The organism is Candidatus Woesearchaeota archaeon, assembly GCA_018675335.1.
Taxonomy (GTDB): domain Archaea; phylum Nanobdellota; class Nanobdellia; order Woesearchaeales; family UBA11576; genus JABJCP01.
On the sequence record JABGYH010000008.1, the window covers coordinates 1 to 57,671 of the forward strand.

At 31.1% G+C, this 57,671-nt stretch carries 47 protein-coding genes and 2 tRNA genes (1 of these 49 running past the window's edge); 29 read left to right on the forward strand and 20 right to left on the reverse strand.

Annotation, left to right across the window (positions count from 1 at the left end; translation table 11 throughout):
* Both HN587_06935 and HN587_06940 read right to left on the reverse strand, forming a co-directional pair.
* On the reverse strand, positions 1-907 hold a 907-nt coding region (locus HN587_06935), incomplete at its 3' end, for a hypothetical protein (GenBank protein MBT7903571.1).
* Positions 907-10,614 (reverse strand): hypothetical protein, encoded by a 9,708-nt coding sequence (locus tag HN587_06940; protein ID MBT7903572.1) that lies wholly within the window; start codon positions 10,612-10,614, stop codon positions 907-909. The genes HN587_06935 and HN587_06940, both read right to left, overlap by 1 nt.
* Before the next feature lie 354 nt (positions 10,615-10,968).
* On the opposite strand from HN587_06940, the gene HN587_06945 reads away from it, so the two are divergent.
* The 13 genes from HN587_06945 to HN587_07005 all read left to right on the forward strand — a co-directional run bounded on the left by HN587_06945 (position 10,969) and on the right by HN587_07005 (position 24,365).
* Entirely contained in the window at positions 10,969-11,829 is an 861-nt protein-coding gene (locus HN587_06945) for a metallophosphoesterase (protein ID MBT7903573.1), read from the forward strand.
* A gap of 86 nt (positions 11,830-11,915) precedes the next feature.
* Positions 11,916-12,422: a hypothetical protein gene (locus HN587_06950; protein ID MBT7903574.1), complete on the forward strand. Its 507-nt coding sequence runs from the start codon at positions 11,916-11,918 to the stop codon at positions 12,420-12,422.
* Between the two features lie 169 nt (positions 12,423-12,591).
* On the forward strand, positions 12,592-14,235 hold the full coding sequence (locus tag HN587_06955) for a hypothetical protein (protein ID MBT7903575.1): 1,644 nt from the start codon (positions 12,592-12,594) through the stop codon (positions 14,233-14,235).
* Between the two features lie 319 nt (positions 14,236-14,554).
* Positions 14,555-17,002, forward strand: coding sequence for a hypothetical protein (locus HN587_06960; protein MBT7903576.1), 2,448 nt, complete (start codon positions 14,555-14,557; stop codon positions 17,000-17,002).
* Between the two features lie 5 nt (positions 17,003-17,007).
* Entirely contained in the window at positions 17,008-19,056 is a 2,049-nt protein-coding gene (locus HN587_06965) for a hypothetical protein (GenBank protein ID MBT7903577.1), read from the forward strand.
* Positions 19,057-19,071: 15 nt separating this feature from the next.
* Complete coding sequence (locus HN587_06970) at positions 19,072-19,281, forward strand: hypothetical protein (GenBank protein ID MBT7903578.1); 210 nt, start codon at positions 19,072-19,074, stop codon at positions 19,279-19,281.
* Between the two features lie 71 nt (positions 19,282-19,352).
* On the forward strand, positions 19,353-19,619 hold the full coding sequence (locus HN587_06975) for a hypothetical protein (GenBank protein ID MBT7903579.1): 267 nt from the start codon (positions 19,353-19,355) through the stop codon (positions 19,617-19,619).
* Positions 19,616-20,113, forward strand: coding sequence for a hypothetical protein (locus HN587_06980; protein MBT7903580.1), 498 nt, complete (start codon positions 19,616-19,618; stop codon positions 20,111-20,113). The genes HN587_06975 and HN587_06980 overlap by 4 nt, the downstream gene beginning before the upstream one ends.
* 16 nt (positions 20,114-20,129) lie before the next feature.
* Complete coding sequence (locus HN587_06985; protein MBT7903581.1) at positions 20,130-20,834, forward strand: hypothetical protein; 705 nt, start codon at positions 20,130-20,132, stop codon at positions 20,832-20,834.
* 141 nt (positions 20,835-20,975) lie between these two features.
* A tRNA-Asn gene (locus tag HN587_06990) sits at positions 20,976-21,074 on the forward strand.
* A gap of 45 nt (positions 21,075-21,119) precedes the next feature.
* The gene (locus tag HN587_06995; protein MBT7903582.1) at positions 21,120-21,629 is read left to right on the forward strand and encodes a hypothetical protein; all 510 of its coding nucleotides are present in this window, start codon (positions 21,120-21,122) and stop codon (positions 21,627-21,629) included.
* A gap of 1 nt (position 21,630) precedes the next feature.
* On the forward strand, positions 21,631-23,067 hold the full coding sequence (locus tag HN587_07000) for a DUF2779 domain-containing protein (GenBank protein MBT7903583.1): 1,437 nt from the start codon (positions 21,631-21,633) through the stop codon (positions 23,065-23,067).
* 278 nt (positions 23,068-23,345) lie between these two features.
* The gene (locus tag HN587_07005; protein ID MBT7903584.1) at positions 23,346-24,365 is read left to right on the forward strand and encodes an HNH endonuclease; all 1,020 of its coding nucleotides are present in this window, start codon (positions 23,346-23,348) and stop codon (positions 24,363-24,365) included.
* A gap of 251 nt (positions 24,366-24,616) precedes the next feature.
* On the opposite strand, the gene HN587_07010 is transcribed toward HN587_07005, so the two are convergent.
* From HN587_07010 to HN587_07020, 3 genes are all read right to left on the reverse strand, one after another.
* On the reverse strand, positions 24,617-24,847 hold the full coding sequence (locus tag HN587_07010) for a hypothetical protein (GenBank protein MBT7903585.1): 231 nt from the start codon (positions 24,845-24,847) through the stop codon (positions 24,617-24,619).
* A 128-nt stretch (positions 24,848-24,975) separates the two neighbouring features.
* Positions 24,976-26,466 carry a hypothetical protein gene (locus HN587_07015; GenBank protein MBT7903586.1) on the reverse strand — a complete coding sequence of 497 codons (1,491 nt, stop codon included), beginning with the start codon at positions 26,464-26,466 and terminating at the stop codon, positions 24,976-24,978.
* Between the two features lie 410 nt (positions 26,467-26,876).
* Positions 26,877-27,182 (reverse strand): hypothetical protein, encoded by a 306-nt coding sequence (locus HN587_07020; protein MBT7903587.1) that lies wholly within the window; start codon positions 27,180-27,182, stop codon positions 26,877-26,879.
* Between the two features lie 219 nt (positions 27,183-27,401).
* On the opposite strand from HN587_07020, the gene HN587_07025 reads away from it, so the two are divergent.
* A complete protein-coding gene (locus HN587_07025) occupies positions 27,402-28,514 on the forward strand; it encodes a hypothetical protein (GenBank protein ID MBT7903588.1) in 1,113 nt (370 codons plus the stop codon).
* 119 nt (positions 28,515-28,633) lie between these two features.
* Here HN587_07025 and HN587_07030 read toward each other — a convergent pair whose 3' ends face one another.
* Both HN587_07030 and HN587_07035 read right to left on the reverse strand, forming a co-directional pair.
* Positions 28,634-30,991: a UvrD-helicase domain-containing protein gene (locus tag HN587_07030; GenBank protein ID MBT7903589.1), complete on the reverse strand. Its 2,358-nt coding sequence runs from the start codon at positions 30,989-30,991 to the stop codon at positions 28,634-28,636.
* 27 nt (positions 30,992-31,018) lie between these two features.
* Positions 31,019-32,275, reverse strand: coding sequence for a hypothetical protein (locus tag HN587_07035; protein MBT7903590.1), 1,257 nt, complete (start codon positions 32,273-32,275; stop codon positions 31,019-31,021).
* Between the two features lie 210 nt (positions 32,276-32,485).
* Between HN587_07035 and HN587_07040 the strand changes: the two genes are divergently transcribed.
* On the forward strand, positions 32,486-32,845 hold the full coding sequence (locus HN587_07040; protein MBT7903591.1) for a hypothetical protein: 360 nt from the start codon (positions 32,486-32,488) through the stop codon (positions 32,843-32,845).
* A gap of 48 nt (positions 32,846-32,893) precedes the next feature.
* Here the strand turns inward: HN587_07040 and HN587_07045 are convergent, their stop codons facing one another.
* Positions 32,894-33,280, reverse strand: coding sequence for a hypothetical protein (locus tag HN587_07045; GenBank protein ID MBT7903592.1), 387 nt, complete (start codon positions 33,278-33,280; stop codon positions 32,894-32,896).
* Between the two features lie 103 nt (positions 33,281-33,383).
* Positions 33,384-34,031 carry a hypothetical protein gene (locus tag HN587_07050; protein ID MBT7903593.1) on the reverse strand — a complete coding sequence of 216 codons (648 nt, stop codon included), beginning with the start codon at positions 34,029-34,031 and terminating at the stop codon, positions 33,384-33,386.
* An 84-nt stretch (positions 34,032-34,115) separates the two neighbouring features.
* Between HN587_07050 and HN587_07055 the strand changes: the two genes are divergently transcribed.
* The 3 genes from HN587_07055 (at position 34,116) to HN587_07065 (ending at position 38,180) form a co-directional block, all read left to right on the forward strand.
* Positions 34,116-36,464 carry a radical SAM protein gene (locus HN587_07055; GenBank protein ID MBT7903594.1) on the forward strand — a complete coding sequence of 783 codons (2,349 nt, stop codon included), beginning with the start codon at positions 34,116-34,118 and terminating at the stop codon, positions 36,462-36,464.
* A gap of 304 nt (positions 36,465-36,768) precedes the next feature.
* Complete coding sequence (locus HN587_07060) at positions 36,769-37,512, forward strand: hypothetical protein (GenBank protein MBT7903595.1); 744 nt, start codon at positions 36,769-36,771, stop codon at positions 37,510-37,512.
* Positions 37,513-37,514: 2 nt separating this feature from the next.
* Positions 37,515-38,180: a peptidoglycan DD-metalloendopeptidase family protein gene (locus HN587_07065; protein ID MBT7903596.1), complete on the forward strand. Its 666-nt coding sequence runs from the start codon at positions 37,515-37,517 to the stop codon at positions 38,178-38,180.
* Positions 38,181-38,188: 8 nt separating this feature from the next.
* On the opposite strand, the gene HN587_07070 is transcribed toward HN587_07065, so the two are convergent.
* Together HN587_07070 and HN587_07075 are read right to left on the reverse strand one after the other, a co-directional pair.
* The gene (locus HN587_07070; protein ID MBT7903597.1) at positions 38,189-38,443 is read right to left on the reverse strand and encodes a hypothetical protein; all 255 of its coding nucleotides are present in this window, start codon (positions 38,441-38,443) and stop codon (positions 38,189-38,191) included.
* A gap of 96 nt (positions 38,444-38,539) precedes the next feature.
* The gene (locus HN587_07075; GenBank protein MBT7903598.1) at positions 38,540-39,256 is read right to left on the reverse strand and encodes a hypothetical protein; all 717 of its coding nucleotides are present in this window, start codon (positions 39,254-39,256) and stop codon (positions 38,540-38,542) included.
* A 183-nt stretch (positions 39,257-39,439) separates the two neighbouring features.
* Here HN587_07075 and HN587_07080 point away from each other — a divergent pair, with 183 nt between their 5' ends.
* Entirely contained in the window at positions 39,440-39,700 is a 261-nt protein-coding gene (locus HN587_07080) for a hypothetical protein (GenBank protein MBT7903599.1), read from the forward strand.
* A complete protein-coding gene (locus tag HN587_07085) occupies positions 39,700-40,026 on the forward strand; it encodes a hypothetical protein (GenBank protein ID MBT7903600.1) in 327 nt (108 codons plus the stop codon). The genes HN587_07080 and HN587_07085 overlap by 1 nt, the downstream gene beginning before the upstream one ends.
* On the opposite strand, the gene HN587_07090 is transcribed toward HN587_07085, so the two are convergent.
* From HN587_07090 to HN587_07100, 3 genes are all read right to left on the reverse strand, one after another.
* A complete protein-coding gene (locus tag HN587_07090) occupies positions 40,018-40,392 on the reverse strand; it encodes a hypothetical protein (GenBank protein MBT7903601.1) in 375 nt (124 codons plus the stop codon). The two genes, HN587_07085 and HN587_07090, sit on opposite strands and share 9 nt — an antisense overlap.
* A gap of 27 nt (positions 40,393-40,419) precedes the next feature.
* Positions 40,420-40,935: a rubrerythrin family protein gene (locus HN587_07095; protein MBT7903602.1), complete on the reverse strand. Its 516-nt coding sequence runs from the start codon at positions 40,933-40,935 to the stop codon at positions 40,420-40,422.
* Between the two features lie 109 nt (positions 40,936-41,044).
* The gene (locus tag HN587_07100; GenBank protein ID MBT7903603.1) at positions 41,045-41,716 is read right to left on the reverse strand and encodes a hypothetical protein; all 672 of its coding nucleotides are present in this window, start codon (positions 41,714-41,716) and stop codon (positions 41,045-41,047) included.
* Positions 41,717-41,830: 114 nt separating this feature from the next.
* Between HN587_07100 and HN587_07105 the strand changes: the two genes are divergently transcribed.
* Positions 41,831-43,000 (forward strand): radical SAM protein, encoded by a 1,170-nt coding sequence (locus HN587_07105; GenBank protein ID MBT7903604.1) that lies wholly within the window; start codon positions 41,831-41,833, stop codon positions 42,998-43,000.
* A gap of 2 nt (positions 43,001-43,002) precedes the next feature.
* On the opposite strand, the gene HN587_07110 is transcribed toward HN587_07105, so the two are convergent.
* Together HN587_07110 and HN587_07115 are read right to left on the reverse strand one after the other, a co-directional pair.
* On the reverse strand, positions 43,003-43,278 hold the full coding sequence (locus HN587_07110; GenBank protein ID MBT7903605.1) for a hypothetical protein: 276 nt from the start codon (positions 43,276-43,278) through the stop codon (positions 43,003-43,005).
* On the reverse strand, positions 43,275-43,934 hold the full coding sequence (locus HN587_07115) for a hypothetical protein (protein ID MBT7903606.1): 660 nt from the start codon (positions 43,932-43,934) through the stop codon (positions 43,275-43,277). Before HN587_07115 ends, HN587_07110 begins: the two co-directional genes overlap by 4 nt.
* 262 nt (positions 43,935-44,196) lie before the next feature.
* Between HN587_07115 and HN587_07120 the strand changes: the two genes are divergently transcribed.
* From HN587_07120 to HN587_07135, 4 genes are all read left to right on the forward strand, one after another.
* Positions 44,197-44,784 (forward strand): hypothetical protein, encoded by a 588-nt coding sequence (locus HN587_07120; GenBank protein MBT7903607.1) that lies wholly within the window; start codon positions 44,197-44,199, stop codon positions 44,782-44,784.
* A 117-nt stretch (positions 44,785-44,901) separates the two neighbouring features.
* Positions 44,902-45,627 carry an ABC transporter ATP-binding protein gene (locus HN587_07125; GenBank protein MBT7903608.1) on the forward strand — a complete coding sequence of 242 codons (726 nt, stop codon included), beginning with the start codon at positions 44,902-44,904 and terminating at the stop codon, positions 45,625-45,627.
* Positions 45,624-46,943: a hypothetical protein gene (locus tag HN587_07130; protein ID MBT7903609.1), complete on the forward strand. Its 1,320-nt coding sequence runs from the start codon at positions 45,624-45,626 to the stop codon at positions 46,941-46,943. The genes HN587_07125 and HN587_07130 overlap by 4 nt, the downstream gene beginning before the upstream one ends.
* 91 nt (positions 46,944-47,034) lie before the next feature.
* Positions 47,035-48,231, forward strand: a complete 1,197-nt coding sequence (locus tag HN587_07135; GenBank protein ID MBT7903610.1) for an ABC transporter permease — start codon at positions 47,035-47,037, stop codon at positions 48,229-48,231.
* A 31-nt stretch (positions 48,232-48,262) separates the two neighbouring features.
* Here HN587_07135 and HN587_07140 read toward each other — a convergent pair whose 3' ends face one another.
* The 3 genes from HN587_07140 to HN587_07150 form a co-directional block, all read right to left on the reverse strand.
* Positions 48,263-49,099 (reverse strand): hypothetical protein, encoded by an 837-nt coding sequence (locus tag HN587_07140; protein MBT7903611.1) that lies wholly within the window; start codon positions 49,097-49,099, stop codon positions 48,263-48,265.
* A gap of 244 nt (positions 49,100-49,343) precedes the next feature.
* Positions 49,344-50,456: a hypothetical protein gene (locus HN587_07145; protein ID MBT7903612.1), complete on the reverse strand. Its 1,113-nt coding sequence runs from the start codon at positions 50,454-50,456 to the stop codon at positions 49,344-49,346.
* 165 nt (positions 50,457-50,621) lie between these two features.
* A tRNA-Ile gene (locus HN587_07150) sits at positions 50,622-50,696 on the reverse strand.
* A gap of 298 nt (positions 50,697-50,994) precedes the next feature.
* Here HN587_07150 and HN587_07155 point away from each other — a divergent pair.
* Complete coding sequence (locus HN587_07155; protein ID MBT7903613.1) at positions 50,995-51,750, forward strand: hypothetical protein; 756 nt, start codon at positions 50,995-50,997, stop codon at positions 51,748-51,750.
* A 4-nt stretch (positions 51,751-51,754) separates the two neighbouring features.
* On the opposite strand, the gene HN587_07160 is transcribed toward HN587_07155, so the two are convergent.
* Positions 51,755-52,255, reverse strand: coding sequence for a hypothetical protein (locus HN587_07160; GenBank protein MBT7903614.1), 501 nt, complete (start codon positions 52,253-52,255; stop codon positions 51,755-51,757).
* 132 nt (positions 52,256-52,387) lie between these two features.
* Between HN587_07160 and HN587_07165 the strand changes: the two genes are divergently transcribed.
* From HN587_07165 to HN587_07175, 3 genes are all read left to right on the forward strand, one after another.
* The gene (locus tag HN587_07165) at positions 52,388-53,980 is read left to right on the forward strand and encodes a hypothetical protein (GenBank protein MBT7903615.1); all 1,593 of its coding nucleotides are present in this window, start codon (positions 52,388-52,390) and stop codon (positions 53,978-53,980) included.
* Positions 53,981-54,411: 431 nt separating this feature from the next.
* The gene (gene purB, locus HN587_07170; GenBank protein ID MBT7903616.1) at positions 54,412-56,190 is read left to right on the forward strand and encodes an adenylosuccinate lyase; all 1,779 of its coding nucleotides are present in this window, start codon (positions 54,412-54,414) and stop codon (positions 56,188-56,190) included.
* Between the two features lie 100 nt (positions 56,191-56,290).
* Positions 56,291-57,671 carry the 5' portion of an adenylosuccinate synthase gene (locus HN587_07175; GenBank protein MBT7903617.1) on the forward strand. It continues 905 nt past the right edge of the window, so only the first 1,381 of its 2,286 coding nucleotides appear in the window; its start codon is at positions 56,291-56,293; the stop codon falls past the right edge of the window.

Sequence of the window (57,671 nt, forward strand, 5' to 3'; positions counted from 1 at the left end):
TCAAAACCCAACCATCATTCCAACCCCAAACCTGATAACTACCCGACAAATCACCAAACAAATCAGTAACAGCCAAACTATCCACCTCAACAGGAACACTAATCAAATACCAACTACCCACACTAGGCAAATCATATTCAACCATTGTAATTCCACTTGCCTCAGTTACATTAATTTCAGTACTTGTTCCAGTGGAATCAGCATTTTCTGACGAAATTGAAACATTAAAATCATAAACTTCTCCAGGAGGTAGAGGTGGAAGTTCAACTGTCCACGTAACAAACTTAGAAGTTGATTCTGAAACATCAATTGTTAAATCAGAAAAATTCACTATCCCTCCAACTTCACTACCGTTTAGACTAGTTGAAACTAATAAATCAATCCCCCTAACATCAATTTCAGGATTTGATGTAGATAAACCTAAAGTAATTGATAAATTAGTTGAAACATTTGAAACAGAGTAAGATGAATTCATAAAAGTTGGAGTAATCTGAGGCTTGGATACAATATTATAATTTGTATATTTAACACCTGGCGCACCAGTACCAGTAAAACTCCAAGTAATTTTTTTACCTTCACCCATACACATACCAAAATTTGTTCCTTCTACAGAAAACGTAGTTGTTGGAGATCCAGAACTTACTGAACTACTTGATGGACTAATATCTAAACAACTTAAACCTCCAAATTCAGTTCCAACTGAAGGATTAACTGTTATTGCATCGGTAACTCCTGAACAACTCACAGTAATATCTTCAGAAACACCTAAAATTGCAGTTGCAGCCGACGCAACAGTACAAGTTGCTGCACTTACTAATGTTAAAGATAAAATAAAAAAGATTGAAGCAATCAATAAAGTCAGCAATCTTTTATTTAAAATTTGTTTTGTTGATTTTTTTGCTTTCATTATTGCTCACCTCCTAACTCATCCCAACCCCTGTCGAACATATCATGCCACCCAGAATTTGGAACAAGATCTACAAACTGATTTTCAAAAACACTAAAATCAGTTGCAGTGTATTCTGTATCAAAACAATCATCCATTTGAGCAGATTCATTCCAGAAACAATCATGCACTGTCCAAGTTTCTTGATATGTTTCGAAATCAGTCATCCTCGTTGCTAAAATGATTTCATTTACATTAGACTCATTATCAAACGCTAAATCATCTAACAGCACTTTAAAGTCAATACTCTGCATTGGATTTTTACAAGTAATACTATAATTAGTATCTATAACTTCATCTAATACCCATTGACCTGCACTCCAAAAATAAAAATTATCTGAAACGTAGGATGGATCTTCACCAAATGCTAATTCAAACTTAAAATCTGCACCTTCAATACCTGCAAGTGTTGAACCTTGACTATCAATCGTATTGTAATAAGCAACATATGATTGATTGTATATTCTACCTCTTGATGGGTCTGATGGGAAACTACCTTCACAATAAGGCAAACCACCATTCCATTCAAAACCACCCAGTTTCATCTGAGTATACATATAAGTTGAATCATTAGCTATTTGTGCAAACACAATATCTCCTCCCGGACTTCCTTCAAAAGGTTTTGCTTCGTCAGCACCTTCAGTGCCATTCCAACCCCATAAAATTCCAGAGGACATATTACCTAATGCATCTGTTGATTTATCCCAATCATATAACATAATTAAATCATCTTCATGGAAATAATCACACATACATTCACAAACAGCGACGGTTTCTACACCATATGGTTCTTCAGCACAATCTACAACTGAATCACACTCACAATTTTTAATTTCGTGACATTGTTTGTCCCACATATCACAGAACCAATTATCTCCATATTGATCAATACATTCTGAATCCGCATTACAACCAATATTTGCTTCAGGAACATAATGACACTCACCATATTCACAAAGAGAAACATGTTCTGGAGGAATATCAGTACATTGAGAATCAGTAGTACATTCTACATCAGTAGTTGATTCATATTCACACATATAATTGTCACAATAATCAAATGTTGATGTGTTAGTATCATCACAATCATTTGCACCTTCACACTCACCAGAAATGTTATTACATTGACCAGTAAAATCACAAACCCCATATAATCCTTGCGCAGGATAATTTGGACATTCACCATCAAAACTACATTCTGATTCTTCGGAAATTACATAGTGAGTACACTTAGTTTGTAAACAAACATCCCTAGTAGTTGAATTATTATCATCACACTCAACAAATAATGAACATTCACCAGATGTACTATTAACTTCATAATTTGCAAACAGCATTCCAGCCATATCTGCAGGACCAAAGAAACTACTTCCTTTTTTCCTTAATTCGAGTAAACTTGTGTAAGTTCCAGGTCGAGCTCTAGATAAAACAACAAAGTGAGTTGGAGCATTAGGATTAATGTAAATTGGAGATCCCAACCAATCAGTTTTACCTGATTCTTGGCCGCCACCCATCATTTCCTGCATTGAAATCGCACCATTTTCACTTTGTAAATGTTTAACCATTTGATCAATCATAACTTTACCTGCAGTTTCCTCAGACGTTGTTAAATTAATTTCAATAAATTCATCTGCACCCACAACTGGATTTAAAATTTGAAGTTCAAAATCAGCAGTATCTGAATCATAGATTAAAATCATAGAATCAATAAACTCAACCACTTTGTCTCCTTTAATTATATCAACCCAAATAAATGCAGAACCTGCAGTAACATTTTCTGACGGAATATCTAAACTTATCTGTGCAAGGCCATTTGAAAATGAAACATTTTCAACTAAATCGTAATCTACTTCTTTTGCTCCGCACCAGCCCATATTACCAGGCACATACTCGCCCTCATCTTCAGACCACATGCAAATAGCACTAGTACTCTCACAATCATTCATTTCAACTATCCCATTACAATGTCCAACAATACTACCTTCACAAGCATCAACATTCCAAGTACAACTCATATCAGTGCAAACATCGGAATCAGTAATATGCATACACGCTAAACCTTCACCATTACAAGTTAACATTTGCGCGTCAAGTTCTTCTGACTTGGCACCAAAGTCACCACCCATAAAATCATCAGTCATCCATTCACATTCAGACTTAGAACTACAAGTTTCATTAGTCATTTTATTCATACAGTCCATTTCTTGTTCAGACATTGCAAACTTAGGTTCTTCTAATCCTGCATCAACTTTAAAATTACTTCCAAGAGGAGTTCCATTAGAATAAGTTGCAGACACATTAACATTCACCGTATCACCAGGAGAATATTTTAATGAATCAGTACTTAATGAAAGATTGAATTTTCTAATTACTTTCGTTTTATGAGACCAGAACCAACCTTGACCTGGTGCATCAACATTAACATTAAATTCATACTCCCCCTTGTTTGGAGCACTATCTCCTGCAAACTTAAATTTAGCTTCACCATTCATGTTAGTATATTTCTCATACCATCCTTCAATACTATTTTTACTCTCTCCGATGTTACTCCATTCAACACCGCAGTAAAATCCATCATCAGCCCACCAACCATTACAAGTTGGATTAATATTACAATTATTGGAATCTAACGCCTGACAATGTTCTTCAATACCAATACATGATGAAACATTCCAAATACATTCATCAGAACATTCATCTTGCGCCAAATTTGAACATACAACTAATTCTTCAGTTCCTTCTCCACCACCTGCAAACCAGTGCCTCATAACATCTAGATTAACTCTTGCATTTGGAGATGGAAGACCATTAGAATCAACAACTAAAACTGTTAAAGTTAAATCTTCTCCAGAATATAATTGATCTGCACCACCATTAATTAAAATTTCTACGTTCATACCGCGAACTTCAAACTGTTTTCTAACTTCTTGAACAGTCTCACCATCAGTTACTTCCATAATTAATTCGTAACCGCCAGTTGATTGAGGAACTACAATTTCACCAATAAATTCACCATTTGCATCTAATACAAAATCTTCATCTATTGAAATTGGTGCTTCACCCCAGTTCCACATATTTCTAAGTTCTTTAACTGTAACAATCCCCCCGTTTAGAGGAGTTCCATTAGCATAAGTTGATTTAATCCAATAAGATACGTTTTCACCTTTTTGAACAAATTCAGGTATTAATGAAGATACTTGGAAACTAACAATATTAAATCCAACATCTCTAGTTATTCCTAAATTTTCACAATTAACTCGAGCATTATATTCTCCTGCAGCCCAAGAATTATCAATTAAAAATTCTAACTGTGCACCAGGAGGACCTTGCATCGGGTTCATTTGAACTGCATCTTGAATTATTTCTTGATCAGTTGCAACTAAATTCCAAGTCTTTTGATCTCTAACTTCAGTTATAGAAACGTTTCCACAAGCACTAAGTTCATCAACATCTTGCCAACCATTTCTATTCCAAAGCTCTACTACAACAGTCGCATTACTACCACTCCATACATTCCAATCATTAATCCAAGTATGCATTTCATAGTCTGCTTCTGCACCACCTTTAACATCAAACCAAACACTCTGATCTTTTAACCAATCATCATTATCTTTAGTTTTTAATACAATCCAAGCATTATACTCTCCAGATTGAGATGGAGCAGTAAAATTAAACGAAGTTAAATCACCACTCACAATATCATAACATTCAGAATGATAATTAGTATTCCAAGTCCAAGTATTCTCAATTCTGTCCAAACAAACTTTATAATTTGAAACATCATCACCAGACACATTAACATCAACAAAAACAAGATCACCAGGACCTTTACTACTTACTTGATAATAAGTTGTATCATCTAAACTAGGATCTGCCGCTAATTCAACTTCCCACGTAAATGCTGAAAGTCTAAACCATTTAAAGAAATCCATAACTTTGTTTGATACATTAACTTCAACTCTTAAATCATAATCTGAGTCTCCAGCAAGTTCTGCCACAGTAAATCTAATTTCTGCATTACCCTCACTATCAGTAACTGAAGAGGTACTAGTAAAATTAATTGAATTAGTTACATCAACACTAGGTCCCTCAGATTTAGACATTTTAAAAACATCCTTAATTGAAACTTCTGCATCTTGAATAGGACTTCCTGAACTATCTTTTAATGTAATACTCGTAACTACTTCTGCAGCACTAGGAATTTCCCAATCCCAATAAGTTTTATCATCACCAGTTATTTCTCCACGTAAATCAATCATAACATCAAATGGACTGATCATAAATCCTCTCCATTCTTTACGCGCGCCATCACCAATGTCAAACTCTATATCATAAAATCCCATAAAATCATCAGGGATTAAATAACTAAAATCAACTTTGCCATCATTATTAGTATTACCAAGAGATATTGAATCATTAATAATAGTCCAATCATTAAATTCACTTTTAACAGTGTAAGTTATCGGAATATTATTTGCAGGAGTTCCATCATCATTCATAACTTTAATTTTTGCAATGTACATATCACCCACAGCGTAAGGAGGATGTGACTCTTCAAAAATTTCTACCTGATAACCAGAACTAGAAATATCAAATGACCTAAATTCTTCAGGACTTGTTCGTTTAAATTCAATATTAAAATTAGTATTAAGTCCAGGAGGTAAATTAAATTGCGTTTCTGCTCTACCATCTTCATCAGTAGTATTTGTTAAACTAACAAATAATTCAGAAGCAATTCCTTGTTTAGTTCCTGCTGCATCATAATATGAAACATTAACTAACTCAACATCAACTCCTGAAACTGGAGCACCATTAGAACTTTCTACTTTAGCAATAACAGTTACTAGTTCACCAGATGCATAAGATTGTTTATTTGTGAAAACATGAAATTCGCCATCAGTTGCTTTAAACCAAGTTCCCCTATGAATAATATTAGCACCAATCTCAAACTCGATTTCAACACCATATTCTCCAGCAGTATCTGTTGGGTCAAATTCAAAAACACCAATTCCACCATCAAGCAAAGTTACTTCTCCAGTAATACCTACACTATCATTAATCATATCCCAATTCATAGGGTTATGATACTCTATAATAGATACATTAACTTTAGTTCCTGCAATCATAGGATTCCCATCATTATCAGTAACAGTAAAATTAAGAGTTAAATTTTCTTCACCAACACCAATATGATCATTCATATTTTCATGGTTCCAAAAAATATCAAAACCAGATTTAATACCAAAACCATAATGCGCTTCGATTCTTTGAGGATCGTCTTTACTAGGAATAAAAGCTACCGCATCATAATCTCCAAAGTTAGGTATTGCTAAATTAACTTGAGCAAATCCACTTGATAAAGTAAAAGGATTATTCCCTAACTCAGACATGAATTCACCCATTTGATTATCTCTAATATATAATTCTCCAGATTCAGAAACATCACCCATCGAAACATTAAATGTTATTTGTTCATTAGCTCCGTAAATAGGATAAGTATCCACTTCGTCATCTGCAGCAATTAAATTAAGATTATATACTTGAGACTTAATTTTAAATCCTACAAAAACATCATAAGATCCACCAGCATAATCAATTCTAAATGTTGCATCATACCAACCTTTAACTTCTCCAGTATGGTTTAATGAAACTAATTCCCAACCAACATTCGATGAATCCGCAATTGAATCTATAGCAAAATTTGAAACAATTGTTCCATCTTTTTTAACATTAACAAGAGTTATATCTTCTGATGATAATGATTGAAACGCATCAGATTTATTTTCAAGCGCAATTTCAAGATCAACTAAATCAGATGATAAATACATACCATCAGGATTAAATGGTCTTGCTAAAGAAAAATATTCGCTCTCCACATAAAAATTAAACAATTTAATATCACTATCATTAGTACACGTACTTGATGCAGGATAAACACACAATTCAACTTCATAATTTCCAGGTAAATTATTAGGAACTGAAAATGAATAAATATTTGTGCCTTCTGAAAAAGAAGCTTCACTACCCATAAATCCTGCAATTACTTGAGATGCATCATCCATATCCAATAATCTTGTTGCATTAATTTTTATAGGACCAGAATTTGAAAAATTAATTTTTGCAGAATCTGATGTACTAAACATATTTTGTTCTTGCCAGAAATTATAGGTTATACCTAATGCTTTTACTGGATCTACAACTTTAAACTGTTTAGATATTGTTTCAATTGAATTATCAGAATCTTTTGTTTGAATATTTAATGAATAAGCTCCTTGTTTAGTAGGCGCTGTAAAAGTTAAATTTTTATTTTGAGTTACTGAAGTTAATTTTGCACCAAGCAAAGTAGTTACTTCTACAGTTCCTGCAAGCATTTCTGCCACAGTCGGAATCAAACAATCTCCTCCAGCACACATATGGCTTAACAACTTAAGTTCGTTCATACTTACTGCCCCACCACTAGGATTAGAGAGTAAAAAACCAACAGTAATATTTTCACCAGCCATAAAATCTTTAGAACTAGAACCTGAATCATCATACAGTTCTACATCAACATCAGTTTTTGCAACTGCAAATTCACAAGGGATCATGCCCCACGCATATTCTTGACTAGTAAGTTCAACATCGTCTGCAGATAATAACGGCCTATAATAACCAATATTATTTGGCGCTTTAAACGTTAACGTTGCAACACCATTTGAATTAGTAGTTCCAGCAGTAGTTGTAAGAGCCGTTGATTCAACATTAGATTCAGTGTTAGTAAATTTAGAAACTTCAACACCAACATTTTCAACACCTGAACCAAATTTATCTGTAACAGTAATTTTATACTCAACAGATGTGCCCGGCGCAACTGCTACTTGTTCAGAATTAACTAACTCACACTCTACACTTGCATAATTTTTAATAAATAAAAATCCATCATAGGTGTCATGAGTTCCACTCACACTATCAAAAGCAGAAACACCAAAAATATATTCTCCCTCTTTAACAGGAGATGAATTAACTGCTAAAGTAAACATTCCTGCAGAATTTGACGTTGCATCAGGAAAATTAATATCGTCAATTAATTTAGCTTGTTTTGAATCATAAAAACCATCAAAAGTAATACCAACACCTGATTTTGGTTGCATTGAAGACGGATCCACAACAAAACCAATTATATTTAATGAAGTTGCAGGAGCATGATAAAATGGATTGCTCACAATTAAATGAAATGCTTTAACCATTAACCAAGCTTCTCTTGTTTCTGAAACCGAACCAGTATTAACATTTACAAACGCAAGATACATTCCAGATGGAAGAGTCTTACCAGGTTTTGGGGTAACTGTAACTTGTGCAGCACCACTTGCAGTAATATTACTAGTTGCATCATACAAATCAGTAGAAACCGCTGTTGCACCACCTGAAATTAATAATAATTTGTCAACATTAACTGTTGAACCATCAACTACTGGCACACCTTCAAAATCAGTTGCTAAAACATTTAGAACAAAACCAGAACTTGGTTTGAAAAAAGGCCAATAACTAGAAGGATTACTAACTTTAGCAGGAGTTACAGAAACATCCAAGTTAGAAATTTGAAAAAAAGCATCGCCAGTTTCAACTGTACCTTCATCATCAGTTACATCAAATTCTGCACGATAAATTCCCGAAGGAAGATTAAGTGAGGCTAAAGGAATTTTTACAACAGGAACTCCACTACCCTTAGATGTTGCTTGAGCTAATGGAACATCTGAAGAAGTATTTGGCATAACCGAAAAAATTGGATCTAGATAAGTTTTACCAGTTGTTAAACTAGTTAATTTAGAAACTTCAATTGTTAAATCTGCAGCAGGCACAGTATATCCAACATCATTCATAACATTAACATGAAAATAAACATTACCAGTTGATTGGAATCTCCATTGCCAAGTACCATCGTCACCTCTAGAATCTGCCCAAATATCATATTTTTCAACACAAATTTGCTCAGAAGTTGATGACATACCACTATCAGTTGTGACTTCTAAAATACAAGTATAACATCCACCATCCGCAGGAGCGTTAACATCAATGTCTGATCCTTCACTTGTTCCTTCAGATTTAATCATTTCTTCAGTAACATCAACACCATCATCATCAACACAAGAAATAATCTCAACTTGATTAATTAAAGCTTCAGCATTACTTGCAAGCCAGGCTTCAGTATCAAATGTCATTGTCTCTCCAGCCATAACATTTGCTTTTAAATTTGCAAAACGATCTGCAACAGATACTGTTGCAACCAAATCATCTACTTCTACATAGATCACACCATCAACATAAGTGTTTGTACCTTCACTAGAAATATTTACTCTAATTTTTAAACGATATACTCCAGACTCAAGAGGAGTTGTGAAATTTAGTGCAGCTATAAAATCAGGATCAGTAGATGTAATTAAATTACCTTCACCTGACAAAAGATTCATACAATCAATTTCTGCTTGGTTACACTCAATAATTGAAGCATCAGTTAATTCATTATACGCATAAACTTTTCCGGTTGCTAAATCCCTCACATTTATTCCAATTGCAGCAGTATCATTTTTTAATAATGAATTAATTGCTTCATTATCAAATAAAGGTTCGAGTTCTAAATCTAGAGTTTTAATTTTAAAATATTTAGTATTTTTAATTTTTTTACCTGATTTTGTTACAGATACTTCAACATAATATTCTCCACTAGATAAATCAGATAAATCATATGATTGGGAAGAATAAGCACCGCTTACTTCTGCAAAATTACTAAAAGTATAAACTGCAGTTCCTGCATCATCTTCATTATTTTTTTTAATAATTGCAGTTACGGTTGCGCCAGAAACAGGAGATACCAGATCTCCACTTTTTTGAGTTACACTAACATCTAAACTAAGATTATTTTCTGATGAGAATTTTTTAGTTTCAGAACCAGTTTCATCAAAAAGAGAAATATCAAAATCAAACGAACTTACCTCAAACATTGCTTGAGCATATCCATTTTTAACACTAACAGTATAAAAACCATAACCTGTGCTATCTTCAGGAATAGTATAAGTTTCAGAAGCAGTCCCATTCTCATTTAAGACTAGAGCCATATTTGAATAAACTTCACTTCCTGATTCACCATTATTAAAGAAAATTTTAAGAGGAATAATTTCAGATGCTAAAGAAGTTTTTGAACCATTTAACTCCAAGTCATACGCTTTTACAGTAATCGTTACCGTATCACCCAGTGAATATTCAGAACTATCAGTATAAAGTAAATATTGTCTTTTCGGTTCAACATCAAAGAAAGCATAACTTAATGTTGGAGGAATTAAGGGATTTGAATTAAAAAGCATAACTGAGATTGAATATTTTCCAGATTCAGATGTGTTACCGAATTTAGGTGCAGTAAATTCACCATCTGAATTTAAAAGAATATTACCAAGGTCATAAGAAGTTCCAGACGGATCAAAAATCTGAACTGAAACATTCCTGCCAGTTATTGGTGTTGACGTACTACCAACCACATTTTTCGCATAACCTGATACAGTTATGTTTTCGCCCGGTTCGATCAGCCCACCAGGCATTGTTTGTAGCCCAAGCTCATCATAATCATCACTGGAAACTATAAACGTTGACAAAATAAACATTATTAGAAATAAAACTAGACATATTGCTTTCTTCATATTATATGCACCCTTTTTTTAAATAACAATTTTCCCCTTTTGTAAATATAAAAAGTATAGATTATTGATATAATGATGAGTGGCGTTTAAATACTTTTCGTTAAAAAATCCATTTTTTAGAAAAAAAAACATTAATTCTTGACGGCAAAAATAATTAAAAAAACTTAAAATAAGTTTGATTTTAAATAAAATAAAAAAGTGTTTAAATCAGAAATATAAATTAATTCTTATTTCAATAAAAAACAAAACCGTAAACTTTAAAAAGAATGACTGCGTATTGCGGCAGCGATAAATTGCGAAGTTTATCAAACAATAAATTTAGACAAATTAGCAAAAATGTTGTGTTGAGACTCTATGCGAATTGGACTAATATCTGACAACCACGAAGGCGGGTTTGAGAGAAAAATTGCAGAAGCATTAAAAGGCGAAGATGTTGATGCAATAGTTAGTCTAGGTGACGCTATAGAAATTCCAACAAATTCTGAAAGACTAATTAGGGTTCAACAAATATTTTGTGAAACTGGAATTCCATTTTATTCCACTGCAGGAAATCATGAAGGATACCAGGCATGGGTTCGCGCCTCAGAGGTAGTTTGTCAAAGATATGATAATTTTTATGATGCGGCACTACAACACATATTTAGAATAAATGGAATAAGTTTTGTATTTGTTCCAGGAACCGAAGGCATGGATGATGATTTTTTAGTTGCAAATGGAAAAACCGGGCTTAAAAAAATTGATGGTCGCGAATGCTATGTTACAAGCACAAAACAAATTGAACGAATGCTAAAAGAACAAAGTATTGATACTAGTAAAACAATTTTGTTTACACACCAACCGCCAGAACAAGGATACAGAAATGGAACTGATTCTCTCGTAGGCACAGATTATGAAATAGTTGAAAATCCCCTTGAAGCAGATGGAATAACTGATGAAGAACGAGATTTTTATGAATTACATCAAATGATTGGACAAGGAAGTATGCAAACAAGAATGCTCATTAAAAAAACTGGAATACCCCTAGTTTGTTCAGGCCACTTACACAGAAAAACAAGCGCAATAAATCACTCAGGAGAAGATTTAGTTGAAGGAGACGTATCAAATACAATGTATATAACTCCTGGAATGGCAGGACGTGGAGAATTTGCAATTCTTGAAACAGATGATTCTACGGGCAATCTTGTTGCAAGCTATGAAAAAAGAAATGTGCAATAAATTGATGATAATTATTCATTAAATTGATAAAAAATTAGCTTAGCACATAACAAACATTTTTATAGAATTCTAAATTAGACCTAGTTATGCAAGCAGAACATAAAAAAAAAGTTTTGAATAAACAATCAAAAATAGATTCCAATAAAAAAATCAAAAGCCCACAAACAAAACAACAAACAAGACAACAAAAAACACAGGGCAAACGCAGACAAAAAAAACACCGAAAAAAACCAGATAAACATAGAGCAATTGCTAATGAGCGAATAAATATTTTATTTAACGAAGCAGATGAAATGCATAACGAAAGTCAAACGCTTGCAAACAGATATGTTATTTTAGCTCGAAAAATTTCAATGAAATATAAAGTGAAACTCGCATCCGTTTTTAAAAGAAGATTTTGTAAACACTGCTATTCATTCTTAGTTCCAGGGAAAAATTTGCGAGTACGTTTCGGATCAGGAAAATTAATTTATTATTGTTTAACTTGTAAAAAATTTTGGAGAATGCCTGTGAAAAATATTAAAAAACAGAACAAAAAGCAAAACGCCCAACAATTATCGAAAGACCACATTAAAAATCAAGAAACTAAATAAAACTTAAAATAAATTGTCTTAATGAAGAGACAACAAAAAATCAATTATTTGTTTTTAAAACAAACAGTGTCATCCACAAAGTACGACGTCAAAACTACTTCTTTTAGACTATCACTATATTTTTACTACAGAAAAGTTTATATAGGAAATTTCTTTCCAAAAGTGAATAATGGTGGGTGGAAAAAAGCAGGCGAAAAGCCGTAAAAAGCACAGCGTAGAAGACTCTTTAACATACACAAGTGTTACGAAAGTCAGAGATTTCAGAGAGCTTGATGGAGTATTAAGCAACTCATTTGGAAATATAAAAAAAGACATGCGCTACTTGCAAGAAACACAAACCCAACAACTAACTTCTACTAATGAAATTAAATCACTCATAAAAGGAATGCGAGAAGATTTTGTAACAGTAGATAAGTTTAATATCTTAAAAATTAAAATTGCAGAAATCAATGAAAACCTAAAAAAATTATGGGACCTTGATAAAAAAGTAATTGAACTCGATTCTAAAAGTCTTGCCGAATCAGATTTTGACCAACAAGCAAGTTTATGGGAAAATGAATTTGAAAAAGTTAGACAAGATTTAGAAGACTTAAAAGATAAAAGTGCATCAGAAAAACAACTCAAAAAACTTGTTCAAGACATTAATGACGAATTTGATAAAGTAAAAGAAAATATTGATCAGATTAGAAATATCAAAAATACTATAACTCGTGGAGAACTTGACAAAAGAACTTTAATGCTAAACAATCAAGCAGAAGATCTACGAACTGGACTTAAAAAGATTGAAAAACGAATAAAAGAAAAAGTAAGTGTCAAACAAGCAGAAGAATTAGTTGATGATATCAACTCCGAATTTGATGTTGTAAAAGAAACCGTTGAAAATTTAAAAAAGGATCATGCAAAATTTGCAAAACAAAAAGATTTAACTTCTAAATTTAGTTCAGTCGGAAAAGATATTAAAGAAATTCGTGAAGAGATAACAAGTATTACCCAAACACATGACACATTATTATCAAAAGATGAAGCAGAAAACTTAATTGAAGATATTAATACAGAATTTGACATTATGAAAAGAGAAGTGGACAAAGCTTTTGAACAAGATAAAACAATTAAAAAACATTTTTTACGTAAAACAGACTTTTTAGATTCTGAGAAAAATTTACGAAAAGAAATTTCTGATGTTGAACATGGAATTAAAGATGTTTCTCAAGATGTTGTAGAACTTAGAACTGATCTTGAAAATCAAATTAATGAAAGATCAACTCAAGAAGAATTAAATAGAGATATCCGAGATACACGAGACGAAATTGAAAGACTTAGAAAAAAAATAAACACAGTAAAAGATGAAGTCTTATCATATAAAGAACTTAAAAATATGAATAAAAAATTAAAATATCACCTAGTAAAAATTCAAGATAATTTTGTAGAAGAAGACAAGTTTGAAAAGTTAAACGAAGAAGTAGAAATGTTAAAAGAACAAATACAAAATTCAGGAATGAAACTAAAAAAAGTAAAACCTTCTCCAGTTAAAAAAGTAAGTTCAAGAAAGCAAGCGCAAATGAGACGAAAAGAAGAACTGAAAACAATTTTAAAAAATGAAGTTAAAGCAAAAAACGGAAAGAAGAACTATTCAGCACTATTTTTCTTTGCAAACTTTTTAATGACTGTCGCATTCATACTACTTATTGGATCAATCGGATTTTTCTTTTGGAATCAACAATTATTAACAGATAGTTTTGCAATTGCAGCCGTTGTTTGTTTTGTAGTTGGAATTCTTATTCGAATTTTAGTTTTGGTTAAACGCGAAGGATAATTGCACACAATTTTTGAGTACAATTTAACTATTATCAATACTAATTTATCAACAAATTCTTATTTTTTATTTGAATTAAATTAATAAATCAAATTCTTGCAAACACAAGCATAAATTACTAAATTCAATTACACAATTTACTTAATTAGCCCACATAAACCAGCTAATATAGTTATATACTCCAATTTTCATTTATAAATGAATCAAGCAAAAAACGAAAGATTTAAATAATGCAAAATAACCATTTTTTGATAGTAACAAATTTGTGTTGAGTGAGTTACTGACATAATCTAAATCACAGAGTAAATTTAAGACTAAAATGGCTTTATTTAACTGGAAGAAGAATAGAATAGATCCTGCAGATCCATTAGCAGATGAAAAACGGTTTGCTAGATTTATGGGCCTTGATCCGAGCGCAGTAGAACCTAGAAACGTACTCAAATACGCAGATTTAGCTCATTGCGAACGAAAAACTATCGATACTGCCCTTGAATTCTGGGAAGATCTAACTCCTGAGCGAAAATCCGATTTAAGTGCAAATATCGTAAATTTAGGAGATTATGACTTAAGTTTAGAATTAGCTAAAAAAGGAACTCCACTTAATAAATCACAATTATTCGACGCATTACAAAATGCAATTACCCGCGAAAGAAAAACCACTTCTGATGAACCATTATTCGAAAATTATGAAACAGGAGATGTTGCACGAATTGCGCTAAGATTATTTGGCGAATTACCAATTTATGAACACTTAACTACAATTCACCAAACAACACTTGCAATTGATGATCAAATAGACAAAGCAGATGTTGCAAGATTAATTTATCAAGATTTAAGTTCTGGAATGTACGAACTAGGAGAAGATGCATTTGGTCCTGCGATGCTGAGAATATTTGGCGAAGCTGCAACTGCAAATCCCCAATTCATGTCTCAAGAAGATAGTTCTAAACTTGCTGCAGGATTTGTTTTACAAACACAAATTAATCAACAAAAACATCTTGCTCTTGACTTATACAAAAGAATAATTACTGACGAACTAGAACTTGCAAGACAACAAATGCCAGAATACTTATCAGAATTAGAAATTAAAGATTTAGCAGATAAAACTTATGCTCGCGCAGTAACTGAAATTGAAGATTTAGTGAAAACACCACACCCACTAAGTCCACTAATACTCCAACAAATAGTTTCTGATCTGGCAACAAAAACAGAGTACCGACCAGAACCAAAACCAATAGAGAAAATAATTGAAGAAACTGCACAAACAATTTTAGAACCACTCGGAAAACAAATATCACAATTAGTAACTCAATCAAATTCATACGATCAACTTCGCGACATCATTAGCGAAACATTTGCAGATCAAATTATGTTGTCAAACAGTTTAGGTGATGCAATTGTTAGAGGAGAACAATTATCAACAGTAATTCAAAGAGTGTTATCTAATGATATCAATTTATCAGAAGGACTTTATAGACTAGACCTAAATATAGATCCAACAGAATTTAAAGTTGCGGATGGTGCATCCCAATTACAAATAGATCAAGCACGACAAAAATATGTCGAAGCAAAATATTATACAGAAGGAATTAAATTCGCACAAGCAATTTGGATGGGTGCAATTTCTGATGCAGGACTTTTTGAATGGTTCTACAAACCAGTTGAAGGACAAAATGATCCAGAAGACGGAAACGATAATTCAAACACATTAATCGAACCAGAATATACTGCTCTAGGAGAATTCATTTTACGACGAGATGCGATTGAAACAACTGCAAAACAAACACAATCATTATTAGCATCACTTGACCCATTAAAAATTGGAGGACAAACAAATTTAGTTTATACAGTCAATCCAGATGGAAGTTCCGGCTTTGTTCAAGAATTAATCAATCGACCAGATAAAATTAGCATACAACCTGGAGTTTACATTGCAGACTATGATGCAAGCGATTCACGATTAGTTTTATTATTAAAAGATGCACAACAAAAAGCACAAGATGAAATACTTGCAAAAGCTGGACGTAAAATAAAAACATCCAACCAAGCAAAAAAATATTTGGCAGATCACGAAAATGAATTAACTGAACTTGCAAGTGCAAAATTTGTTGAAGAAACCCAATCATTCTTACATGCAGAATCTAAACAATTAGCACTAAATTTAATTCTATTACCTAACTTAAGTTCTGATGAACAAAAAAAATATATTGAAGATGGCACAAATCTAACAACTGAAGGCGAAAGAGTTTATGGATCAGTACTTAGACAATGCGCAAGCCAAATTGTTGGTCAAACCAGCATCGCAACTGATGAAGAAGGAAACTATCTATTAAAAATTACTATCGACGATAAATTAAAAGCAGAAGTGGATATTTATGAAAAGCCTCTCGCTACTGAAACTAATTTAGGCGAACAAGCATATCAAATTCCATTCCAAACAAATAAAACACCTGATCAATTCAGCATAATTAAAACAATGAGCGATTATAGGGATTTAATTTCTGAAGCAATAGTACTTCGAAGAATCATTGATCCCACACTAAACTCTGCAGAACGAGCAGAATACTTAACAGTTAATGCTCAAGGTCTTCCAAGTTTAACTCCTGCTGGACGAGAAATTTATGGAAGCACAACACAAAAATACCAATCAATCATGTTTCATTTATTAACCGACCAAACAATCACCCCGCAAGGAGATTTTGAAATCGGACTTACTTTATCCCCGACAGGAATTAAATCTGGAAAAATAAATCAAACAAAAAGATAAAAAAAATGGCTAAAAAAAGAAAACCAAAAAACACCGCACGTACATTCGAATATAACCCTACAGAACTAGATGATTTAGTATCACTTACAGATGTAATGCTCGGACATGTAACCCCGCAAGATTCACCTCTAGATGTAACACATGTAGGATTTGATTATTCTCCCGCTCACGTTTCAGAAGATTTAGAACCAATAGTACTTCAAACTCCCCCTGCAATTGATCGAACCTATCAACCAGTAGATGTTGTTGGCGAAGATATTGTTATTGAAAAACCTGCACCAGCACAAGCAGTTGTGCCCGCAGAAGAAGTTTCAAACCCTCAAAACTGGGGCGGAGATGTTGAACAACAATGGCTAAGCACTCCTTCAGAAAAACCTGTAAAAGAAATTACACCAGATCCCGCTCTTGAAGTTCCAGTTGCAGCAATGGTTGAACCAAAATATGATCAACCTGCACCAATAGTTAAAGAACCAGTACAAGTCGTCGAAGAACCAGTGCCCGTAGTCGAAGAACCCGCACCAATCATATTTGACGAACCCGTACAAGTAGAAGCAGTTGCTATCGAACCACAAATCGTCAATGAAACCCCTGCAGAAAAAAAACCTTGGTTTGGGCGAAGAGCATACAATGCTTGGCAAGCGAGAAGAAATCCAGAACTTATTGATGATGAAACCGTAGAATTACCTGATTCTGTAGAACCAGACTTAGCAGGAATAGTTCAAGATTGGACAACTGCAAAACCAACAACAGAGGGCGTTGAAATTGTCGATCCAGTCGATTCTGATAAAGCATTAATTGACGGATGGATGGGACGAGAAAATGATCCCGCACACATTCGAGCACTTGCAGAAAATCCAGAATTAGTCGTAAGAGAAATGGATGAAGGAGTTTATAATCCTGCAAATCATGCAGACTTAACACCAGTACAATTACAAGATCCAAAAAAAGAGGTCACTCCAAAACCCAAAGAAAGTAGATGGCACAGATATTGGAGACAAAAAAGAGAACTAAAAGCAGAACTTGCAGAAGGAACTGATCAAGATAAATCAAATAGGCCTTCACTACGACAAAGATGGGCAAATGTTCGAAGCACATTTGGACAAGGAAAAAGATTAGATGCAGAACTTGCGGAATTAGCAGCACCAGAAGAAGTAGTTGTGCCTAAAGAATTAAGTCCAATTCCAGATGCAGAAGTAAACCCAGTAGTTGATGTTGCACTCCATACAAGAGTTACTCAAGAAATACCAGTAGTAAAAATACCTCCCGAGAATGCGGTTGATTCTGAAGTCAAACAAGACAAACCAAAAAAAACAGTATTGGAAAAATTAGTTGTTGAACAAGTAACTCCAGTAACAATTGCAGTTGATACAACTGATAAAACAAGATTATGGTTTTTAGATCAAACCCTTAGAAAATATGAAGCGAGACGAGTTGAAGAATTAAAAACACTTGAAGGACAAACTGATGCTGTAAAAAATTCAACTACTCTTAGATATAAAATTGAAATACTATCAGCAATTCTAGAATCAAAACCAGATCAACACCCCTTATCAGACAGTCCTCGCCCAAGTTATTTTACAAATACGGGAGACATTGCAGAAGAAATGCAAATATTAGATAAGGGAATTAATCATGAAAGATTTAGACGTGCAACATATCAAGTTTTTATGTATGCAGTAAATGATATTGAAAAAACATACGAATTAGAAAAACCCAAAGTAAACATACCTGAATTCAAATTAAAAACACCAACAGATATGACACACAAAGACACATTGCAAACAAAACTTCTAACATACATGGGACGAATGCAAAACCATTGGTCAGATGATTCATATAGAAAACCAACAGATAGATTCACATCAGAATTATTTTACAGAATAGAATTACTAACAGAATTATTAAACGATCACGAAATTGATTTAGCAAAAACTGGACAAAGATTAATTGATGAAACACACTGTTTTAACAAAAAAAATTATGATAGTGCGTCAAGACTCATCATGTTATACGCAACAACAAAACCTAGCGAATGGTCAAAATTTGTTAAATAGAAGGAGGGCAAAAAAATGGCTGACACAGAAGATTGGGATTATTCAGACGATGCTGTCGAAAGAATAAAAATGCACAGCAAAACATTGAAAGAGTTTTTAAACAAAAAAGACTTAAACTCAATGGAAATGGATGAAGTATTCCTAACATCAGATGAAGATTTCCCTGATTTTGATGAAGAAGAAGAAATTGTCGATGAATTCGAAAGAAACGATGATGACGACTAAATTATTTTTTATTTACTAATTCTATTTATTTATGAGTAAATTTTATAAATAAAAGTTAATCTACCAGTAAGATGAAGTACGAATTAGAGCTTAACACCGCAGTTGAAGAGATAAAGCAAGAAAATGCAAAACTTGTATGCGTACAACTCCCAGATGGACTTAAAACTCAAGCTAAAGAAATTACAGATTTTTTACAAGAAAAAACAAAAGCAAAAATAATTATATGGGCAGGAAGCTGCTTTGGAGCATGCGATGTTCCCCTCGAACTTGAAAAATTAGGTGTTGACTTAATAATTCAATGGGGACATAATAATTGGAAAAGAGGAATACTAAAATGATTGGATTAGCAACATATTACTTTGTAGCACTCATAGTTTTCTTAGGAATTTATTGCGGAGTCGCACTTGGCAAAATCGCAAAAGAAGAATTAGACCCTGGGAAAAAATATATAGAAATGTTTCAAGCAGCACTATTAAGTGCAATTGTTTGTTCTACATCTTATTTTTTCGGACTTCACTGGATGTTTGGATTATTAGTTTTTTTCCCACTCGCATTTGGAGCAGACTACTTAGTACGAAATCCACTAGTCATACAATTAACTTATGTACTACTAGGATTTTTATTATTCGCAAGTACCTCGTCCACAAAATTCTTTTTAGTGATTAGCAGTTTGATATTTTTATTTGGACTACCAACTGGAAGTTTATACGTACAAAGACACCCAACTCAATCAACTAATGTGATAGTATCAGATATGGCAGTATCCTACAGTGTGTTTTTTGTAGTTGCAATACTTACAAGTTTTTTAAGCATCATGCTAAATAACTTATAAAATTCCAACAAATAAAATGAACTCACTCTTTAAGTACTGGAAGAAACATATTGATAATCAAAAACTGTACAGAGTATTTTCTCAAGAATACTCAGATTCAATTAAAAAACAAGGTATTGACCCAAATAATAATCCGTACAAATCTAGCAACAGAAAAATAAAAAAATTATTCAGAATTCTAGCTTGGCTTGAAAGAACTCACAACTTTAATCACACACAAGATTGGGGTCGCAAAGAATTAGTAACAACTGATCACATAATAAAAGTAACACTCGAAGATATGGAAAAAAAATATATTGATTTCACACCTTACCCAAAAGAAGTTAAGTATTATCAAAAATTGATGCGAGGCAATGGTGGTGCACTAGTCTCAACAGTGCAAAAAATAACTGAAGATATCATCAAAAGAAAACCAAAGCTCCCATTTTTGGTTAGATGGAAATTTATCACCAATCTTCATGATTGGACTCTTGCAAAAGGAGACCACAAAATAAAAGTGTTATTTGTTAAGGGTTCTGCAAAATGTTTTGAAACTGCAATTTTTCAAAACAAACTTGGAACAACTTCAAATATTAAATCTCCTTTTGGAAGTTTCAAACATTTTCAAAGAATAGTAAAAGAAGCAGGTTTAAAAACATACAAACCTTTTTTTGAAAAAAATAAATGGTATAATTTACGAGTCCAGCACAAAATACCTCCCGCAGATATTCAAGTATTGTGACCTCAGCCCAATAATCAAATAGTTTGTACTTGCATTTTATCTTATAAATGCGTTCCAAAAAGTACAGAAACCTTTATAAAGAAGCCCAAATTTTATTCAAGCTAATTAGAGCAGTTGTTTAATTCCAAATACCTGCAAAATGCCCTCGTAGCTTAGCGGTGGAGCGTGCGAATCTTAGAATAAAATAAGATCACGAAGCTGTTAACCGCAAGGTCGCCAGTTCAAACCTGGCCGAGGGCGCTCATACTTTCTGTAGCCCTTTATGGGCGCATCATCATAATAAAAATGATAAAACTAAAAAATTGGCTTAATTCAACTGTAATTGTACCTGCAATATTTGTTATTTTTAGCATAATTCTAATAATTATTCCAAATATTTGCATAGGTAGAAAAAGCTTCGGCGCTCTTTGTTTAATATTTTCAACATTATTCTTAGCTAAAGAAGTTAAAAGACACTATTTTATCACCCTGCCCGATATCAAGCATGAATTTAAATCAAAAAAACATAAAGACATTGCGTGGTATTTAACAAAACATGAAATAAAATATGTGTATCCAAAAATAATAAAAATTAATCATAAAAAAATAACTATGGATTTCTATCTTCCAGAATATGACATATACTTAAATTATTTAACCACTCGTTTAACAGATAAATCAAACGATAAATTAAGAAAACTATATACTGATGAGGGAATTTTAGTTGTAGAATTAGATTATTTTGACACATATACCCTAAAAGTTCTTGATTGGAAATTTAGTGAAAGAATGTTAAAATTACTTAAAAAATCATAAAATGTCTCTGCTTACTAAATCCAAATACTTAAACGGAACTCAGTGCCCCAGATTACTTTGGCACGCAAATAAGAAACTATTGCCTGAAGTGTCTGTAGCAGACCAACATAGATTTGATCAAGGTTTTGAGTTTGAAAATGTTGCTCGAAAGCTATTTCCAGAAGGTGTTAATTTAAGTAAACTTGATTTTCTAGGTAATTTGGATAGTACCAAAAGATTAGTTACTAAAAATAAAACCATTATTGAAGCAGGTTTTAAAGAGGATAATTTATTTGTAAGATCAGATGTTCTTAAATTTACTGATAATGGTTGGAATTTATATGAAATTAAATCCACTACCTCAGTTAAACCACAACATATTACTGACTTAGCTTTTCAAAAGTTTTTAATTGAAAAAACAGGTATTAAAATAAACAAATGTTTTGTTCTATTTCTAAATAAAGCGTTTGTTAAACATGGAAAGATTAATCCTGAAGAAATTGTTTTTAAAAAAGAAGTTACAGAACAAGTTGGATTAATTGATGATATTGAGACTAATATAGATAAATATCTTTATATAATGCAACAAGAAAAAGCTCCTGAAATGACAATATCTAAAGGATGTAATAATCCTTATGAGTGTCCTCTAAAATCTGAGTGTTGGGGAACTCTTCCAAGTAATAATGTAACTCAATTAACAAATTGGAGACAATATTGGAAATTGTTTGAAGAAGGCATTCAAGATATTAATGATGTTCCTAAAGATACAATTCTTAAACCTAAAGATGAAGTTATTAGAAAAGCAGCAGTTGAAAAGAAAGTGCAGATTTCTAAAGAACACCTTAAACATTTTATGAATACTTTAGTATTTCCTTTATATCATTTTGACTTTGAGACATTTGATACTGCAGTTCCCATTTATGATAAATCTAGACCATATCAAAAGATTCCATTCCAATATAGCTTACACATCCAACATAAAGATGGAAAAATAGAACACTTTGAATATCTTGCAGATGGAAAAGAAGATCCGCGTTTTAAATTATTAGAACAGTTAGAAAGCCAAATTGAAGGAACTGGTTCAGTCGTAGTTTTTAACAAATCTTTTGAGATTATGGTTTTGACCAAATTGGCAGAAGACTTTTCTAACCATGCTGAATGGATTAACAAAGTTTTAGGAAGAATTGTTGATTTAGCAACCCCTTTTCAAGGATTTCATTATTACTGTCCCACCCAGAAAGGTCGTTATTCAATCAAAAAAGTAATGCCTGCAATAACTGGAAAAGGATACGATAATTTAGAAATTAATAATGGAGCAGAAGCATCAGTGCAATATTTCAATAGCCACATAAAAAATAATACTCCCGATCCAAACCTAAGAGAAAACCTACTCAGATACTGCTGTTTAGACACAGAAGGAATGATTTGGATAATCAATGAATTAAATAAATTAGTTTAATTTTTCTCGCCCGATAATATCCCTATAACAGAGACTGAAATGCCCGAAGGACTAAAAGCCCACCCTAAATAAATTTATTTTACAATTTAAACTACCATATGTACATAGCACTCAGGAAAATCGGTTTTTTGAAATTTAAGATCTTAATACTTAAGGGATTTTATCTTTTATTATATGATAGTATTTAATTACCAATTTAGCTTGTTTTTTAATTCTTCAACACATAGTTTGCGAATAAATTAGTAAATTTTATAATCTACAGTTATTAGTTTAATTTAATGGCAAAAAATAAGGAGTTAAATATCATATTAATTGTAATAGGAGTCATCGTAATTATTATTTCAGGCATTATATCGTTACTTAAAACTTTTGCAGGACCAATTGTTATTGTGTTAGCAATACTGGTCGGCCTGTTTTTGATTTTTAAAATTTATGAACACATATATTTTTCAAGTGAAAAATTCAAAAATATAAAACAAAGTATTCAAACGCACATAGATGATTGTAATGAATTAAATCACCATATTGAAGAATTAAAAGGTTCATATGTAAACATAAAATCATATGATTATGGGGAAGGTTTAATGAAAGATGCTAGTAACCACAATTTTAAAAGAAAAGAATGGTCTAGCGAAGTAAAAAACACTCAGGTTCATAACTGCTCAGCTTCTGTCTGTAAAAATGCAGGTAATCAACCACTTAAATATATGTGTAAATATTTTGACATAAAAAAAACAGATGAATCATTAACTCAATTTGAAACTGTACTTAACAACTTTTCCGCAGCGGAGGAAGGTAAAACTTTGTTGTTAAATCAACGAGATTCAAGTCTTAGCAATATAAAAAATTCTATCCCTGGGATAATAAACACTTTTAGTAAAAACCGATTAATAAAAGAGCTAGGATTTGAAGAAATTGATCTTAGTGATTTGTACTTTCCAACTTATACATTCCAATATGTATCCGCAGGGGGAAATAGTTCGATGAAATATGATATTAAATTGAACATTGAAAATTTGAATAAGTTAGTCATTTATTTGAAAGATCTGATCAAGTACAAAAAAAGCGTTGTAGGGCAAAGAGCATTAATGACATCTAAATTAAGAGAAAAAATTAAAATTAGAGATCATTATACATGTAAACTTTGTAATTTATCAACCAATGATGAAAAAAACTTATTATTAGAAATTGATCACATACATCCAGTTTCAAAAGGAGGGATTACAGCTGAAGATAATTTGCAAACTTTGTGCTGGAGATGTAATAGATCAAAAGGTGCCAAAGTTTCAGCTTCGTGAACTGACATTTAATAATCCTGCTTTGAGAACCAGCATTTAAAACATAAAATTATTGTATGTGATTAAAGACTGACTCACCAGAATACATCTTTTATAGTCCTACAATATGTACAAATATATTTTTGTTTTATTTTAGTGCCCACTGTCTGAGGGCCCATATATTTTTCCCAAATATGCAATCCAAGCCTACACCTAAAACGTTTCATCATTTTATGATTAATTTTATTTTATAAAAATCTTTTTAAAAAAAATTAAATAAGTTTTATCTCTTCATAATCTTTCAATTTCCTAGTTTGAAATTGTTTTTTCTTAAGTAAAACATAATATTCATATAACCAAGGTATTTGCGGATACTTATCACTATCAACAAAAAAACGAGCACTATCCTCCCAATTCATCAAAGGAGCTAAAAACTCTTCCATCAATCGTATTCGTTCTTTTAATTCTTCTTTTGTAAACTCAAATTTTGCACGCATCGCCATTTAAGCCATTAAGAAATCATAATATATAAGGTTCACACAAGAAAGTCCAATGGGTAATGGAAACTTTATTAGTTTTAGTTCCAATATCATTTGAGACAATATAAAACTCAATGAGCACACCCTACTTTTTAATCTAATTTACAATATTTCCAACATTCACTTAATGATCCAAATTTTCTTATAATAGTATTTGTACTAGGAAGACCATATTCCCGCTTAAACTCTTTGACATATGGTTTTCTCCCATGTTTGGAACAGAACCGAATTATTAAATCTCGAATCTCTTGTTTATCACAATATTTCTTGACATACTTTGATTCACTATGACCCAATTTTTTTTTTAATTTAGCCAAAGAAAAACCAAAAATCCTAGTATATGTGTTTGCTGATGGATAACCTTTAGCTTTATCTAATGTAGTTGCAGAAGGTAGTTTACTAAATTCTTTTTTGAATCTGTACAATTCAGCAATTAAATCTTTTTTAGTCCACAAACCAATCTCTTTTCTTAGTTCATCATCCTCCATCTTAATAAATGACATACATCTTTTCGCAAGCAAGTCACACCCATTCTTCAATAGAATATCATGAATCTCCTTAGCATAAACATATTTGACTGGAAGTTTTTGCTGTTTCTTATTTTTTTGTAAACACCAAAAAGATATGTTTTCTGTTATCTTTAAATATTGCTCACATTGCTTGTCACTTCTGTTCTTAATATGATAATCAGAAAGTTTAGCATCAATAATTAAGTCTAAAGAAGGAATATAATTATCAGGGATTAGCAATTTATCATCAATAACAAACTTTTTCTTAACTATAGCATCAGGATACAATTCTTTTACTGCTTCTTGAACAAAACGTTCCCATTTAAAGGGAAGACTATTCTTATTAGCCCATTCACTTTTTTTAAAACCTGCTTTTTCTAAAACTTCATGCCAAGTATTTACTTGCAAAATTCTTTTGACTATCACATATTCAGGTTTACCTGTTGAAAAATCCAGTGCTTTTGGAACTCTAGAATGTAATTTTTTAAAATCATGAAGAGAACTTATTATCATTTTTTTTGTATATTTCATCTCTTTTGTTATATCCAAACCAGCTTTTTTAATAGCGTTATTCCAACTTCCAAATCGTCGATGATACAATATTGATTTAGGATAACTCTCATCAAGCTTATCAAATTCATTTACTTTAGGCGTGCGTCCTAATTTTTCTGATACTTGCTTTAAAATATCCAAAAGTTCATTATTTGAGTAATCCTGTCTTCTGCTAAGAGGAATCCCTGCTTTCCTTAGAAGATTATTCCACGTACCAAATCTTTGAGCATACATACTTGAAAAGTCTTTGGCATCTGGACTTTTTCCAGTTTTATTATATTTCTCTCTAACGCTATTGATTATATATTCATCAGTTACTTTTTTTCCAATTTTTCTTACAGAAATGATATTTAATCCAGCTTTCTGCAAAGCCTTATTCCACGATCCAAATCTATTTGAATATGTTAATCTACCCGGAAGACCTTTTCCAAAATCTCTAGATTTAGGAACTCTTCCCTGTTCTTTATAGAAAATAATTAAATAATCTAATAATTCATTATCAGTATATTTACGTTTAACCATAGTAGTAATAATAGCTAGTTTTTATGGATTATATACTTTTTCTTTTTTGGTGCAATATAACTAATTTAAACAATTAAACCAATAAACAATAATAGGTATGATCACCAAAATTAATTTCTAATAGCGCAACAACTTTTATTTTTTTAAAATGGGTAACAGACAGTTTAATGGATTGGGGTTTTAAAAAAAATCAATACCTAAAAAAAGTCCTTTCTTTTGGAAGGGTGGCGTAACTGAAATTTTAAGAGGTCAAACTGAGTTCAAAAAAAGTTGTTTCTATACTATCTTTAAGATTATCTTTAGGTATATCAAGTAAAGGATAATCCTAAAAATACTTTAATACAAAATATAACATAATAGAATATAATAATAAAATAATAAATAATAATAAAAGAAATAACTAAAAAAAATTATTTAGAATTAATATTTAATGATTTAATGTGTTTTATGAACTCAGTAGCAGACATATTTTCCAATCCTACGAATAAACTCTTATCCAGGAAAGGGTTTCCTTCTTGTTTTTTCGAATAAGGATAACCAAGTCGAAATATCCAAGAACGACACTGAGTACTGCTGCACGCACGTATTTCCGCCCTATTACCACAAACACAATCAAAACATCTTAATCTATGTGCTTTAGTAGCAGAAATGCGAGGGACCGCACTCTTTCCAGAACTTGGCTCAGAGTGCGGCACAGTAGAAGGTGTTTCAGACATTCGAATCAACCTCGCAACAACCCCTTAAAAAAATTTGTAGAAAAAAAGAACCATCAGAATCATTAATTTTCTTAATAACATACTCAGAAGGAGGAAAAATCTCTTCCAAACATAAATTCCCCAAACAAGATAATTTAATTTTTTCTTTCATAAAAAAAGAAAATGTTATATTATAATAAATAGAAAAGTATTTAATTGAAAAAGACGACATAAACAAATATGAGTGTTTCAGACCCTAAACTCCAAAACAAAGAAAAAATAAAGAAATATGTTAATTTAAAAATTACAAATCTTAATGACTTAATAATAAATTTTAAACGCGAAAATAAAATCATAAAAGAAAGAAATAAAATTGAAAAAATACTTTTAACTTGCATAAATAATTATTTGACATATAAACACAAATTTAAATTAAAAACCCAAATAACTCATTTTAATCAATTTAGAAAAAAAGGTGCTTTGAGCTTTTTACAAATCTATGAATCCACAAAAGAAATAACAAAACTAAATTTTCAAGAATACTGCCAAATAATACAACAATTACTAACACAAAACCTAATAAAATTTAGAACCGACAAAGAAGAAGTATTTAAACAAACAATACTAAACAAAATTTCTTACTTACACCCTAACAACCCACAAGAAATTTTTATTGGAAATAAAATACCCCTAATTTGGTTTACTTCAAAAGGTGCAGATGAAGATAAAAAATATTTATCTAGTATTTTAATAAAATTAAATAAAACTAAAGAAATAGGTTTTTTTAATTACTCTGAAGACTTATTTGAGAGATTCCATTTGAATAAAATATTTTGGGATCCATCTAGAAAAGGATCGCCTAAAAAAATTAGATATTATTTTCCCACCCCACTCAGAGCACAAATAATGAATAAACTAGATAAAATTCATAAAAAAAGTGCTCCATTTCTTACAGCTGTAAATAATAATTTAATTAAAACTAATCTTAAAGTAATTGATATATTTTTAAATATTATTTGTGCAGAACTGTTTTTTGTAAACAAAACGTCATCAATTAAACGACAGTTGAATGATTTAACTGAACAATCAACATTTTTGAAAAACTGTTTAGGAGAATTATACAAGAAAAGAAAATTTCAGTATTTAATCCAGAGAGAAAATTTTAACATGCACTTATTAAATTATTATCTGAAAGATTTAAAGAAAATATCAATATTAAAAAATGATGAACTATTGGCAGCTAAGTTAAGGATGTTTAACAGAGAAATTAATTTTTTTGCGTTGTTTGAAGCGCAGTTTACAGAAATTTATGAGATAATTAAAAAGGACATGGGCTTAAGGAATTATTTCTAATTTTTTGTCCCTTTAATATTGAAACTTGCAAGCTCATTATGATTTTTGTTTTTCAACAAAAAATCATATGGCTCGCGCGTAACTAAAAGCAGTTAAGGGCCAAAAAAAGATATTAAGTATCAAGTGAAATCAAAAAAATTTATTGGTTTTGGCGGTTCTAAGTATTCAGCTATTTCAGTTAAAAAAAGAGATTTGCTATTTTTGTTAGTGTAAATGTATAAGAATTCTTTGCTTCGGGTTAGTGCTACGTAAAACAAGCGTCTTTCTTCTTCGAAACTTTCTTGGTTTCTCGGGTTTTTAGCAATTGCTAAAACTGAGTCATTTTCTATTTCACAGGGAAAGCCATAAGTTCCAGAAATTACATCTATTAAAAAAACATGCTTTGCCTGGGTTCCTTTGGATTTATGCGCAGAATAAAATCTAATGCCTTTTTGTCTTTCTTTATTTGTGGGCAAGCCTTTTTTACTAAACACCTGTTTCATTTTTTTTAAATTTTTGTTAAATCTAGAAATAATTAAAATTTCTTCCGGTTTAACGCCTTTAGCTATTAGTGTTTTAATTTTTTTAAGTATATGACCAGTTTGCCGTTCAATCAAACAACTAAAATTTTCATTCAACTCAAATAATTCTGCTTTCCTAACTAATTTATTATGCGAAATAACTGTTTTTTTTATCTGATTAGAATTATTTTTTATTAAATCGTTAGACATATCTACAATAGTTTTACTGCAACGATAATTCTTTGATAAATAAATAAGATCGGGATACTCAAAATATTCTTTAAAATTAACAAAAAAATCAACTTCACTTCCTGCAAAATGATATATGCTTTGCCAATCATCACCCACACAAAATAGTTTAGTTTTTGATTCTGGATTAACAAAACATTTGATTAATTCTAATCTCTGTTTAGAAATGTCTTGAAACTCATCTACTAAAATATAATCATATTTGTTTAAAAAAAGAGATTTATTTGAGTTAACTAAGTCTGCTGCCTTGTTAATCATATCATTAAAATCAATTCTATTCTCTTTTTGAAGCAAATTTTCATATTTTGAGTATATTTCATTAGCTATTTTTGCAAAAGACTTTTGTCGCACATCATAATTAGTTGAATTAATACGGTTCGTTACTTTTTCAGGAGTTAATAAATTAGATTTTGCTAATTGAATAAAAGTATGAATAAGGCCTGAAAGTTTTTGTTTAGTTTCTTTAAACTCATATGTTTTTTCCACTAATTCTTTATAAGTTAACGTATTAAATAATATTTTATTATTATGTTTTAATAAACGAATTTTGAGTTTTTTAAGAAGGCTATTTTGTTGACGTTCAAATTCATATGTTTGAATTAGAGTTTTAGAATGTTTATCGAACTGATTGCAAACCCAATCTTTTTTTAAATTATATTCTTCACTACTCATTGAAAACCATTCAGGCACTTCATATTTTTCGTTTAATCCCCAATGTTCTACATAAATATTTAAATCTGGAATAAAAAAATCAGGCTCGTATTCTTTAAATTTAGGGTTAGAATCAGACCAAGTTACTTTAGGTTCGTATTCAAATTTAATATTGTGTTTAAATAAAAAATTGGCAATATCTCTTTCTGCAAGAGATTTAACTTTTACATTTGTTAAAGTAGCATATTTCTTTGATCTCATATACTCATAATATAGTTCTTTTTCTTTAAATTTTATATTTGCAGGATCTTCATATAAATGGTCTGAAATATAGTCTACAAATAATTTTTGAAACTCTTTATCAGCCAAACTAGAGTTAATCAAATTATTTATTACTTCTTTAAATTTATAATCTGCATTATCTCCATTAAACAATAACTTGGGATGTTGTTTGGTTACTTCAGAAATAATGTTATTTCCAAATTTATGAAATGTTGAAATATTTATGTCAATACCATATTCTTTTTTTAGTCTATTTTGCATTTCTTTAGCTGCAACGTTAGTAAATGCTAACGCAAGTATCTTTTCAGGCTTTATTGAATCTTTACGCCTGACTAAATATGCAATTTTAGAAATTAATACTTTAGTTTTTCCAGAGCCTGCACCCGCAATAACTAAACTATGCTTATCATCTTTTATTACTGCAGTTCTTTGATCTGAATCTAATGGATGATCTAACTTGTCATCATCACCAGCTAAAAATGTAGAGTATTCTTTTAATCTTTTTTTAATGAACTTAGAATTGTAATTTAATACGCCCTCATTAAATATATCTAAATCTAACCTTAGTGAATTTACTAAAGAATTTAAACTTAAATTCCAAAAAAGAAACCACTTAACTTTTGATTGACTTTTAATAGCTTTAGTTCGAAATAAAAAATTATTCTTCTCACCACATATTAAGTAAGTATCTTTTGATAAAAATGAATTCCAGTTTTGATTTAAGCTTGCCAACTTATCCCGTTGTTTAGATATTGCTATTTCGTTTAATTCAATTTTGTTTTTTAACCACTGCACCAATTCTAAAACACCTTTTAAATATAATTACTCCGTTAATGAAAGTAATTCTTTTTCTGATAAATTAATCTTATTAGTTTTTTTAGATAATAAATTTATGAATTTTTTCATAACCTTACTTTGTTCATCAATAATTTCATTTTGTTTTTTCATTAATTTAACTTGTTTATTCATTTCTTCAACTTCTGTTTTTAAATCATCATTTCGTTTTGAATAAAGCTTTTCTCGATTTTCAAATTTCTCAAGTTTATCATGTAATTCTTCCAGCTCAAATTGACGAATTTTTGCTTTAGGTGCATGCGTATCAATAGCTAAAAAATTAATATACTTATTAATCTCATCACTATTAGGTTTATGACCTAATCTTTTATTTACTTCATCAGTAGTCCATTTCTTCTTCAATAAATCACAAGCCATTCCAGAACGTAAATCTTTCCAAGTAACTTTTTCACCATTAGGAATACATTTTTGTTCTGTCTTTTTAACAAACCTATCCAGAAATTGTTTCGCATTACGATATTCAAAGGGAAATAAATAATCTTGCGCACCCAAATTACTTAATTTTTTATCAATTAAATTCACAGTTTCAGTATAATTAGTAAGTTCACTCCTAGGAGTCCTACTTCGTTTAAGAATTTCACGTTTTAAATTAACCCTATACTCAGGTTCTTTAGTATTAGAATTTTTTTGCAAATAAAAATCACATTTTTTCAATTTTAGCAATGCATTAATACTTTCTCCAATATCCCATGCCAACCACAGCAACAACCTATGATCAAGCTTTGATGCAGCACCTTCAATCAGCTTAAATTGTTTTTCAATTATGAATCTAACTTCTTTATTGCTTTTTTTAGTGTATTCTATAACTTGCTTGGCCAATTTCAATTTACCTGCAAGTTCAAATGGTTTACTTTTAAAAACTCTACTGTAATAAGTAGTATTCAAATTTTCATAAGGTTTTCCATCCTTTCTTAAAATTTTACCATCTTCTAAATCATCATACACAGTCTGAATATCCTCTTTAGTTAATTGTTTCCAAGCCTTATTCTTAAACCAAGTATTCACAATTCTAAACTTATGCACGTACCCAGAAAGAGTTTTAAACGTACTCGCATCTAAATTTCTCAATCCATTCATCCGTTTAAGTTTTTTTTCTTGCCAAACAAAAAACTCACCAAATAACTCACGATTACTTTTACAAATAGTCACATCACTCAATAATACTTTCTTACCATTCAAATACTGTTTTGCACGTTTTTCACGCTCTATCTCAATCTTATTCACTTAAATTAAAAAATATAACAAATATATAAACTTTCCGCCCAATAGGGTGTCAAATATATTCACCCTTGGCCGAGGGCGCTCATTTTCTATATCAACGTTTTACAAGCACCAAGAAGTTAATCCTAAATTTATACCTTTCATTCTCTTTTTGTAAAAAAATAAGACAAATAGAATTATAACCCGTCCAGTCTCACCTAGCTAGTGAACAAAATGGCAATAAATTTAGAACAAGAAATTTTGAAAACAAATGCAGAAAAAGTACTAGAACGAATTAGGAATTTTGGTCTAGAAATTATAGATCCAACTTATCGAGATTTTGATCCCGAAATAAGAAAGGCACATGATTATGGATTAGAACATGGAATTTTTGATAAAACTGATGTTGAAAATGCAAGAAGATTGTATGAAGCTAGAAAAAATGAGCCCAAATCTCCTCCTGATGATTACCGCCAAAGATTAATTTCAAGAGTAAATAATAGTGGCGGATGGAGTTGTGGCTCTGATGCTAGACAAAAACTTGAAAGATATGAAGAACGAAGACGAAAAGATATAGATGAAGGAAGTTGGTAATAATTTAATCTCAAAAAATTTAAAAAAAATCTCACTTAGTTAAATTTCTTAATTAACATCAAAATAATTTTTTGGAACTCTACATTTTTCAGCAACAACTGCACCATATTCAGACGTTAATTTATACTCACCAAACATGGGAAATTTCATAGAATCACCACGACTAAGATTTAATTCTTTACCCCCTATTTGAACAGTAACTCTTCCTTTTTCAACAAATAAGGTTGTTTTTCCTACACATATGTGCTCATAAGCCATATCCCCTTGAACATATATTAAAGAATGAATGTCATTTCCAAATAATGCATTAGTCAACCCAGTTTGAATTACTGCTGCAGTCCCAGTTCTTTGAGACATACCAACTAACATATCTTCAATAGACGGATCTTGTGATTCACAAGCTTCATAATCTTCTGCAATTAATGTATCAACCATATTCACCACGAAATAGTAACTAATTTATAAAGTTTTCGCTCTAAAATAAACAAATTTAGCACCACAAAATAAACCCCTCAAAAAACTAGAAAAAAATGTTAAATTATGTCAATCCCTTCAAACTATTAAATGCTTTAATTGCATCCCGTTCATGAACAATGAAAATAACCTCAGTCATTGTTGAAATATTTTCATAACAATTAATGCCATCCCAAAATAATTTACGAGTAACCTTCGCAATAATTCCTGGAGTGTACAAAAAATCTTTAGAAAAACTCATAGCTAAAGAAACAAGTTTTTTTTCAACATTAATTTTTTTATCTCCTTTAAGCAATTCTAAAATTTGTTCACGATATTTATCACTAACAACAATTGTTACTTCATAATTTCCCTGAATGATATTAAGAGTTTCGCCCTTGTCTTGATTCACAAAACCATATATTTCTTTTAACTTAGATAAAATTGAAGGCGATTTCACAAAAGTCATATCACACAGACCAGTCTTTAAAGTTATTTCAGCATCGAACTTAAATGGAACTTTAACACTCCCTAAAGTTTTAATTTTTTCTCTGTAACGCCTAAGTGCCATAACAATTGCCATATTCTTAACAGAACTCCCCAGCTCCCTTTCGATTTCAGGAGTTAAGTAATCTGCAAGATTAGGATAATTAACAATATCATTAGCTAAAGCTTCATACAATGTAGATCTAGATTCAATTATTTTTTTAACAATATGACTTACAGTAGGCATAAAAAACATAAAATAACAGAACTATATAAATTTTGTTATTATAATTACACAATGTTTTTATAAGAATTATTCAACTTTCATTACATGGAACAAAACTACATATTAACAAATATGGAAATTACCAACAACATCGCACAATTAAATACAGCTGCGACTAGATTTTTAAATGAAAATAATAGCGAAATCATACTCGGACCTGAATTCCATACACTAATCCAAAATGGCAACAGTTCAAACGAAGACACTCAACCAGAAGATCACTTTAAAAATTTATTAGCCAACATGAATATCACTGATACAGAATTTTTTAATCAACTAATACCCCAATTAAATCAAGTAAAAATAACACCTACAACAATACATGTAAATGAAGTTTTGATACCTAATGATTTCTTAATGGCAATTTTAACCGAACTAATTCCAGGCAATCAATATATCACCATAAAAACTGTTGATCAACTAAAAGAATTAACAAATCTAGATTTTTCTGAAGAACTACAACAAGTAATAGATACGTATCCAGTAAGATTATCCCTGCACGTCCTACGACAAATGAGATTCTCAAGCCACGTAACATATCAATACCTGCCATTCCTAGATGAGCTTAATCCGAATGGGTTAAAAAATACTTGGGTCGGACAATTTCACCAAGGACTATTAGAACAAATGTATCAAAATAGACCAATATTTGTTTTGAATATGACTTGCCCAGTATATTGTAGATTCTGTTTTAGAAAACACAAAGAATGTCGCAATCAAAAAAATCCAACATTAGAAGATGTAAAAAATGCAATAACCCACCTAAACAAAAATCCCCACATCAAAGAAGTAGTACTTACAGGAGGAGATCCATTCACAAATGCACAAGTACTAACATATGCAGTAGAAGAACTAAAAAAAATACCCCACATAAAAACATTAAGACTTGCAACAAGATCAATTGCATATTATCCACAATTATTCACAAACAACAATAATTTTTGGTTGGACTATTTAAAAAAATTATATCTTGATGATAAAAGAATAGAAATTGCAACACACTTCATACATCCCGACGAAGTTACAATTGAATCATTAAACATAATTTCAGAACTAACAAAAAATGGAATACGAGTTTATGTACAAACACCATTCCTAAAAGACTGTAACGATAATTACGATTCACTAACTAAATTATATCAAAGACTAAGAAGTGTTGGAACTGAAATACATTATGTTTACATTCCCTGCAGCCCAATTCAAGGAAATCGAAAATATTCAACAACATTTGCCGAAGGTTTAGATGTTGCTGCCAAACTTAGACCTCAAACCTCTGATAGATCAATGCCGCACATATGTACTGCTACAACAATTGGGAAAATTGATTGGAATACTAGTGGCTGGGCTATCGAACAAGCAGATGAAAATAATATATGGATAAGAACTCCCTACACCGAAGAATATTTTAAACAATTCAGTTCCGAATTTGAAAAACCCTCAGACACAAGAATAAATGAAGATGGAACATTGGATGTTAAATATTTAGGACAAATTGGAGATCCCAATTTATTTAATGTTAATTGCGGTTTGAGAATAAAAAGTAATTATGGTCTTGTTGAGGGAATCAACTTAGAACAAGCTCGAGAAAAAATATTTAAAAATCCTGAATGTTTAACACAACCAGAAAATACAACTGTTGCAGGAATTACTCGAGCACACAAAACAAGAGTTGAACTAAACTTAAATAAAATTGAAAACGAACTTTTAATAAAATATTTGAACGAAAATTGCGATGTTACAGATTTAGTTTTTTACTCAACAAATAATTTGATAGAACAAATCGAAAAAATTGAAAATATTTTATTAAATTCAAAATTACCAAACAATGTTAACCACATTAGATTAAGAAGCATCCAATTTAGCCAACATCCTGACGAATACACTGAAGAAAATATTCAAAAACTAGCCAGAATCAATAGAATTGATTTACGCAATCCATTAAAATTAGAAATTGAAACAGTTTTTTTGCACTCATCAGAATTTAATAAAACACACGAACTGATTTCAAATAAATTACGAAAAAATGGAATAACTGTTTATGCGAATGTTCCTTTAATTATGTCAGTTAATGCCACTCCTGATGAAATATTAAACATCTCATACAAGCTTAGAGAAACAGGAATAGAATTTCACCAAATATATATTGAAGGATTACCAATCAATAAAGAACTTAATCAAGTTCCCATTGAAGCTTCAAGAATAATTCAAATTGCAAGCAACTTAAGAAGATTTGAAAGTGGAAGAGAAATTCCATTTTATATCATTTCAACAGATCAAGGAGAAGTGGATTTTTCATTAAATACCCAACCATTGTTTGAAAATAAACAATTTAAAGGATTAAGATTGCTCCCTTACAATACAGACTTAAATGATACAAATATTACCTGGAACTAATAATCGCCAAAAAGCTGTCGAGCTTAAAACGAGGAGGTAAAAAAAATGACACAAACAAATACAGACGGTGGTTTAGCCAAGCGTTCGCCCATCGAAACTAACTACTGATTTAACTAATTCTAATGCAGGAAGCATAGGTAGTGTTGAGATAAGTTATGATGAACTTAACCAAAGAGTAAAAGGTTGGAGTTTATCTGATGAAACCATAAGAATTGTTAGAACAGAAAATGATGTTTTAGCCACACTTTATGATTTTACACTTGCAAATTTCTTAGCACAAAAAAAAGGTGCTACTAGAACAACAATGAGAACAGTATTGGCAGATTCTGATCTGACGCATTTGTTTACCCCATTAGTTGAAGCAACAGTCCCCATAGCAACTGGACAACATATAGCATATTTAGGACAAAACGGCACAAAAAGATTAACAGACCCAGTCAGATATGGAATGCAAATACACAATTTGGAAAAAATAACTCAAGGTGAAAGTTTAGAAAGTTCCCAAGGAAAAATTTCTGAAGAATTTACTATTGAAAAATTAACTGACCCTTGTGACTCCGATGTTTTAGCAGTTCAAGCACTACTAATCGAAGCATATTCTCGAGAAGGAAGAACCATAATGTGGTATGATCCCACCATCGAAAATGTATTAGAAGTTCTTGAAAATTCATTAGCTTTTGTTGCAAGAAATTCAGATGGGCAAATTGTTAGTATTGCTGCCGCAGAAAGAGCAACAGGAATTATTGTTGATGAACGTGAACTCGAAATATACGAAATAAGTGATTGTGCAACATATAAAGATTTTAGAGGGCAAGGATTACTAAAGGGTTGTTTACTTGGTTTGTTAAATAGCAAAGAAATAATTGCTGCAGATTGCGTTTACACCGAAGCTAGAATTGCACACACACCAATAATTCGAGCATTTAATCGATTGGGTTTTGAACTTGGAGGTGTTGTTAGAAATCATGTACTTATAGGTGGAGATCGAGATTTATCAGAAACAACCGATATTGAAAACTTGGCAGTAATGTACTTGCCTAGGAGGTAAAAATGATTCAAGAATTGCTAAACAAAAATAGAGATTTATTTGGTCCGGTTTTGAGAAATCAAAATAACAATCCAAAATTTTTTATTTTTGATTTAACCTCAACAAATAAAGAATTGGATACTGTTGACATGTCAAATGCAGAAGAATTTACTAAATATATTTTTAGCAAATTACCAGATTATGACTTCGGCATCGGACAATACAATGAAGAAAGAATAATTTATGACCACAGCAAAGTATTTAGTGGAACCAATAGAAGAACAATACATTTAGGAATTGATCTTTTTTCTAATGCAGGAGTTGAAGTTATTTGCCCATTTGAAGGAACAGTTCACAGTTTTTCTAACAATTCTTCAGACGGAGATTATGGCCCAACAATAATTTTAGAACATGAACTAGAGGGAATTAAGTTTTATACTCTTTATGGTCATTTAAGTTTAAGAAGTCTAGATCCATTAGTTGAAGGGATGAAAATATGCAAAGGAGATGTCGTTGGAAGACTTGGAAACTATCCTGAAAATGGAAACTGGCCACCCCACCTACATTTTCAAGTTATTGCAGATATTGGCAATTACCGCGGAGATTTCCCAGGAGTTGCATCTTCAGAAAATAGAAATGATATGTTAAACACTTGTCCAGACCCAAATTTAATACTAAATCTTTTTTAATTTTTATTTTATTTTTTAGAAACTAAGTTAATAACTGTGATTTCATTACTTGACCCCAATCTCATAGGTGGTCCCCAAGTTCCAGTACCCGGAGATACATATAAATTAAGATTATTAATTTTGTAAAGACCCCTAACATGCGGAAAAACAGCTTTAACTACAAAATTAAATGGAAAAATTTGACCGTTATGAGTATGCCCTGCAAGTTGTAAATTAATTCCTGCCTTTTCTGCTTCAATCATACCCTTTGGTTGATGATACATCAAAACTGAAGGAATAGATTTGTTAATTTTTATTTTTGATAAATTAACATTAATGAATTTATCCCTCTTCGGATGATTTAACCCAATTATTTGAATTCATTTATACTCAACTAATTCATCACTTAAAAACTGAACATCATTTTCAGATAATAATTTTTTAATAACTGAAATATTTTCATACAAATCGTGATTACCACTAACAAAAAAAGTTTTGGCATTCAATAATTTCAACTCAGGAACTCCTTTTTTTTGAGCAACTTTAACTGAATCAAATAAATCTCCAGTAATTAAAACTAAATCAGGATTTTGAGCATTAGTTTTTTTAACAATTTTTTCTAAAAAATTAGAATTATGAATAACTCCAAAATGAATATCAGATAATTGAACAATCTTAAGAGGTTTGTTAATATTTTCCAGTTCAATAGTTAGTTCATTAGTAACTATAAATTGCCCATTAATTATTGCCACAAGTGATACTGCCGCTACAATTGACAAAACAATAATTCCCCAAGTAATCGGAGACAGTTTAACAAACAACCTAATGATCTCATAAATGAGTAAAGTAGATAATAAAAAAAACATAATCCCCATCCAAATAGAAGAAAACCAATTTAGAATTATCGTTAAATAATTATGAGACATTCTTGAACCAATAAATCCCGCAGGAAGTAAAATTCCCAAAGAAATAATAATCCATTTTAATTGTGCAAATTTAAAAAAATGATTCAATCTAAAATAGATATAAAAATGAATTCCTCCAACAATTAGAAAAAAAATTAGAAATGCAAATATGAATCTTAAAATCATGCTCATACAACCAAATTATTCATTTTATTATTTAAAAGTTTGGACTTTGCGAAAAAATTTCAAGATTATTGCATTTTTTTCGGTTATTTCTACTGAAAATTAATTAGACTGCAAAGCTTGTTTAAAACCAAAAGATTTAAATAATTTGGTTAAGTATACTGAACTGGGTGTTCAGAATTTTGAACTAAAATGAATGCTGCATTTAAATCAACATTAATATTTTTGTTAAACAAACATTATATTGGGGGAAAACATTTTCCAGAGAATAAATTAATAATTTCTCGCACCAAATGGTTAACAAAACAAGAACAAAAAGAATTTAATAAAGAATATAAGCAGATTAGATATTGCCTCATTATTTTAAAGAAAAAAACAGGAAAAGGAATTGATTGGCATATTAGTTTAAATCCCTCAAAATTACAAGAAATAAAAAAATTATTGGAGATATAATGAACCAAAATGAATATGGTGCTTTTTGTGAGCTATATGGAAAAACACTCAGAAATAAAGTTTTAGAACAAATATTAGAACGAGGTAGGTTAGATTTTGCAGTAAGTGATTTATTAGAAGAAATAAATATTTCAAAACCTAAATTATATGAAATAATTAGAGAATTAGAAGAGACCAACATACTAGTTAAATCAAGAATTGTTGGCCCAACACAATTATTTTTGTTAAATACAAACTCTCAAAAAGTAAGACTTTTAAATAAAAATTTCAAAGAGTGCTTAAAATTAATTATTGAGACAGTTACCACAATAAAAGTATCAACTTAGTTTAAAACAATCCTTACAAATGAATTCCGATGAGTCCCACTTAATACCAACTTCTTTGTTAAATTTGTTTTTACATTTAACACACATAAAGTATTTAGAAATAGGTTTGAATTCTAAATCATTAATAGATATTGTTTTTTCAAGTTCAATTGTCGCGTTATCTAAATCATCTTTTGATTTTAAATTAAGAAATTCACAAACTTCATCTTTATGTGCAAAATGCCAAACAACCTTTTCTCCTCTTCTTGGAATTACTTCTTTTTTACAAAAAGGACAATAAAATTCTTTAGACTCAGGCGGAATTGAATCAACATGAATAGAATTATTATTTTGATCCAATGCTTTGACTACCTGACGAGATTTCATTTATTTTAAAAAAAAATAAGAAAAAAATTAAAAATCTTCAGGCTCATAATATTCCTTAGGATGTTTACATGCAGGACAAACATTAGGAGGTTCTGTACCATTGTGAACAAACCCACATTTTGAACATTTCCAATTAATAGGTTCCGATCTTTTAAAAACAGAATCATTTTCGAGCAAAGTTAGAAGTCTTTTGTATCTGTTACTATGTTCTTTTTCAACTTTAGCAATAGATCTAAATAATGCTGCAGCGTCCATATTTCCTTCTTCTTCTGCTTCTTTTGCAAAAGTAGGATACATCTCATCAGTCTCGTAATCTTCACCTTCGATTGCTGCTTTTAAATTTTCTTTTGTTGAATTAATTCCGTTTAGAAGTTTGAATTCATCTTTTGCATGTTGAACCTCATTCATTGCAGTTTCTTCAAAAATTTTTGCAATATAATGATAACCTTCTTTTCTTGCAATCTTAGCAAAATAAGTATATTTGTTTCTAGCTTGACTTTCACCAGCAAATGCTGCTTTTAAATTTTCTTCAGTTTTAGACATAATAATCACCTTTTTTACTGACCATAAATTTTAGACTTCCAGGAAATTTAGTCAGTTTAAATATTAGAATTATAAAATAAATGAATCGATATAAATGTTTTGGTCAAAATTATCTTTTATTTAAGAAGTTATCAATCATATGAGGAAAAAGTTTTGCTTCTGCTTTTCTTAAGTTTTCTTGAAACGTTCGTCGCTTAATGTTTTTATTTTTGGCAATGTCTTGAAGCTTAACTGTTCTAGGCCATTTGTAGTAACCACCATCAAACGCAGATGTTAACGCAGTTAATTGTTTTTGAGTTAATGAATACTCAACAGACGGTTCATCAAAATCTTTCACACTCATAACTTTAACTTCCCCAATAGAACTAAGTTCAGATAAAAGTTTAATAGAATCTTTTGGTTTTTCGCTTGCAAGCGTATGAATTTCTAAAGCTTTTTCTTGAACGATTGGACCAATAGGAAAACAATCATTTTTCAGAACAGAATCATATGAACTCGTAGGACTTTGAAATTGAATAAAAACATAAGATTTATTTCCAAATTGTTTGAATATTTTACATTTATTTATCGAAGGAATTGTTTTTAAATACTCAAGATAATCAATCATTTCAGTTTGAGTGTCTGCTGCTATTTTAAAAAAAGAATTAACTAAAGTTCCTTTATCAGATTTATTTTGAATACCAATAGCACCTAATTCAACCATAGAAATATGTGGAAAATTCTCAGTACTAAAGCTTCCCCAACAATCATGATGGTAAACACCCACTTTAATTTGTTTCATAAAATACCTCAATTATTTTATCATTTATAAGCTTTTCGGTTTTTACCACTTAGCAGGAGTTAACTTGCCAAATGTCATTAAAGTCACTTAAAACTAGGTTTGTCCCTGAAAGGGATGAAGATTTATCCAAACGTAACAGAATCAGACAAAGAAATACAATCCAGTTTTATTCCTCGGCCCGCAGATTGGACTTTAACTTTAGATGACTTAGAAGAACGAGTTGATGGAATTCGAGCACTAAAACATATGGACATAGAATTTGCACCTAATGACTTAATAGATACTGGATTCTCACAATATCCTTGCGAACATAATTGTCCAAGATGTTTTAATAAAGATGAAGTTTATTCAGACTCTAAAAAATTACTGAAACACGACGAAGTGCTTTTTGTGTTGAAAGATGCGCAAGAAATTGGTCTTGAGTCTGTGAAATTTTTGGGTCCGGGAGAATTTTTAGAAAATCCTGAAATGTTTTTGATATTGGACAAATTAAGTGAAATGGGATTGAATATTTCTATTTTTACCAAAGGTGCGGAACTAGCAGATGATTCATTATCTCAAAAATATCAAGGAATTAATTCTCGCGAGTTAGTTGAGAGATTAACAAGTTATGATATTGTACGAATAATATTAGGATGTGATACGTTTGATTCAGAATTACAACAAAGATTAATTGGAACAAAAATTAAAGACTATGCATTGAAACGCAACATTGCTATTGAACGTTTAGTTGACGCAGGACTTACAAAAGACTTACAAAGATTAACATTTGTGTCTACCGGACTTGATCCTGAATATGTAGATTGCGCAGTTGAAGTTTATTTATGGGCAGCTAAACGAAATATTCCTACAATTACTGCGCCAAGCATGGACTCGGGAAAAGGAAAACGATTAACCAAACAACTAACTTCATACAAAGGATTGAATAACGTTGTTAATTTTTATGTTCAAATCTATAAAGCTGCAATTGATAATGGTTTTATGACCTTGAATCAAATTCGCCAAGAAGGAGTATCCCCTTACGCCGCATCGGCACCTTGTAATCAAGTATCAGGAGGACTTTATTTACGCTTAAATGGAGATGTACAACTTTGTCCTGGTCGACGAGATGCATCAACAATTTATGGTAACACTCATGATACCTCCATTCGAGAAATATGGGTTAATAGTCCTAATTATAAAATGGGACCTAAATTTAATAATTGGTGCCCAGCAAAAACAAGAATATTAACTAATTCAGTTAGAGAAAAAATACTCGATGAACTCACAGATCAAACTCTCTGAACTCACAGATCAAACTCTTCAATGAAACCAATTATTGTTTTGTATTTTTCTAAGTATTTGAAACCCGAGTCGGTTAATGTTATGAATTTTTTACCCTTTTTATCCTCAGATTCACGAATGAGTTGTTTATTAATAAGTTCGGAATAGTATTCTGCAAATCTTTGAGAAGATAAATTAGAATATCTCAAGAGAGGAGTTGGTTTAATATTATTTTTATTATTCCTAACAGTATTTAATATGTCATAAATAACCTCCAACCTATCTCTTTTCTTACTCATCTTATCCACTTAAATAATTTATGAATTAATACTATGAAAACTACTAATGAAAATATTTGAAACAATAATGTAATATCAAACGGTAAAATTCTTTTTGGACTTAGCACAAATAAATTAATTAACCAAAATAATGAAATCAAAACGTAAATGGCTTTTGCAGAATAATTTTTCTTTTTAGTATCAGAAATATTTGCAACTATCACAAACAGTAACAAAGGTAATTGAACCAATGCAATAATCATAGGCGCATGCGTAAATAATGAAATTACTGCGACCAATACAGAAACAGAATAAGCCACAATCAAAAAAGAATTATACTTAAATTTTTTCCAATTAGTACTATACACCAAATAAAATATAGCTAAAGTACTAAAAAACGCAGTTAGTGTTAAAACAATAGGTCCAAAAAATCTCGGACGAATAAATAAATCTAAAGTTATTATGCTTAATTGAATGCCATGAAAAATAAATCTGGTTAAGTATGCTGCACCGAATAACAAAAAAGAATTACGGAAATACTCAATTCCCCTGTGTTTAGTTAACACATACATTTCTTTAGTTTTAAAATAAACAAGAAGACATAAAAATACAATTATTAGCGTATAAACTAAATCAATACCAAAATGCAATGGATTAAATAAATGATGCGGGGGCATTATTATCACCTTATATTCATAACAAATATTTAAAATTATAGATAACTTTTTTAAAAAATTAAATTATTAATTATATTATACAAATTATCTCAAAGAGAACTTTGAATTCAATATTATTGAAGACTTGTTTTCTTACAAGAGATAATTATTCGAAGTTAGCTATATAAATAAAATGGACTTAAGATGCACATTTTACCTTCTTCTCACTTATAAAACATGCAAGTCTTAGTTAGCTTAACACAAATTGGAGGTGTTAGACAAAATGAAAAAAATAGCAATATTGGGAATTTTAGCATTACTTGTTGTAAGCGTAGTTGCAGCAAGCGCATACGCATTCCCGTTCGGACAAAAAACTATGCAAAATACAGAATTACAAAATGCACTCGATACTGGAGACTACACCACATACTTGGACAGTTTTGAAGAAAGTGATCTACCTTTCATGAAATATAAACTTACAGAAGACCAGTTCAATGAACGAGTTGTAAAACACGAACAAAGAGATGACCACAGAGAACAAGTAAAAGCTGCAGTTGAATCTGGAGATTATGAAACTTGGAACTCCCTTGTAATTGAAAAAAACCCAGAAATGGCTGAAAAAATTACATCAGATAACTTTGACAAATTACAAGAATTACATGAACTAAAAGAACAAGCAAGAGAACTTGCAGAAGAACTTGGACTTGATGAACTTGAAGGCCCACACAGAATGAATAAAGGACTTGAACAAGGACAAAACGGACAAAACCAAATGGGACAGAACCAAATGGGACAAGGTCAAAAAGGACAAGGCATGCGTCAAGGACTTGGACAAGCAAATCATAAAGGTCAATGCGGAATGCAAAATTAAATTTTTTTATTTTTAATTTTTAAATTACTTTTTCTAAAATATACACTTAAAATCCATTTAGTTTATAAATAATAATATATTAAATTATACAATCATCAAATCATACAATCAAGAAAAATGGTTAAATCTAAAAAAAGAAATACAAATGAAGTACTCTTAAAATTAGATAGTGTTTCAAAAATTTATCAAATGGGAGAATTCCAAGTACCCGCATTAAAAAGTGTTTCTTTAGAAATAAAAAAAGGAGAATTCGTAGCAATTATTGGCGCATCAGGCAGTGGAAAATCAACCATGATGAATCTTATAGGTTGTTTGGACATACCCACAAAAGGATTAATTAATTTAAAGAATCAAAACATAACTAAATTAAGTGAATCAAACTTAGCAACACTAAGAGGTAAAACAATAGGATTTATTTTTCAACAATACAACTTAATTCAATCAATGACTGCGTTTGAAAATGTTATGCTTCCTTTAGAATTTCTTGAATATGAGGATTCAATTGCAGCAAAAAAAACAAGAGACATTCTCAAATTAGTAGGATTATCAGATAAAGCTCACCATTTACCCTCCCAATTATCAGGCGGCCAACAACAAAGAGTGTCTATTGCAAGAAGTTTAGTTGGAGATCCCGAAATAATTTTAGCAGATGAGCCAACAGGAGCACTCGATAGCAAAACAGGAAAAGAAATACTAGAATTATTAAAAAAATTATGGAAAGAAGAACAAAAAACAATAATTTTAGTAACACATGATATGAATTTAGCAAAATATGCTCATAAAATTGTCGAACTTAAAGACGGCGAAATAATTAAAATTCACAATCGAGAGGTAAAAAAATGAAAACAACAAAACCTTATCTATTAACTATTTTTATCACACTAATTTTATTGATGTTAGTTTCACTAGTTACATCAAGTTTATCTGATTCACAATCAATCTCGATAAGTTTAGTTAATCAAGATCCAGATCCGGCAATCGCAGGAGACACAGTTGAATTAAGATTTGGAATTGCAAATACTGGAGGCATTGTTGCAAGTAATTTAATTACAGAACTTGAGATTGAATATCCTTTTAGTTTAGTTTCAGGACAAACATACTTACAAAATGTTGGAACAGTAAATCCTTATCAGTTGGAAGAAAATATAAAAATTGTAAAATATAAACTTAAAATTGATCAAACAGTTGCAGCAGGAACATATGAAATTAAAATTAAATATTATGAACAAGGCTCAACAATTAAAAAACAAAAAACATTCAATGTTGAAATTAAAAATCAAGAAAATGCAGAAATAATACATATAGATCAAACAACATTAATTCCAGGAAAACAAACCACCCTAAAATTTACAATAAATAATGTTGGAAATGCCCCTCTTAAAAATATTAGATTCTACTGGCAAAATTCAGACGAAATAGTACTTCCTGTTGGAAGCGATAACACCAAATACATCAAATATTTAGAAATGGGAGAAAGCAAAGACTTAGAATATCAAGTAATAGCAGACACAAATGCAGCCCCCGGACTTTATAGTTTAGATTTATACTTAACTTATGATGACCCAATAACAAATGAACAAACAAACACATCAACAATTGCAGGAATATATGTTGGAGGAGAAACTGACTTTGAGGTTTCATTTTCAGAAAAAACCGGAATGGAAACTGCATTTAGTATATCCAATATAGGAAGCAATCCTGCAGCCTCCGTTTCTATTTTAATTCCAGAACAAAAAAATTGGAAAATAACTGGAGCTAATTCTGCGATAATCGGCAACTTAAACAAAGGAGATTATACTGTTGCAAGTTTTTCATTAGAACAAGATTTAAATCAAAAAATCAAACCGTTTCAAAAAAATAATCAAACAGAATCTGGCGAAAATACAATAATAATTCAAGTAGCATACACGGATACAATGGGAGAACGAAAAATTGTTGAAAAAGAAGTTGCATTAAATGCAGCAATAAATCAAGCTAACGAAGAATTGATGCAACAAAGATCAAACATGAGAAAACAAAACCAAGGATTTTTTGCAAAATATAAATGGCACATAATAGGCTCCGCATTAATAATTTTATTAGGAATTATTTATTCAAAATACAAAACAAAAAAATTAGAAAATCCAAATTTTAACATCATAAACTTATTTAAAAAATAAAAAAATAAGTTGGATGAAAATGAGTTGGATAATAAAAAAAAGTTAATGAAAACAAATGAAGCCACTTAAAAGTTTTAAACATGCACTAAAAATGGTGCTTAACAGCCAATTGCGAAGTTGGTTAACAATAGTTGGAATTGTCATAGGTGTTGCTGCAGTAATTGCAATAGTTTCAATTGGGGAAGGAATGCAAGCATCATTAGAGGCACAAATGGGCTCGTTAGGCGGAGATTTATTAACACTAACCGCAGGCAACTCTAAAGGTTCGCGTATGTTTGGACACGGAGGAGGATCAAGTTCTGTCGCCACTGCAACTACTGAAAAAATAGTGATAAGTAGAACTGATTTGCAAGCACTTAAAGGAATTCCAAATATAGAATTTATAGACACCCAAATAAGGGGAAATGTTGATGTTTCATATTTAGGGAAAACAGGAACTGTTTCTTTGAGCGGAGTTGAACAAAAAACTTGGTCAGACATAACAACAGTAGAAATAAACGAAGGAAGATTTCTTGACAGTGCAGATCAAAATGTAATAATAATTGGAGGTCGACTTGCAAGTTCATTTTTTGATCATCCCATTGGAATTAACAAAATGTTAACAATTGAAAACAGCGCATTTCGAGTTGTCGGGATAATAGATGATTCTAGTACAAACATATATCTACCCATACAAATGGCATATCAAGTTTTAGAAAATAAAGAACAAGATATTTATGATTCAATAATTATGAAAGTCAAAGATGAAGATCAACTTGATTTTACAATCGCAAAAATAGAAAAAAAATTAATGACTGTGCGACACGTAAACAACAAAACAAAAGACTTCACAATATCCTCAAGTAAACAACTGATGGAAACAAGATCTGAAATGATGAATTCCATGAACTTGTTTTTATTGGCAATTGCCGCAGTATCCTTAATAGTTGGAGCAGTTGGAATTGCAAATACAATGTTTACCTCAGTTTTAGAAAAAACAAAAGAAATAGGCATCATGAAAGCCATAGGTGCAAAAAATAGAGACATACTTTTTATTTTTATTTTAAATGCCGCACTCATTGGACTCGTCGGAGGAATTTTAGGAATCTTTTTTGGAATAATACTCTCAGAAGCCATGAATATGATGATTGGGGCTTCTATGCGAATGCTAAAAGGAGGAACAATAGTATCACTTAACTCAATAATTATGGCAATAAGTGTATCTGTAAGTGTTGGATTAATTGCAGGAATTATACCTGCTTACAAAGCATCAAAACTAAAACCAGTAGATGCGCTGAGATATGAATAGAGATATACTTAAAATAAAATAATTATCATCATCACTCCACACATATTTTATTTAATTTATTAGCTTTATCAGTAAATACCCTCTCAATTCTTTTTATTCCTGTCCTGTCAAGAACTATTCGAAACCGCCTATACGCAGGAATTTTTTGTGCAGTGTACTTAATAATTAAATTAAGATGATATGTTTTACCACTTTTAACAGAATTAAATGAATTCCCGTTTAAAACAAATACATCTTTTTGCGGATCATCCATCTTACCCAAAAATTTCGAAATATTAAATCTTAAAACATCATTAATACCTTGAATTGCATTACTCCTATAAATCTTTTTAAACTTTTTAGAAAATAAATTTGTGAATTTTTTGTAAGTGAATACTGTTTCACCCCTATAAAAATGTTCAACATCATTAACATGAAAATTATCCCTAAGTTTTTTAATAGTTTTTGGAATGTCCTTTCCCCTAATGAACGAAAAAAATTCTTTACAACTACCAATTTTAATCTCAGGACTAGAAAAAATACTCATCTCATAATCAAAATATTTTTTTAACAAAATATTCTTCAAATATTGTTTTAGTGCATCATTAATTCTATCTTTAAAAACATAACTAATAACTAAAGATAAAAAGAAAAAAGTAGTAAAATTTCCAAAATGAAATTGAGTGATGAATGCAATTCCCGTTGCAAAAAACATTGATGCAGCAGCAGCCAAACCAAATGCTGCATGCTCAGCAAAACGTCCTGCTTTTTTAGTATCAGTATCAAGACAAAGCACATTTTGAAAAAACTTTTTTAAAATACCCATGCGAAAAATAAAATGTTCATTGTCAATATTATTTTTAGGCACTGAATAATAATTATTCTTCATTCGATATGCTACTTCACAACGTATAACTCCCCTTAATTGTTTTTTGAAGAATAAAAAACACTTCGTGAAAACGAATTAATTGATGCTTGGATTACCTCAGCAGGATTTGATTCCTACGGAAATTCTAACGGAACAATATACAAAGGCAAAACGCCATTATTTGATCAAAAAACTGGACTGATGCAAGATAGATATGAATATATCAGACAAACAAATCCAGATAACCCTTGGAAAGAATAAATACTTATTCAAAATAAGATTCTATAAACGTTCTTCTTAATATTTGTTGATATGGCCTTAATGAATCCCAACCAGAAACCCAACCACCAGTTAATCTTGGACGACGCTCAAAAAATAAATGCAAAGCATTTTCTGCAGACTCTACAACTTTAACTAAATTAGCCAATATTGCAGGATCCAGTTCACGTAATTTTTTTGCAGTTTCCCCACTAGGATCCACTGAAAAATAATCCAAACCAGAATTACCACACTCATTTTCAAAAGTAAAAATAAACTTTCTTCTTCTGTCCCACTCATAGAAAATAGGATTAATAACTTTTTCTTGCGCAGCATATGCTACCCCATCACCCGAAGGAATATCATCCCTAATATCTAGTTCAGCAGCCAATTTATCGTTTAAATCATCAACTATTTTCTCACCCAAATAGTCAGGAGGATAAAATAAATGAGACGTTCCAAAATCAGTTACAAAAAAACCACCATTCAAACCAATATGAAATTCATCTAAAAAATGATTGTGAGCATAATTAACTTCGCATTTTGCAATTGCAGCATAAATTTTTGCACCACTCTCAATTACAACTCGCATACCTGCAGAATAATTATTACATAGCAGTGCCAAATCCAATAAAGAAAAATGCTCAGGAGGTAACACATCTTCTGCAAAAATTGAATCACCAAATTTCAATATTTTAGGTGCAACTTTTCCTGCAACTTTTTCTAAAACCAAACGTTCTTGTTCTTTTGAATAATCATCATAAGTTTTTACAACAAAATCCGAAATGTCAGGTAAATTATGATCTGAAACCAATAGAGGAATTCTTGTGCTCCCCCTTGCAATTTCACCTTTACTATCGCGAATAAAATCAATTCTTGCTTGAGCCACACCCATTTCTCTTAAAAAATTATGAACTGCAACAAAATAATCATCATTCAAATATTTAAAATGAGAATTTCTTGAAAGTTCTGATGCATCAGCGGCAACTTCATTAATGGATCTAGCACAAACAAAGTTGATATCATCTGAAAAAGAAACGCCAGGAGGAATGCCATTTAGCTCAGTGTACGTTAATGCAACTTTATCAAATTGAGCACCCATATCAACACAATAATCCATAATAAACCCCAAAATAACACACTTTTCAACCAGGTTCGGATTTAGATCGTTAATGTTAGATCATACCTCACAAATTAGATCATACAGCTAAATTAGCACATAATACCCAGTTTTGATTGAATCACCAATTTTAGAACTAAAAAAAATATTTGAAAATAAAAACAATGAGCCCGCCGAGATTTGAACTCGGGACCACTCGATTATCAGTCGAGCACTATAACCAGACTAAGCCACGGGCTCATATACCATTCAAAAATAAATGAGTCATTTATAAACTTTACGCATGAATTGGAGCACCATTTAAAAAGAAACCTTAGTTTGACCCCTCAAGGGGGAAGTTACAATAATATGCTAGATCCAACATACAATATAATATGATCAAAAAATACGAAACAGAAGAAGAAAAATACGCAACCCACATCCAGGTGTCATTTGAGAGCAACAAGGATAGCGCACTCGAAAAGCTAATGATTGGCTAAACCACCCTTAAGGGGAAAAAATAGAAATATTTAATAAGGTGACTTTTATAACTCAAAAAATGATAGAAAAACTACTAGAAGAAATAGGCTTAACAAAATCTGAATCAAAAACATATCTTGTTCTACTAAATCTTAAAGAATCAACAACTGGACCAATATCAAAACAAGCAAACGTATCCAGTTCAAAAATATATGAAGTTTTACAAAAACTCATCAACAAAGGACTAGTAACCGAATATTCAGAAAAAAACATCAAACATTTTCGAGTTGCAAATCCTAACCGAATAAAAGACTATTTAGAAAGTAAAAAAAAGAAAATAGAAGAAGAGATGAATCAAATAGAAGAAGTTTTACCAGGACTCGAACAAATCTACAAAGAAGGAAATGATAAAGAAACACAAGTTGAATTATTTCGAGGCTACGAAGGAGTTCGATCAGTGTTTAATGATTTACTAAAAGATTTGAAAAAAGGAGATGAACTACTAGTCATGGGAGGAGGAGATAGACCTTCTGGCAATCCAAAAACAAAAGCATTCTTCGAAAATATACACTTAAGGCGAAGTGAAAAAGAAGTTAAACTAAAAATAATATTTAATGATAAAAGAAAAGGCTTTTTCAAACAGATGACAATATTTCCTCACACCGAAATAAAATATATTCCTTTTGGAACTCCATCAACAACAAATATTTACAAAGACACAACAGTTCTTCTAACAATGTCACCAACACCTGCCGCAATAAGAATACAAAGTAAACAAATAACTGAAAGCTATAGAAAACAATTTCAAGAAATGTGGCGACAAGCAAAGAAATAAATACTCAATTACCCGGTTTTGATGACACTACGCAATCCCCAAGCCAAGCAAACTCACCATTCAAATAAACACTAACAGCCTCATCTGCAACAACTTTAAGAAAAGTTCTACTCGTTGTATCTTCTGGTCTTTTAAAACGCAAGGTGTTCTTTCTAACTCCCCCATATTCAACACTAGGTGCTAAAACTAAAACAAATCGATCACTTTGAACTGGAAGATCAACAGGATCATAATCTTTATTTTGCCACACACTCTTCCCATCAACAAACGCTGCAGCAACCGCAGTATAGCCTATATGTAATTGACCTCTACCCTCACCCGCATAAGCTAAAGAAACACAATGAAGTCCCCCTCCAATGTATTTAACTCCTTGTCTAAAAACAATTGCAGGCCCAACTAAATTAGTTGAATCCGCTGAATCAACTAACTCATCTAATGATCCAACAGGAGTTTGATCTGAGCCTTGACTTGGAGTTTGAGTGGGTTGTGATTTTACAGCAGTCATTTAAAAACTAATGACAACATAATATAAAAGAATTTCTAAACTGCGAAATACGTGCTGTAAAATTTATTTTTGACAAAAAGCTTTTAACATACTCAGACAAAATTTAAATAACAGATAGAGTTTTAACAAATTATGAGTTATGAAGTTAAGGTTGAAACAAAAACAAAAAGTGATGTAGTCAACATAGCACTCGAAGCCATCAAAAAAGGAAAACAAGTCATCGTATTTGCAGGAACAAAAAAAAGTGCAGAAAAAACATCAGAAGATATTTCTAAAAAAATTAAATTAAACTTTTCAGAAAATGAATTCTTTCAAATTTTAAGTGAAAAAGCATTAAACGTTTTAGGAAAACCAACAAAACAATGTGAACGACTTGCCAAATGCATAAAAAAAGGAAGTGCATTTCATCATGCAGGACTTACTGGCGCACAAAGAGAACTCATTGAAGATAATTTTCGAGCCGGAAAAATAAAAGTCATTTGTAGCACTCCAACTCTTGCTTATGGACTTGATCTTCCCGCATATAGAGTAATCATAAAAGACTTAAAACGCTATAGCGATATCGGTTTTGGAGGAATGAATTGGATACCCGTTCTTGAGTATTTACAAATGGCAGGCAGAGCGGGAAGACCCAAATTTGAAAAAACAGGAGAAGCAGTAATAATTGCAAATGATGAAAAAAGCAAAGAAGAAATTTATGAAAAATATGTTTTAGGCGAACCAGAAGAAATAATTTCAAAACTTGCAGTCGAACCAGTTTTAAGAACCTACGTGCTATCACTAATTTCAACCGGATTTGTAAATAACAAAAAAGAATTATTAGAATTTTTTTCAAAAACATTTTGGGCACACCAATATGAAGATATGCAAAAACTAGAAGAAATAATGGATCGGATCATCCAACTATTAGACGATTATGAATTCATACAAACTGACGAAAAAGATGATTTTGTAAGTGCAGATTCAATAAAAACTGATGAAAAACTACGCGCAACCCTTCTTGGAAAACGAGTTGCACAATTATACGTTGACCCACTAACTGCCAATCACATAATAACTTGTTTGAAAAGCGGCGTTGAGAAAAAAAGAGTAACAAGTTTTGGATTATTACAAACAATTAGTCACACAATAGAGATGAGACCTTTACTCCGAATTAAAACACGCGAGTATGAAGAAATACAAGAAAAATATGTGAAATATGAATCAGAAATTTTAGAAAGAGAACCTGACTATTTTGACTCTGATTATGATGATTATTTGAACTCAGTAAAAACGGCATTATTTTTTAATGATTGGATTGCGGAAAAAGATGAAGAATTTTTATTAGAAGAATACAATATGCGCCCAGGGGAAACTCGAATGAAACTTGGTCGTGCAGATTGGTTACTATATTGTTCTGAAGAGATAGCAAAACTACTAAGTTTTCAATCAATACTAAGTGAGATACAAAAACTAAGATTTAGAATAAAATATGGAGTGCAAGAAGAACTACTAGCACTATTACAACTAAAAAATGTTGGACGTGTGAGAGCAAGAATTTTACACAAAAATGGAATAAAAGATCTAGGTGGAGTAAAACGAATTGATATTGGCGCGCTTGCCCAATTACTTGGACGAAAAATTGCAATAGACATAAAACAACAAGTAGGAGAAGATGTTGATAAATTAGCAGTTCCTGAAAGAAAAAGAAAAGGACAAATTAGCTTAAATGATTTTTGTAAGTAATATTTTAAATTTGCAAATCATATTTAAATAAAGTTATTACCAATTTTAAACGAATTTCTCATTAACTTAAAAATAGATTTATTCGTCCCAAAGAGTGAATTACAAAAGTATTTATAGAAAAGTAAAATAAGTTTTAATGTTCTTTAATTTTAACCTTAAGTGTAAAAAGGTAAAGAAAAAATATTTTAAAAGAGATAAAATGAGGGTGTTCAATTTGAAAAATAGAGGTAAATATGCGAGGATTCTTAACTCCAATACATCAATTACCCCCCTCCCCCTAAAGGTGGAGCAAGCATTGATAACAAAGTTAACTCAATTCTTTATTCTTGTTTGCGTTTTAATTGCGCACAAAACACTCTTACTTGGCTTAACAAATAATTTAGCCAATTTAAATCTTAAAAAATGTATTAAACTAAATATAGGTGAGTAGATTGAAATCCGAAGATTTAACATTTCATTCATTAAAAGCAATTAGTCCAATTGATGGACGCCACAGAGTATTAACTGCAAAACTTTCAGAATGGTTTTCAGAATATGCCTACCACAAATACAGAATCTATTTGGAAGTTGAATACTTAATTGCACTTTCTGAAAATAAAGAATTTGAATCAGTACGAGAATTAACTGCAACAGAAAAAGATTTTTTAAGAAAAATAGTTGAAGAATTTTCGCTCGAAGATGCACAAATCATACAAAATATTGATATGTTCGGATACAATGGACTTGGACCAACCAATCACGATTTTAAAGCATGCGAATATTTTCTAAAAATGCAAATGGAAAAATCAAGTTTGAAAGACTTACTTGAAATGGTACATTTTGGACTTACTACTGAAGATGCAAACAATGTAGCATACAGTTGTAAAATAAGAGGTGCTCTCAAAAATCATTATGTTCCTGCAATGGTAGAACTACTAAACATGTTAGAAGAATTATGCACTGCTGAAAAAAATACCCCCATGCTTTCAAAAACTCACGGCCAACCTGCAACTCCAACAACATTTGGAAAAGAAATGGCAAACTATTTAGAAAGACTAAGAAAAGAATTAGAATTTTTAATTGGAATGAAATTACCTGCAAAAGTAAATGGCGCAGTTGGAAATCATGCAGCACAACAATTTAGCGCACCAGAAGTAAACTGGCTTGAATTCACACAAAAATTTATTTCAGACCTAGGTTTTGAACCAAACTTATTCACAACACAAATTGAACACCACGACGGATACACCCGATTATTTAGTTGTTTGATAAGTATCAACAACATACTAAGAGACTTAGCAACCAATCTTTGGCTATACACATCTGACGGATACATTATTCAGAAAAAAATAGCACATGAAGTTGGTTCGTCAACAATGCCTCACAAAATAAATCCTTGGAGAGTAGAAGTTGCTGAAGGACAAACCGTAGAAGCTAACTATAAACTAATGGGATTCATACAAAAACTACAAGTTTCAAGATATCAAAGAGATTTATCAGATCATGAAGCAGAAAGAGCAATAGGAGTTGGAATCACACACTCATACTTAGCAGTAGTTCACATTGTTCAAGAGCTTGGAAGATTCACCGTTAATAAACAAAAAATGCTCGACAACTTAACTTCAATGGGAAGTGTGTTAACAGAAGCCATACAAACCCTACTTAGAAAAGAAGGATACGAAAAACCATATGAACTTATGAAAGATTTTTCTCGAGGAAAACATTTCACCGTAGCTGAATTACACCAATTTATTGATGCGATGCAAATAATGGATGCAACAAAAACTAAATTAAAAAGTTTACGTCCTGAAGAATATGTTGGACTTAGTTCAAGACTAACAGAACTTGCAATAAGAAAATGGCAAAAATTCAAAGACGATAATGAATTAACCAAACCACAAATTGAAGGAGTTGTAATTAATTGCACCATCATGAATTCCAGTTTAGTTGAAGAAATAAAATACGTTGTTCCCGAACTTATGAAAAAAGGAATGGGAGTTTTTGGAATATGTTCAGATACCGAACTTGAATCAACATTCGAAAAAGTGTTAGTAAATCCTGCTGACGAAATTAGCAGAAACATGATTTATGTAGGAGTTTACGATCAGACATTCAAACAGTTGCAACAAAAAGGAGTTACTTGCGTTAACTTAGAACAATTAAGTACATACAAAGCAGAATACAACATATATAGATTAAAAGAAATAATTGATTTGATTAAATTATTTTAATTCAAATTTTTTTAATCTAAAATATATTCAAATTTTTTTAAATTTAAACATTGCCAAAATGGATAAAAAAACAAAAATAAACTAAGGGAAGGGATGTGAAATGAGTCAGAAAAATGTTGCCATCTTAGGTGGCCAATGGGGAGATGAAGGAAAAGGAAAAATTGTCGACTATGCAGCAGAGCACTTTCAAGTTGTTGCAAGAGCTACCGGCGGAAACAATGCAGGACACACAATTTATCTTAATGGACACAAACATATTTTCCACTTATTACCTTCATCAATAACATGGGATCATGCAGTAAGCATTCTTGGAAATGGAATGGTAATTGATCCATTTGTATTACTAAAAGAAATTAAAGTATTACAAGACAAAGGATATGTTATCAAAAACTTAAACATCGCAGGAAATGCACACGTGATAATGTTATATCACAAATTGCAAGACGGATATCAAGAAAGAAGTAAAAAAGGAAATTCCAAAATTGGAACAACCAAAAGAGGAATTGGGCCAACTTATGCAGATAAAAAACACAGAACAGGCGTACGAATTAATGATTTACTTGATAAAAAAATACTTGCAAATAAAATTATGAGTCACGTACTTGAAAAATTTGCATTATTCAAACACATCTACGAAGAAGATCATGATGATGCAGTAGCAGAATTAATTTCCGCATTACCAGAAGAAGAAATGTTTAGCGAATACAAAGAAGTTGTAATGGCTGAAAAAGGAAAACTAAATCCAATTAAAATCGCAGAAGTATTAACTGAAATATACTGGGACATTGGAAAAAAATTAAAACAATATGTTACTGATGCGAGAGTATTGCTCAAAACATCAATATTAGAAAATAAAAATGTATTGCTTGAAGGTGCACAAGGAATATTACTTGACATAGATCATGGAACCTACCCTTACGTAACATCTTCAAATCCATCAGTTGGCGGACTTAAAACTGGACTTGGAGTTTCAAGAATCGACCAAGTTTATAGTTTAATCAAAGCATACACTACAAGAGTTGGAGGTGGACCATTTCCAACAGAACTTGAAGATGAAACTGGCAAATACTTACGTGATAAAGGAGGAGAATATGGTTCAACAACTGGAAGACCTCGACGATGTGGATGGCACGACGCAATACTTATGAGACACACCGCACACATTAATGGAGGCCGCGCAGTAATTACAAAACTTGATGTATTAACTGGACTATCCAAATTAAAAATTTGTAATGCATACAAATACACAGGACCTCAAAGAATATATAATGGTGAAATGTTATTTTCAGGAAAACTAATTAGAGATTTTCCAACAGATGCAAGCGTTCTTGAACATTGTATGCCTGAAGAATTTGTTGAAATGAATGGGTGGAGTGAAGACATAACACACATTAGAAACTACGAAGAATTACCATTAAACGCAAAAAAGTATTTGGAAATGATGGAAATTACTGGAGAGATGGAAATTGCACTTGTTAGCG

Bases quoted from the DNA above. Each gene is read 5' to 3' on its own strand.
- HN587_06940 (MBT7903572.1), bottom strand. From the start codon at position 10,614: ATGAAGAAAGCAATATGTCTAGTTTTATTTCTAATAATGTTTATTTTG.
- HN587_06945 (MBT7903573.1), top strand. From the start codon at position 10,969: ATGCGAATTGGACTAATATCTGACAACCACGAAGGCGGGTTTGAGAGA.
- HN587_06950 (MBT7903574.1), top strand. From the start codon at position 11,916: ATGCAAGCAGAACATAAAAAAAAAGTTTTGAATAAACAATCAAAAATA.
- HN587_06955 (MBT7903575.1), top strand. From the start codon at position 12,592: ATGGTGGGTGGAAAAAAGCAGGCGAAAAGCCGTAAAAAGCACAGCGTA.
- HN587_06960 (MBT7903576.1), top strand. From the start codon at position 14,555: ATGGCTTTATTTAACTGGAAGAAGAATAGAATAGATCCTGCAGATCCA.
- HN587_06965 (MBT7903577.1), top strand. From the start codon at position 17,008: ATGGCTAAAAAAAGAAAACCAAAAAACACCGCACGTACATTCGAATAT.
- HN587_06970 (MBT7903578.1), top strand. From the start codon at position 19,072: ATGGCTGACACAGAAGATTGGGATTATTCAGACGATGCTGTCGAAAGA.
- HN587_06975 (MBT7903579.1), top strand. From the start codon at position 19,353: ATGAAGTACGAATTAGAGCTTAACACCGCAGTTGAAGAGATAAAGCAA.
- HN587_06980 (MBT7903580.1), top strand. From the start codon at position 19,616: ATGATTGGATTAGCAACATATTACTTTGTAGCACTCATAGTTTTCTTA.
- HN587_06985 (MBT7903581.1), top strand. From the start codon at position 20,130: ATGAACTCACTCTTTAAGTACTGGAAGAAACATATTGATAATCAAAAA.
- HN587_06995 (MBT7903582.1), top strand. From the start codon at position 21,120: ATGATAAAACTAAAAAATTGGCTTAATTCAACTGTAATTGTACCTGCA.
- HN587_07000 (MBT7903583.1), top strand. From the start codon at position 21,631: ATGTCTCTGCTTACTAAATCCAAATACTTAAACGGAACTCAGTGCCCC.
- HN587_07005 (MBT7903584.1), top strand. From the start codon at position 23,346: ATGGCAAAAAATAAGGAGTTAAATATCATATTAATTGTAATAGGAGTC.
- HN587_07010 (MBT7903585.1), bottom strand. From the start codon at position 24,847: ATGGCGATGCGTGCAAAATTTGAGTTTACAAAAGAAGAATTAAAAGAA.
- HN587_07015 (MBT7903586.1), bottom strand. From the start codon at position 26,466: ATGGTTAAACGTAAATATACTGATAATGAATTATTAGATTATTTAATT.
- HN587_07020 (MBT7903587.1), bottom strand. From the start codon at position 27,182: ATGTCTGAAACACCTTCTACTGTGCCGCACTCTGAGCCAAGTTCTGGA.
- HN587_07025 (MBT7903588.1), top strand. From the start codon at position 27,402: ATGAGTGTTTCAGACCCTAAACTCCAAAACAAAGAAAAAATAAAGAAA.
- HN587_07040 (MBT7903591.1), top strand. From the start codon at position 32,486: ATGGCAATAAATTTAGAACAAGAAATTTTGAAAACAAATGCAGAAAAA.
- HN587_07045 (MBT7903592.1), bottom strand. From the start codon at position 33,280: ATGGTTGATACATTAATTGCAGAAGATTATGAAGCTTGTGAATCACAA.
- HN587_07050 (MBT7903593.1), bottom strand. From the start codon at position 34,031: ATGCCTACTGTAAGTCATATTGTTAAAAAAATAATTGAATCTAGATCT.
- HN587_07055 (MBT7903594.1), top strand. From the start codon at position 34,116: ATGGAACAAAACTACATATTAACAAATATGGAAATTACCAACAACATC.
- HN587_07060 (MBT7903595.1), top strand. From the start codon at position 36,769: ATGAGAACAGTATTGGCAGATTCTGATCTGACGCATTTGTTTACCCCA.
- HN587_07065 (MBT7903596.1), top strand. From the start codon at position 37,515: ATGATTCAAGAATTGCTAAACAAAAATAGAGATTTATTTGGTCCGGTT.
- HN587_07070 (MBT7903597.1), bottom strand. From the start codon at position 38,443: ATGTATCATCAACCAAAGGGTATGATTGAAGCAGAAAAGGCAGGAATT.
- HN587_07075 (MBT7903598.1), bottom strand. From the start codon at position 39,256: ATGAGCATGATTTTAAGATTCATATTTGCATTTCTAATTTTTTTTCTA.
- HN587_07080 (MBT7903599.1), top strand. From the start codon at position 39,440: ATGAATGCTGCATTTAAATCAACATTAATATTTTTGTTAAACAAACAT.
- HN587_07085 (MBT7903600.1), top strand. From the start codon at position 39,700: ATGAACCAAAATGAATATGGTGCTTTTTGTGAGCTATATGGAAAAACA.
- HN587_07090 (MBT7903601.1), bottom strand. From the start codon at position 40,392: ATGAAATCTCGTCAGGTAGTCAAAGCATTGGATCAAAATAATAATTCT.
- HN587_07095 (MBT7903602.1), bottom strand. From the start codon at position 40,935: ATGTCTAAAACTGAAGAAAATTTAAAAGCAGCATTTGCTGGTGAAAGT.
- HN587_07100 (MBT7903603.1), bottom strand. From the start codon at position 41,716: ATGAAACAAATTAAAGTGGGTGTTTACCATCATGATTGTTGGGGAAGC.
- HN587_07105 (MBT7903604.1), top strand. From the start codon at position 41,831: ATGAAGATTTATCCAAACGTAACAGAATCAGACAAAGAAATACAATCC.
- HN587_07110 (MBT7903605.1), bottom strand. From the start codon at position 43,278: ATGAGTAAGAAAAGAGATAGGTTGGAGGTTATTTATGACATATTAAAT.
- HN587_07115 (MBT7903606.1), bottom strand. From the start codon at position 43,934: ATGCCCCCGCATCATTTATTTAATCCATTGCATTTTGGTATTGATTTA.
- HN587_07120 (MBT7903607.1), top strand. From the start codon at position 44,197: ATGAAAAAAATAGCAATATTGGGAATTTTAGCATTACTTGTTGTAAGC.
- HN587_07125 (MBT7903608.1), top strand. From the start codon at position 44,902: ATGGTTAAATCTAAAAAAAGAAATACAAATGAAGTACTCTTAAAATTA.
- HN587_07130 (MBT7903609.1), top strand. From the start codon at position 45,624: ATGAAAACAACAAAACCTTATCTATTAACTATTTTTATCACACTAATT.
- HN587_07135 (MBT7903610.1), top strand. From the start codon at position 47,035: ATGGTGCTTAACAGCCAATTGCGAAGTTGGTTAACAATAGTTGGAATT.
- HN587_07140 (MBT7903611.1), bottom strand. From the start codon at position 49,099: ATGAAGAATAATTATTATTCAGTGCCTAAAAATAATATTGACAATGAA.
- HN587_07145 (MBT7903612.1), bottom strand. From the start codon at position 50,456: ATGGATTATTGTGTTGATATGGGTGCTCAATTTGATAAAGTTGCATTA.
- HN587_07155 (MBT7903613.1), top strand. From the start codon at position 50,995: ATGATAGAAAAACTACTAGAAGAAATAGGCTTAACAAAATCTGAATCA.
- HN587_07160 (MBT7903614.1), bottom strand. From the start codon at position 52,255: ATGACTGCTGTAAAATCACAACCCACTCAAACTCCAAGTCAAGGCTCA.
- HN587_07165 (MBT7903615.1), top strand. From the start codon at position 52,388: ATGAGTTATGAAGTTAAGGTTGAAACAAAAACAAAAAGTGATGTAGTC.